48 protein-coding genes, 4 pseudogenes and 1 riboswitch (1 of these 53 cut by a window edge) are annotated in these 57,000 nt (G+C 73.2%); of the genes and pseudogenes, 31 read left to right on the top strand and 21 right to left on the bottom strand.

Annotation, left to right across the window (positions count from 1 at the left end; genetic code table 11):
- The 3 genes from I5Q34_RS31825 to I5Q34_RS31815 form a co-directional block, all read left to right on the top strand.
- Nucleotides 1–283, top strand: the 3' portion of a protein-coding gene (locus I5Q34_RS31825) for a histidine phosphatase family protein (protein WP_234429718.1). 275 nt of this gene lie to the left of the window's left edge; the window shows 283 of its 558 coding nt (coding positions 276–558); its start codon lies beyond the left edge, outside the window; its stop codon occupies nucleotides 281–283.
- Nucleotides 284–530: 247 nt separating this feature from the next.
- Complete coding sequence (gene aceA / locus I5Q34_RS31820) at nucleotides 531–1,811, top strand: isocitrate lyase (protein WP_199896080.1); 1,281 nt, start codon at nucleotides 531–533, stop codon at nucleotides 1,809–1,811.
- A gap of 37 nt (nucleotides 1,812–1,848) precedes the next feature.
- A complete protein-coding gene (locus tag I5Q34_RS31815; protein WP_199895907.1) occupies nucleotides 1,849–3,366 on the top strand; it encodes a malate synthase in 1,518 nt (505 codons plus the stop codon).
- 215 nt (nucleotides 3,367–3,581) lie between these two features.
- Here I5Q34_RS31815 and I5Q34_RS31810 read toward each other — a convergent pair whose 3' ends face one another.
- Nucleotides 3,582–4,451 carry an NAD(P)-dependent oxidoreductase gene (locus I5Q34_RS31810; protein ID WP_199895906.1) on the bottom strand — a complete coding sequence of 290 codons (870 nt, stop codon included), beginning with the start codon at nucleotides 4,449–4,451 and terminating at the stop codon, nucleotides 3,582–3,584.
- A gap of 147 nt (nucleotides 4,452–4,598) precedes the next feature.
- Nucleotides 4,599–4,818, top strand: a riboswitch (cobalamin riboswitch).
- 151 nt (nucleotides 4,819–4,969) lie between these two features.
- On the opposite strand from I5Q34_RS31810, the gene metE reads away from it, so the two are divergent.
- A complete protein-coding gene (gene metE / locus I5Q34_RS31805; RefSeq protein WP_199895905.1) occupies nucleotides 4,970–7,282 on the top strand; it encodes a 5-methyltetrahydropteroyltriglutamate--homocysteine S-methyltransferase in 2,313 nt (770 codons plus the stop codon).
- A 249-nt stretch (nucleotides 7,283–7,531) separates the two neighbouring features.
- Here the strand turns inward: metE and I5Q34_RS31800 are convergent, their stop codons facing one another.
- The 4 genes from I5Q34_RS31800 to I5Q34_RS31785 all read right to left on the bottom strand — a co-directional run bounded on the left by I5Q34_RS31800 (nucleotide 7,532) and on the right by I5Q34_RS31785 (nucleotide 14,349).
- Complete coding sequence (locus I5Q34_RS31800; RefSeq protein WP_374193078.1) at nucleotides 7,532–10,297, bottom strand: SpoIIE family protein phosphatase; 2,766 nt, start codon at nucleotides 10,295–10,297, stop codon at nucleotides 7,532–7,534.
- Nucleotides 10,298–10,647: 350 nt separating this feature from the next.
- A complete protein-coding gene (locus I5Q34_RS31795; RefSeq protein WP_199895904.1) occupies nucleotides 10,648–12,669 on the bottom strand; it encodes a M64 family metallopeptidase in 2,022 nt (673 codons plus the stop codon).
- A gap of 1 nt (nucleotide 12,670) precedes the next feature.
- Nucleotides 12,671–13,135 carry a hypothetical protein gene (locus tag I5Q34_RS31790; RefSeq protein ID WP_199895903.1) on the bottom strand — a complete coding sequence of 155 codons (465 nt, stop codon included), beginning with the start codon at nucleotides 13,133–13,135 and terminating at the stop codon, nucleotides 12,671–12,673.
- 200 nt (nucleotides 13,136–13,335) lie between these two features.
- Nucleotides 13,336–14,349 (bottom strand): SDR family oxidoreductase, encoded by a 1,014-nt coding sequence (locus tag I5Q34_RS31785; protein WP_277965562.1) that lies wholly within the window; start codon nucleotides 14,347–14,349, stop codon nucleotides 13,336–13,338.
- Nucleotides 14,350–14,428: 79 nt separating this feature from the next.
- Here I5Q34_RS31785 and I5Q34_RS35280 point away from each other — a divergent pair.
- Nucleotides 14,429–14,851: pseudogene (locus I5Q34_RS35280) on the top strand (polysaccharide deacetylase family protein); the annotation flags it as partial.
- Nucleotides 14,852–15,122: 271 nt separating this feature from the next.
- On the opposite strand, the gene I5Q34_RS31775 reads toward I5Q34_RS35280, so the two are convergent.
- Nucleotides 15,123–16,304 carry an MFS transporter gene (locus tag I5Q34_RS31775; RefSeq protein WP_374193083.1) on the bottom strand — a complete coding sequence of 394 codons (1,182 nt, stop codon included), beginning with the start codon at nucleotides 16,302–16,304 and terminating at the stop codon, nucleotides 15,123–15,125.
- A gap of 167 nt (nucleotides 16,305–16,471) precedes the next feature.
- On the opposite strand from I5Q34_RS31775, the gene I5Q34_RS31770 reads away from it, so the two are divergent.
- Nucleotides 16,472–17,317, top strand: coding sequence for an SMP-30/gluconolactonase/LRE family protein (locus I5Q34_RS31770; RefSeq protein WP_199895901.1), 846 nt, complete (start codon nucleotides 16,472–16,474; stop codon nucleotides 17,315–17,317).
- A gap of 18 nt (nucleotides 17,318–17,335) precedes the next feature.
- On the opposite strand, the gene I5Q34_RS31765 is transcribed toward I5Q34_RS31770, so the two are convergent.
- Complete coding sequence (locus I5Q34_RS31765) at nucleotides 17,336–17,716, bottom strand: helix-turn-helix domain-containing protein (protein ID WP_199895900.1); 381 nt, start codon at nucleotides 17,714–17,716, stop codon at nucleotides 17,336–17,338.
- A gap of 140 nt (nucleotides 17,717–17,856) precedes the next feature.
- Here I5Q34_RS31765 and I5Q34_RS31760 point away from each other — a divergent pair, with 140 nt between their 5' ends.
- From I5Q34_RS31760 to I5Q34_RS31735, 6 genes are all read left to right on the top strand, one after another.
- Entirely contained in the window at nucleotides 17,857–18,108 is a 252-nt protein-coding gene (locus I5Q34_RS31760) for a hypothetical protein (RefSeq protein ID WP_199895899.1), read from the top strand.
- Nucleotides 18,080–18,607, top strand: a complete 528-nt coding sequence (locus tag I5Q34_RS31755; RefSeq protein ID WP_199895898.1) for a DUF6879 family protein — start codon at nucleotides 18,080–18,082, stop codon at nucleotides 18,605–18,607. Before I5Q34_RS31760 ends, I5Q34_RS31755 begins: the two co-directional genes overlap by 29 nt.
- A gap of 28 nt (nucleotides 18,608–18,635) precedes the next feature.
- The gene (locus I5Q34_RS31750) at nucleotides 18,636–19,484 is read left to right on the top strand and encodes a helix-turn-helix transcriptional regulator (protein WP_199895897.1); all 849 of its coding nucleotides are present in this window, start codon (nucleotides 18,636–18,638) and stop codon (nucleotides 19,482–19,484) included.
- 63 nt (nucleotides 19,485–19,547) lie between these two features.
- Nucleotides 19,548–19,844: a hypothetical protein gene (locus tag I5Q34_RS31745; protein ID WP_199895896.1), complete on the top strand. Its 297-nt coding sequence runs from the start codon at nucleotides 19,548–19,550 to the stop codon at nucleotides 19,842–19,844.
- Between the two features lie 312 nt (nucleotides 19,845–20,156).
- Nucleotides 20,157–20,339 carry a hypothetical protein gene (locus I5Q34_RS31740; protein WP_199895895.1) on the top strand — a complete coding sequence of 61 codons (183 nt, stop codon included), beginning with the start codon at nucleotides 20,157–20,159 and terminating at the stop codon, nucleotides 20,337–20,339.
- A 188-nt stretch (nucleotides 20,340–20,527) separates the two neighbouring features.
- Entirely contained in the window at nucleotides 20,528–21,028 is a 501-nt protein-coding gene (locus I5Q34_RS31735; RefSeq protein WP_199895894.1) for a GNAT family N-acetyltransferase, read from the top strand.
- Between the two features lie 74 nt (nucleotides 21,029–21,102).
- Here I5Q34_RS31735 and I5Q34_RS31730 read toward each other — a convergent pair whose 3' ends face one another.
- From I5Q34_RS31730 to I5Q34_RS31720, 3 genes are all read right to left on the bottom strand, one after another.
- Nucleotides 21,103–22,590, bottom strand: a complete 1,488-nt coding sequence (locus I5Q34_RS31730) for a M28 family metallopeptidase (protein WP_277965560.1) — start codon at nucleotides 22,588–22,590, stop codon at nucleotides 21,103–21,105.
- Nucleotides 22,591–22,764: 174 nt separating this feature from the next.
- Nucleotides 22,765–23,742: a serine protease gene (locus I5Q34_RS31725; protein ID WP_199895893.1), complete on the bottom strand. Its 978-nt coding sequence runs from the start codon at nucleotides 23,740–23,742 to the stop codon at nucleotides 22,765–22,767.
- A gap of 645 nt (nucleotides 23,743–24,387) precedes the next feature.
- Nucleotides 24,388–26,151, bottom strand: coding sequence for an FAD-dependent oxidoreductase (locus I5Q34_RS31720; protein ID WP_277965559.1), 1,764 nt, complete (start codon nucleotides 26,149–26,151; stop codon nucleotides 24,388–24,390).
- Nucleotides 26,152–26,445: 294 nt separating this feature from the next.
- On the opposite strand from I5Q34_RS31720, the gene I5Q34_RS31715 reads away from it, so the two are divergent.
- From I5Q34_RS31715 to I5Q34_RS31705, 3 genes are all read left to right on the top strand, one after another.
- Entirely contained in the window at nucleotides 26,446–27,450 is a 1,005-nt protein-coding gene (locus I5Q34_RS31715) for a helix-turn-helix transcriptional regulator (RefSeq protein WP_199895892.1), read from the top strand.
- Between the two features lie 209 nt (nucleotides 27,451–27,659).
- On the top strand, nucleotides 27,660–28,424 hold the full coding sequence (locus I5Q34_RS31710) for a class A beta-lactamase-related serine hydrolase (RefSeq protein WP_234429717.1): 765 nt from the start codon (nucleotides 27,660–27,662) through the stop codon (nucleotides 28,422–28,424).
- 725 nt (nucleotides 28,425–29,149) lie between these two features.
- Nucleotides 29,150–29,761, top strand: a complete 612-nt coding sequence (locus I5Q34_RS31705) for a response regulator transcription factor (protein WP_199895891.1) — start codon at nucleotides 29,150–29,152, stop codon at nucleotides 29,759–29,761.
- Nucleotides 29,762–30,082: 321 nt separating this feature from the next.
- Here the strand turns inward: I5Q34_RS31705 and I5Q34_RS35910 are convergent.
- Nucleotides 30,083–30,883: pseudogene (locus I5Q34_RS35910) on the bottom strand (ATP-binding cassette domain-containing protein); the annotation flags it as partial.
- Nucleotides 30,884–31,017: 134 nt separating this feature from the next.
- Here I5Q34_RS35910 and I5Q34_RS31695 point away from each other — a divergent pair.
- Nucleotides 31,018–31,182: pseudogene (locus I5Q34_RS31695) on the top strand (lytic transglycosylase); the annotation flags it as partial.
- Between the two features lie 17 nt (nucleotides 31,183–31,199).
- Here the strand turns inward: I5Q34_RS31695 and ligD are convergent.
- Nucleotides 31,200–32,162, bottom strand: a complete 963-nt coding sequence (gene ligD / locus I5Q34_RS31690) for a non-homologous end-joining DNA ligase (RefSeq protein WP_199895890.1) — start codon at nucleotides 32,160–32,162, stop codon at nucleotides 31,200–31,202.
- Between the two features lie 53 nt (nucleotides 32,163–32,215).
- On the bottom strand, nucleotides 32,216–32,773 hold the full coding sequence (locus I5Q34_RS31685; RefSeq protein WP_199895889.1) for an XRE family transcriptional regulator: 558 nt from the start codon (nucleotides 32,771–32,773) through the stop codon (nucleotides 32,216–32,218).
- Nucleotides 32,774–32,889: 116 nt separating this feature from the next.
- Here I5Q34_RS31685 and I5Q34_RS31680 point away from each other — a divergent pair, with 116 nt between their 5' ends.
- The 5 genes and pseudogenes from I5Q34_RS31680 to I5Q34_RS35270 all read left to right on the top strand — a co-directional run.
- A complete protein-coding gene (locus I5Q34_RS31680) occupies nucleotides 32,890–33,381 on the top strand; it encodes a YbaK/EbsC family protein (protein WP_199895888.1) in 492 nt (163 codons plus the stop codon).
- A 136-nt stretch (nucleotides 33,382–33,517) separates the two neighbouring features.
- Nucleotides 33,518–34,327 (top strand): ABC transporter ATP-binding protein, encoded by an 810-nt coding sequence (locus I5Q34_RS31675; RefSeq protein ID WP_199896074.1) that lies wholly within the window; start codon nucleotides 33,518–33,520, stop codon nucleotides 34,325–34,327.
- Nucleotides 34,324–36,867 carry an FtsX-like permease family protein gene (locus I5Q34_RS31670; RefSeq protein WP_199895887.1) on the top strand — a complete coding sequence of 848 codons (2,544 nt, stop codon included), beginning with the start codon at nucleotides 34,324–34,326 and terminating at the stop codon, nucleotides 36,865–36,867. The genes I5Q34_RS31675 and I5Q34_RS31670 overlap by 4 nt, the downstream gene beginning before the upstream one ends.
- 94 nt (nucleotides 36,868–36,961) lie before the next feature.
- A complete protein-coding gene (locus tag I5Q34_RS31665; protein WP_199895886.1) occupies nucleotides 36,962–37,477 on the top strand; it encodes a GNAT family N-acetyltransferase in 516 nt (171 codons plus the stop codon).
- Between the two features lie 411 nt (nucleotides 37,478–37,888).
- Nucleotides 37,889–38,006 (top strand): annotated as a pseudogene (locus tag I5Q34_RS35270) (NUDIX hydrolase); the annotation flags it as partial.
- Nucleotides 38,007–38,265: 259 nt separating this feature from the next.
- Here the strand turns inward: I5Q34_RS35270 and I5Q34_RS31660 are convergent.
- The 3 genes from I5Q34_RS31660 to I5Q34_RS31645 all read right to left on the bottom strand — a co-directional run bounded on the left by I5Q34_RS31660 (nucleotide 38,266) and on the right by I5Q34_RS31645 (nucleotide 39,496).
- Entirely contained in the window at nucleotides 38,266–38,406 is a 141-nt protein-coding gene (locus tag I5Q34_RS31660) for a hypothetical protein (RefSeq protein ID WP_199895885.1), read from the bottom strand.
- Between the two features lie 683 nt (nucleotides 38,407–39,089).
- Entirely contained in the window at nucleotides 39,090–39,275 is a 186-nt protein-coding gene (locus tag I5Q34_RS31650) for a hypothetical protein (RefSeq protein WP_199895883.1), read from the bottom strand.
- Complete coding sequence (locus I5Q34_RS31645) at nucleotides 39,272–39,496, bottom strand: hypothetical protein (protein WP_199895882.1); 225 nt, start codon at nucleotides 39,494–39,496, stop codon at nucleotides 39,272–39,274. Before I5Q34_RS31645 ends, I5Q34_RS31650 begins: the two co-directional genes overlap by 4 nt.
- Nucleotides 39,497–39,800: 304 nt before the next feature.
- Here I5Q34_RS31645 and I5Q34_RS31640 point away from each other — a divergent pair, with 304 nt between their 5' ends.
- On the top strand, nucleotides 39,801–40,997 hold the full coding sequence (locus I5Q34_RS31640; protein WP_199895881.1) for a helix-turn-helix transcriptional regulator: 1,197 nt from the start codon (nucleotides 39,801–39,803) through the stop codon (nucleotides 40,995–40,997).
- 147 nt (nucleotides 40,998–41,144) lie between these two features.
- Here the strand turns inward: I5Q34_RS31640 and I5Q34_RS35260 are convergent, their stop codons facing one another.
- Together I5Q34_RS35260 and I5Q34_RS31630 are read right to left on the bottom strand one after the other, a co-directional pair.
- Entirely contained in the window at nucleotides 41,145–41,651 is a 507-nt protein-coding gene (locus I5Q34_RS35260) for a hypothetical protein (protein WP_234429715.1), read from the bottom strand.
- A gap of 161 nt (nucleotides 41,652–41,812) precedes the next feature.
- Complete coding sequence (locus I5Q34_RS31630; protein ID WP_199895880.1) at nucleotides 41,813–42,550, bottom strand: dienelactone hydrolase family protein; 738 nt, start codon at nucleotides 42,548–42,550, stop codon at nucleotides 41,813–41,815.
- 471 nt (nucleotides 42,551–43,021) lie between these two features.
- Between I5Q34_RS31630 and sph the strand changes: the two genes are divergently transcribed.
- The 3 genes from sph to I5Q34_RS31615 all read left to right on the top strand — a co-directional run bounded on the left by sph (nucleotide 43,022) and on the right by I5Q34_RS31615 (nucleotide 47,566).
- The gene (sph, locus tag I5Q34_RS31625; RefSeq protein WP_199895879.1) at nucleotides 43,022–44,008 is read left to right on the top strand and encodes a sphingomyelin phosphodiesterase; all 987 of its coding nucleotides are present in this window, start codon (nucleotides 43,022–43,024) and stop codon (nucleotides 44,006–44,008) included.
- Nucleotides 44,009–44,219: 211 nt separating this feature from the next.
- Entirely contained in the window at nucleotides 44,220–45,224 is a 1,005-nt protein-coding gene (locus I5Q34_RS31620) for a UbiA family prenyltransferase (protein WP_199895878.1), read from the top strand.
- Between the two features lie 65 nt (nucleotides 45,225–45,289).
- On the top strand, nucleotides 45,290–47,566 hold the full coding sequence (locus I5Q34_RS31615) for an MMPL family transporter (protein WP_199895877.1): 2,277 nt from the start codon (nucleotides 45,290–45,292) through the stop codon (nucleotides 47,564–47,566).
- Nucleotides 47,567–47,853: 287 nt separating this feature from the next.
- Here I5Q34_RS31615 and I5Q34_RS31610 read toward each other — a convergent pair whose 3' ends face one another.
- The gene (locus tag I5Q34_RS31610) at nucleotides 47,854–48,060 is read right to left on the bottom strand and encodes a hypothetical protein (RefSeq protein ID WP_199895876.1); all 207 of its coding nucleotides are present in this window, start codon (nucleotides 48,058–48,060) and stop codon (nucleotides 47,854–47,856) included.
- 149 nt (nucleotides 48,061–48,209) lie between these two features.
- Between I5Q34_RS31610 and I5Q34_RS31605 the strand changes: the two genes are divergently transcribed.
- Nucleotides 48,210–48,437, top strand: coding sequence for a hypothetical protein (locus I5Q34_RS31605; RefSeq protein WP_199895875.1), 228 nt, complete (start codon nucleotides 48,210–48,212; stop codon nucleotides 48,435–48,437).
- Here I5Q34_RS31605 and I5Q34_RS31600 read toward each other — a convergent pair.
- Nucleotides 48,397–49,431 carry a cytochrome d ubiquinol oxidase subunit II gene (locus I5Q34_RS31600; protein WP_199895874.1) on the bottom strand — a complete coding sequence of 345 codons (1,035 nt, stop codon included), beginning with the start codon at nucleotides 49,429–49,431 and terminating at the stop codon, nucleotides 48,397–48,399. The two genes, I5Q34_RS31605 and I5Q34_RS31600, sit on opposite strands and share 41 nt — an antisense overlap.
- 24 nt (nucleotides 49,432–49,455) lie before the next feature.
- Nucleotides 49,456–50,859 carry a cytochrome ubiquinol oxidase subunit I gene (locus I5Q34_RS31595; protein WP_277965471.1) on the bottom strand — a complete coding sequence of 468 codons (1,404 nt, stop codon included), beginning with the start codon at nucleotides 50,857–50,859 and terminating at the stop codon, nucleotides 49,456–49,458.
- A gap of 359 nt (nucleotides 50,860–51,218) precedes the next feature.
- Here I5Q34_RS31595 and I5Q34_RS31590 point away from each other — a divergent pair, with 359 nt between their 5' ends.
- From I5Q34_RS31590 to I5Q34_RS31570, 5 genes are all read left to right on the top strand, one after another.
- On the top strand, nucleotides 51,219–52,874 hold the full coding sequence (locus tag I5Q34_RS31590; RefSeq protein ID WP_199895873.1) for a TlrC/CarA/OleB/SrmB family ABC-F type ribosomal protection protein: 1,656 nt from the start codon (nucleotides 51,219–51,221) through the stop codon (nucleotides 52,872–52,874).
- Nucleotides 52,875–52,927: 53 nt separating this feature from the next.
- Nucleotides 52,928–54,343, top strand: coding sequence for an erythromycin esterase family protein (locus I5Q34_RS31585; protein WP_199895872.1), 1,416 nt, complete (start codon nucleotides 52,928–52,930; stop codon nucleotides 54,341–54,343).
- Between the two features lie 48 nt (nucleotides 54,344–54,391).
- Nucleotides 54,392–55,168 carry an alpha/beta fold hydrolase gene (locus I5Q34_RS31580; RefSeq protein WP_199895871.1) on the top strand — a complete coding sequence of 259 codons (777 nt, stop codon included), beginning with the start codon at nucleotides 54,392–54,394 and terminating at the stop codon, nucleotides 55,166–55,168.
- Between the two features lie 92 nt (nucleotides 55,169–55,260).
- On the top strand, nucleotides 55,261–56,199 hold the full coding sequence (locus I5Q34_RS31575) for an NADP-dependent oxidoreductase (protein WP_199896072.1): 939 nt from the start codon (nucleotides 55,261–55,263) through the stop codon (nucleotides 56,197–56,199).
- Nucleotides 56,200–56,258: 59 nt separating this feature from the next.
- Nucleotides 56,259–57,000: maleylpyruvate isomerase family mycothiol-dependent enzyme (locus I5Q34_RS31570; RefSeq protein ID WP_199895870.1), on the top strand; the 742-nt coding region annotated here is incomplete at its 3' end.

Here is a 57,000-nt window from a genome sequence, read left to right as displayed (position 1 = left end):
GATGGCCGCCTGGCTGTCGGACCCCGAGGCGGCGCCGCACGGCGGGGAGGCGCTGCCCGCCCTGGTCGCGCGGGCCGCGGGATGGCTCGCGTCGCAGGCCGAGGCCGGTGGCAGGGTGCTGGCCGTCGTCCCGCCGGCCGTCGTCCGCGCCGCCGTGATCGGCGCGTTGGGCCTGTCGCCCGCCGTCTTCTGGCGGCTGGACGTCCCGCCGCTGACGGCGACGGAGCTCACCGGGCGGGCGGGGCGGTGGAACTGGCGCTGCGGGCGGGCGCTGCGCGCGTGAGTCGCCGCGCGTTCGCCCACCGGACGCCGGACGTTCGCGGAAATTGGCGGGAAGCGACTGTTGATGGCACTGAGTGCCACTGTCACAGTCGTGGTGTGGCTCGTCGGAGTTCGACCGTGCTCATCTGAACTACCGCGCGGTACAAGGGGCTTCAGTGCATGGTGCTTCGGTACAAGGGGCTTCGGCGCAAGGGGCTCCGCTTGCCACGGAGACGAACGTGAAGGTCGACGCGAACCGGGAGACGGTCATGGCGCAGGCAGGCACGACGACGGCCGAGGAATTGACGCGGCAGTGGGCGACGGATCCGCGGTGGAAGGGGATCCGGCGGACCTACTCCGCGGAGGACGTGGTGCGGCTGTCGGGCAGTGTGCGCGAGGAGCACACCCTGGCGCGGCGTGGTGCGGAGCGGTTGTGGCGGCAGTTGCACGAGCGCGAGTACGTGCACGCGCTGGGCGCCCTGACGGGCGGTCAGGCGGTGCAGATGGTCCGGGCCGGCCTCCAGGCGATCTACCTGTCCGGCTGGCAGGTCGCGGCGGACGCGAACCAGGCGGGGCACACGTACCCGGACCAGAGCCTCTACCCCGCCAACTCGGTTCCGGTGGTGGTGCGCCGGATCAACAACGCGCTGTTGCGCGCGGACCAGATCGCCACGGCCGAGGGGGACGACCCGGTCGACTGGCTGGCGCCGATCGTCGCGGACGCGGAAGCCGGGTTCGGCGGGCCGCTGAACGCGTTCGAGCTGACGAAGGCGATGATCGCGGCCGGCGCGGCGGGCATCCACTACGAGGACCAGCTGGCGTCCGAGAAGAAGTGCGGGCACCTGGGCGGGAAGGTGCTCGTCCCCACCGCGCAGCACGTCCGCACGCTCAACGCGGCGCGCCTGGCCGCCGACATCGCCGGGGTGCCGACCCTGATCGTCGCGCGGACGGACGCGCTGGCGGCGAACCTGCTGACCAGTGACGTGGACGAGCGCGACGCGCGGTTCTGCACGGGCGGGCGGACGGCCGAGGGCTTCCACCGGGTGGAGAACGGCATGGCGCCGGTCATCGCCCGCGGCCTGGCCTACGCGCCGTACGCGGACCTGCTCTGGGTGGAGACCGGCACCCCCGACCTCGCCCAGGCCCGCGAGTTCGCCGAGGCCGTCCACGCCGAGCACCCGGACAAGATGCTCGCCTACAACTGCTCGCCCTCCTTCAACTGGAAGGCCGCGCTCGACGACGACCAGATCGCCAAGTTCCAGCGGGAGCTGGGCGCGATGGGCTACCGCTTCCAGTTCATCACCCTGGCCGGATTCCACTCCCTCAACCACGCCATGTTCGACCTCGCCCGCGGCTACGCCGAGCACGGGATGACGGCCTATGTCGAGCTGCAGGAGCGGGAGTTCGCCGCGCAGGAGGACGGCTTCACAGCGGTGAGGCACCAGCGCGAGGTGGGTACCGGGTACTTCGATCTCGTCTCGACGGCGGTCAACCCCGCCTCGTCCACCACAGCCCTGACCGGCTCCACCGAGGAAGAGCAGTTCCACTAGGCCCGTGCCGGGCGGACCGGTCCCCCAGGAGACGACCATGACCGCACCCATCCTCGCCCCGACCGTCCACCTCCTCGGCGACCGGCCCGCCCGCTCCGACGAGGTCCTCACCCCCGAAGCCCTCGACTTCGTCGCCCGCCTCGACTCCGCCTTCGCCGGCCGGCGGGCCGGGCTGCTGGCCGAACGGCGGCACCGCGCCGCGCTGTTGGCCGGCGGCGGAGCCCTCGACCACGTCCCGGCCACCTCCGCCGTCCGGGCCGACCGCTCCTGGCGCGTGGCCGCGCCCGCGCCCGGGCTCGTCGACCGCCGCGTCGAGATCACCGGCCCGCCCACCCGGGAGGGCGCGGACGGGGCGTCCGCCTCCGGCGCCCCGGCCTGGGTCGCCGACTTCGCGGACGGCGTGGCGCCCGCCTGGAACCGGGTCGTCGACGGGCAGGCGCACGTCCTGGGGTCGCCGCTGACCGTCCTGGTCCGCCCGCGCGGCTGGCACCTCACCGAGAAGCACCTGCAGATCGCCGGGCGTCCCGCCGCGGCCGCCCTTGTCGACGCCGGGCTCCACCTCTTCCACCGGGCCCGGCGGGGGAGCGGCGCCGCGCCTGGACCGTACTTCTGCCTCCCCCAGGTGGAGAACCACCTGGAGGCGCGGCTGTGGAACGACGTCTTCGCCTTCGCCGAGGAACGGCTCGGCCTCGCGTACGGCACGGTCCGTGCCACCGTGCCCGTCGAAACGATCGGCGCCGCCTTCGAGATGGAGGAGATCCTCTACGAACTGCGCTCCCGCAGTGCCGGTCTGGCCGCCGATCCCCGGCGCTATCTCGCCAGTGTCGTACGGGCTTTCCCGCACCGGCCGGACTTCCTCCTCCCGGACCGCGCCAAGGTCACGATGACCGCGCCCTTCCTGCGGGCGTACGCCGAACTGCTCGTCCGCACCTGCCACCGGCGCGGCGCCCACGCGATCGGGGCGTCGGCCGCGCAGGTGCCGGGTGCCGACGAGGCGGCGCACGAGGCTGTGCTGGCGCGGGTGCGGCTGGAGAAGGAGCGCGAGGCGGAGGACGGATTCGACGGCTCGCGCGTCGCGCACCCGGACCTCGTGCCCGTCTGCCGCACGGCCTTCGACACCGTCCTGTCCGGCCGCCCTCACCAGCTCGAACGCACCCGTGAGGACGTCCATGTGACGGGGAGCGGGCTGCTGTCCGTGCACCGGACGAGCGGCCGGCCCACGGAGGCCGGTGTGCGCGCCGCGCTGGGCATCGCACTGCGCTGCGGAGACTCCTGGCTGCGCGGCGGTACGTCGGTCGTGTGGCGTGGCCTGGTGGAGGACGCGGCCACGGCGGAGACCGCCCGCTGCCAGGTGTGGCAGTGGCTGCGTCACGACGTGATCTCACCGGCGGCGGTGCTGAGGCTCCTCGCCGAGGAGGCGTCCGTGCTCGCGGCGGAGGAGCCGGGGGCACGGGCCGAGGAGGCGCGGGGCGTCGTGGCGCGCACGGTGCTGGGGGCGGAGCCACCGGGGGCGTTCGGGCCGGACTTCGCGGGGGTGCGGCGGGGGAGTGCGTGAGTTTTCCCGGGCTGGGGCGGGCTCGCGGGTTGGGTGACCTCGTGGGCTCGCCCCTTGTTTTTCGGTGCGGGAGGGGGCGGGTGGGGGGTGTGCCCCGGACCCTCCCCCAGAGGGGGCACCCCCACTTTCACCGTGTCTTCCGGGCTCCGCCCGGGCCCGGGGGCTTGCCCCGGAAGAAACGGTGAAAGGGCGGGCCCGGGGCATAAACCACCCCCTCACACCACCTGCCGCCCGAAGCCCTCCCGCCACGTCGGGTGATCCGGGCGCCAACCCCGCGCCACAGCCAGGGAGTTGAGCGCACCCCGCTCCCATCCCGCACCACCCTCCACCGGCCCCGGCGCCGCCACCCCCAGCGCCCCCGCCAGCACCGGCAGCCACTCCCGCCCCCGCGCCGGCTCGTCGTCCACCACGTTCACCGGGCCCGACGGCCAGTCCAGCGCGGCGACCGCCGCCGACGCCGCGTCCGCGACGTGGACGAAGGAGCTCACGCCGTCGTCGGCGGTCACGCCGCCGAGGAAGGCGGCGGGTCCGCCGCGCAGTGCGGCGGCCACCGCGCCGCCGGGCGCGTACCACGTCCCCGGGCCGTACAGGATGCCGTACCGCAGCACCACCGCCGTCTCCAGCTCCGCGACCGTCTCCTCCAGCGCGCGGATGCCGTCGATCACCGACGCGCGGGGCGGCCCGGCGGCGTGGTCGAGGGGGACGGACTCGTCGGCCGGGCCGTCGCCGGGGGCGTAGGCCCAGGAGACGGACTGGGCGACGATCCGCCGGACCCCGGCGGCCCGCGCCGCGTCCACCAGGTTCCGGGTGCCCTCGCGGCGCAGCCTCGTGTTGGCGCGGCCGTCCGCCCCCGCCAGATCGGTGAGTTGGTGGATCACCGCGTCCGGCGCCGCCTCGGCCACCGCCCGCCGCAGGCCGTCCGCGTCGAGGGCGTCCACCCGGACGGCGGAGGCGCCCATGCACCGCACGAGCTCGGTCCCGTCCGGCGTGCGGGAGGCCCCGGTGACCTCGTGCCCGGCCTTCAGCAGGAGGGGGACGAGGTGACGGCCGACGGCGCCGGTGGCGCCCGCGACGAAGATGCGCATGGGGGGATCCGTTCGTGCATGGTGCTGGTACGGAACACGAGGCTAGGGCGGACGCGGCCTCGCATTTGGGCCATTCGGGTTCCGAAACCATGGGCTACTCGGTACAGGTGAGGTTTACATCACCTTCCCGGGCGGGCGGGCAACCCCTACGCTGACGGTGCAGCTGGTTCGCCCTGCCCGCCAGGCAGGCGCGTCGCAAGAGGGAACCCGGTGGGAATCCGGGACTGCCCCGCAGCGGTGAGCGGGAACGACCGCCGTCATACGCACTGGGCCCGGAGAAGGGCTTGGGAAGCGACGGCCAGTAGGTGTCCTCGACGCGAGGACGTGCCCGTGAGTCCGAAGACCTGCCACTGCCCGCGTGCGAGAGACGCGCGCGGAGTTCCGGTGACCTCGTGGGCGGGTCGGCGAACGCGACGACGGCAGGCGGGCGTGCCGAACAGGAGCCCGCGGTCGTTCGTCCCTTCGCGTCTTCGCACCCGTCCCCGGGACGCCGATCAGTGCTCGCGAAGGAGAGTGTTGTGACCAGCAAGTCCGCAGCCGCGGCAGCACGGGCCACCGTGTACGGCTACCCCCGCCAGGGTGCCGGCCGGGAACTGAAGAAGGCCGTCGAGGGCTACTGGAAGGGCCGGGTCGACGCCGCCGGACTCCGGCGCACCGCCGCCGCGCTGCGCGCCGCCACCTGGCGGGGCCTCGCCGAGGCCGGGGTGCACGAGGTGCCGACCGGCGACTTCTCGTACTACGACCACGTCCTGGACACCACCGTCATGGTCGGCGCGATCCCCGCCCGGCACCGCGCCGCCGTCGAGGCGGACGCCCTGGACGGCTACTTCGCCATGGCCCGGGGGACGCAGGACGTCGCGCCCCTGGAGATGACCAAGTGGTTCGACACCAACTACCACTACCTGGTGCCCGAACTGGGCCCGGACACCGTCTTCACGGCCGACTCCACCAAGCAGGTCACCGAGTTCCGCGAGGCCCGCGCGCTCGGCCTCGACGCGCGCCCCGTCCTCGTCGGTCCCCTCACCTACCTCCTGCTCGCCAAGCCCGCCCCGGGCGTCGCGGCCGGCTTCGACCCGCTGACCCTGCTCGACCGGCTGCTGCCCGTCTACGCCGAGGTCCTCGCGGACCTGCGGGCCGCCGGCGCCGAGTGGGTCCAGCTCGACGAGCCCGCCCTCGTCCAGGACCGCACCCCGGCCGAACTGAGCGCCGCCGCACGGGTCTACCGGGATCTCGGCGCCCTCACCGACCGGCCGAAGCTGCTGGTCGCCTCCTACTTCGACCGGCTCGGCGACGCGCTGCCCGTCCTCGCCAAGGCCCCCGTCGACGGCCTCGCCCTGGACTTCACCGGACCCGCCGCCGGCAACCTCGACGACCTCGCGGCCGTGGGCGGCCTGCCCGGCAAGCGGCTGGTCGCCGGCGTCGTGGACGGCCGCAACGTGTGGATCAACGACCTCGCCGGGTCGCTGACCACCCTCGGCACGCTCCTCGGCCTCGCCGGACGCGTGGACGTCGCGGCGTCCTGCTCGCTGCTGCACGTGCCGCTCGACGTGACCGCCGAACGGGACATCGACGGGCAGATCGTCCGCTGGCTCGCCTTCGCCCGCCAGAAGACCACCGAGGTCGTCCTCCTGGCGCGCGCCCTGGAGCGCGGCACCGACGCGATCGCCGCCGAACTCGCCGCCAACCGGGCCGATCTGGCCTCCAGGGCGGGCTCGCCCATCACCCACGACCCGGCCGTGCGCTCCCGCACCGCCGCCGTCACCGACGCCGACGCGCGGCGCGCGCTCCCGTACCCCGGGCGGGCCGCCGCCCAGCGCGCGCGGCTCGGCCTGCCGCCGCTGCCGACGACCACCATCGGCTCCTTCCCGCAGACCACCGAACTGCGCACCGCCCGCGCCGACCTGCGCGCCGGGCGCATCGACACCACGGGCTACGAGGAGCGGATCGAGGCCGAGATCCGCGAGGTCATCTCCTTCCAGGAGAAGGCCGGGATCGACGTCCTGGTGCACGGCGAGCCCGAACGCAACGACATGGTCCAGTACTTCGCCGAGCAGCTCACGGGGTATCTGGCCACGCAGCACGGCTGGGTGCAGTCCTACGGCACGCGGTACGTGCGTCCGCCGATCCTCGCCGGCGACATCTCCCGCCCGGGCCCGATGACCGTCCGCTGGACCTCCTACGCCCAGTCGCTGACCGGCCGTCCCGTCAAGGGCATGCTGACCGGTCCCGTCACCATGCTCGCCTGGTCCTTCGTCCGCGACGACCAGCCGCTCGGCGAGACCGCCCGGCAGGTCGCCCTCGCCCTGCGCGACGAGGTCGCCGACCTGGAGGCCGCGGGGACGTCCGTCATCCAGGTGGACGAGCCGGCGCTGCGGGAGACGCTGCCGCTGCGGGCCGCCGGGCGCCCGGGGTACCTCGCGTGGGCCACGGAGGCGTTCCGCCTCTCCACGTCGGGGGTGCGGGCGGAGACCCAGATCCATACGCACATGTGCTACGCCGAGTTCGGCGATGTACTCCAGGCGATCGACGACCTCGATGCCGATGTCATCAGCCTGGAGGCGGCGCGTTCGCACATGCAGGTGGCGGGGGAGCTGGCTGCCGCCGGGTATCCGCGGGAGGTCGGTCCCGGTGTCTACGACATCCACTCGCCGCGGGTCCCCGACACCGGGGAGGTCACGGCGCTGCTGCGCCGGGCGCTGGCGGCCGTTCCGGCGGAGCGGCTGTGGGTGAACCCCGACTGCGGTCTGAAGACGCGGGGTTGGGTGGAGGTGCGGGAGGCGCTGGAGCATCTGGTGGCGGCGGCGCGGCAGGTGCGGGGGGAAGTGGGCTGATGCCGTAGGGGGTTCCCCGACCCCGCCCTTTCACCGTTTCCCGGGGGCTTCGCCCCCGGACCCCCGCATCGCCCTTCGGGCGATGTCCTCAAGCGCCGGACGGGCTGATTCGGCGCGCCAATCCAGCCCGTCCGGCGCTTGAGGACGAACGCGGCGCAGCCGCGTTGCACCCCCGCGCGGAGCGCGCGAGAAACGGTGAAAGTGGGGGTACCCCCTCTGGGGGAGGGTCCGGGGCACAAGCAACCCCCGTCACGACAACGGCTGCTCCGCCCAGATCACCTTCCCGCCAGGGAGATACCGCGTACCCCACCTCTCCGCCAACTGCGCCACCAGGAACAACCCCCGCCCACCCTCGTCCTCCGCCGCCGCGTACCGCAGGTGCGGCGACGTGCTGCTCGTGTCGGAGACCTCGCAGATCAGCATCCGGTCGCGCAGCAGCCGCACCCGGATCGGCCCGGACGCGTGCCGGATGGCGTTGGTGATCAGCTCGCTGAGGATCAGCTCGGTCGTGAAGACCGCCTCCTCCAGGCCCCATTCGGCGAGCTGCCGGGTCACGTCCGCCCGGGCGCGGGCCACGACCGCCGGGTCGGAGGGCAGCTCCCACTCCGCGATCCGGTCGGCCGGCAGCGTCCGCGTACGGGCCACGATCAGGGCGATGTCGTCCGTCTGCCGGTCGGGCATCAGGGCGGCGAGGACGTCCTCGCAGGTCTCCTGCGGGGTGCGGCCGGCGGCCGACAGCGCCCCGCGCAGGGCGGCCAGCCCCTCGTCGATGTCCCGGCGGCGGTCCTCGACCAGGCCGTCGGTGTACAGGACGAGGCCGCTGCCCTCCGGCAGGCGCAGTTCGGCGGCCTCGAACGGCAGGCCGCCCAGGCCCAGCGGCGGCCCGGCGGGGAGTTCGGGGAAGTCCACCGTGCCGTCCGGCGAGACCAGGGCCGGCAGGGGGTGGCCGGCGCGCGCCAGGGAACAGACGCCGGACACCGGGTCGTAGACCGCGTACAGGCAGGTGGCGCCCGCGACGGACGGCTCGTCCTCCGCGTCCGCCGCCTCCTGGTCGATGCGGGCCACCAACTCGTCGAGGTGGCCGAGGAGTTCGTCCGGGGGCAGGTCGAGGGTGGAGAAGTTCAGCACGGCCGTGCGCAGCCGGCCCATGGTGGCGGCGGCGTGCAGCCCGTGCCCGACCACGTCGCCCACCACCAGGGCGACCCGCGCGCCGGGCAGCGGGATGACGTCGAACCAGTCGCCGCCCACCCCGGCCTGGGCCGGCAGGTAGCGGTAGGCGACGTCCAGGGCGTTCTGCTCGGGCAGGCCGCGCGGCAGCAGGCTGTGCTGGAGGGCGACGGCCATGTCGTGCTCGCGGGTGTAGCGGCGGGCGTTGTCGACGCACACGGCGGCGCGCGCCGCCAGCTCCTCGGCGAGCGATAGGTCGTCCTCCTCGAAGGGCGCGCTGTCCCGGGTGCGCCAGAAGGTGGCGATGCCCAGCAGCACGCCCCGCGCCTTCAGCGGCACCGTGATCATCGAGACGAGGCCGTAGTCCAGCACGGCCTGGGTGCGGGACGGGTCCTGGGTGCGCCAGCCGGAGGAGGCGGCCAGGTCGGGGACGAGCACGGGGTGGCCGCTGACGAACCCGATGGCCTGCGGGGTCGGCCCCGCGAAGGTGACCAGCTCGCCCGCCGGGTAGAGCGGGCTGTCGTCCGTCGGACCGGTGAGCGCCACCCGGCGCAGCACCGCCTCCGCGCCGCCCCGCGCCGACAGCTTGGGCTCGTCGCCGTGCAGCACGGGCTCGGCGAGGTCCACGGAGGCGTAGTCGGTGAACCGGGGCGAGGCCACCCGGGTGAGCTCCTCGGCGGTGCGCCGGACGTCGAGGGTCGTGCCGACGGCCACGCTCGCGTCGTACAGCAGCCGCAGCCGCCCGCGCGCCACCTCCGCCCGGCCGGCCAGGGCCCGCAGCTCGGTGGAGTCCCGCAGGGTGGCGACGCTGCCGGGCGGGCCGCCGCCGCGGTCGGTGGGCCGGAGGTTGACGGCCAGCAGCCGGTCGCCGACGGGCAGCACCTCGTCGGTGACCGCGCGCCGGGACGACAGGACCGTGGCCGTCCGCGCGTCGAGCCCCAGCTCGTCGACGGGCCGGCCCTCCACGTCCGCCGGCAGGTCCAGCAGGCGCCGCGCCTCGTCGTTGGCCAGCAGGAGGCGTCCGTCGCCGCCGACGATGACCACGCCCTCGCGCACGGCGTGCAGCACCGCGTCGTGGTGTTCGTACATCCGGGTCATCTCGGCCGGGCCCAGGCCGTGGGTCTGCCGCCGCAGCCGCCGGCTGACCAGCGCCGTGCCCGCCGTGGCCAGGGCGAGGGCCGCCGCGCCGGCGCCGAGGACGAAGGGCAGCTGCCGGTCGAAGGCGCTGCTGACCGCGCTGACCTTGATCCCGGAGGCGACCACGCCGATGATCGCGCCGCTCGCGTCGCGCACCGGGACGATGGCCTGGACCTCCTGGCCGAGCGGGCCGTGCACGTCCTCGATAGTGATCTTCCCGGAGGTCACGGTGGGCCCGATGGTGCCGACGAAGCGCTTGCCGATCTCCCCCGGCTCGGGGTGGGTGTACCGCATGCCGTCGCGGTCGGTGACGACGATGAAGTCGACGCCGCCGCGCTTGCGGGCCTCCTCGGTCAGCGGCTGGAGGACGGCCGACGGGTCGGGGCCCTCCATCACGGCGGGCAGCCCGGGCGCCTGCGCGAACGCCTCGGCCGCGGCGAGCGACCGGTCGCGCGCCGCCTGGAACCTGTCGCTCCGCGCCTGGAACAGCAGCGTGCCGACCGCGGCCACGACGAGCAGCAGCACGATCAGCACCTGCAGCAGGAACATCTGGCCGGCGACGCTGCGGGTGCTCTTCACCGCCCACGGACGCCGCGACGACGCCCCGCGTGGACTGTGCCGCCACTGCCGCCGCTCGTGCCGACTGCCCGCGCGCCGGCCGGCGAACCAGCGGCCCGAGGGCCTCCAGGAGCGGCCCCGGATTCGGGCCATACCCCATGTCTACCGTGGTGCCCCGCGCGGCGCGAACGTTGGACGCCGCGCGGGGGGCCGGTCCGTCCCCTCACCACTCCTCGTCGGCGAGCCCGGCGTCCCGGTCCTCGTCGCTGACCACCTGGTTCAGCGTGTCCTCCTTCATCTGCTCGATCTCGTCCGCCACGTCTCGCTCCGAGAAGGTCATCTGCCGCTCCTCACACAGCTCGGGAGAGAGGTCGGGTGCTCTTACCGCACGCAGTCCTCATCCCACACGCAGGCACGCCGGAGCGCAGCCTTCCGCCGCTCGAACGGGTGATCCGCGGTGCAATCGGCGTCGGATCGCCGGTGGCATCGGGTCGCCGGTGGCGTCAGATGGAGAACACCCCGTGGTCGTACCACCCCATCCCCGGGATCTGGTCCCACCAGGCGCTCCACACCCTCCCGTTGGCCCCCGCCCAGAAGACGTCCAGATGCCCCGACGTCCGGGCGACCGCGGTGACGCCCGTGCCCGGGGCCGCCGGGACCGGGAAGTCGCGGGCGACGGGGAAGACCCCGTGGTCGTACCAGCCCATTCCCGCCTGCTGGTCCCACCAGGCGCTCCACACCTTGCCGTCGGTGCCGGTCCAGAAGACGTCGAGGTGCCCCGAGGTCCGGGCGACGGCGGCGACGCCGGTGCCGGGTGCGGGCGGGACGGGGAAGGAGGCGGAGACCGGGAAGGCGCCGTGGTCGTACCAGCCCATGCCGGGGATCTGGTCCCACCAGGCGCTCCAGATCTTGCCGTCGGTGCCGGCCCAGAAGACGTCCAGGTGCCCCGAGGTCCGGGCGACGGCGGCGATGCCGGTATCGGGCGCGGGCGGGACCGGGAAGTCGCGGGCGATGGGGAACGCCCCGTGGTCCCACCAGCCCATCCCGGCGCCCTGGTCCCACCAGTTGCTCCAGATCTTGCCGTCGCTCCCCGCCCAGAAGACATCCAGATGCCCGGACGTCCGGGCCACCGACGCGACGGCGGTCGCCTCCGTCGGAAACACGGGGAAGTCGCGGGCGATGGGGAAGGCGCCGTGGTCGTACCAGCCCATTCCCGCCTGCTGGTCCCACCAGTTGCTCCAGATCTTCCGGTCCACCCCGGTCCAGAAGACGTCCAGGTGCCCGGACGTCCGGGCCACCGCGGAGAGGCCCGTGCCCGGCGAGGCGGCGGCCGGGAAGTCGCGGGCGATGGGGAAGGCGCCGTGGTCGTACCAGCCCATCCCGGCGCCCTGGTCCCACCAGTTGCTCCAGATCTTCCCGTCCAGCCCGGTCCAGAAGACGTCCAGGTGCCCGGACGTCCGGGCCACCGTGGCCACGGCCGCGTCGTGGGCCACCGGCACGGGGAAGTCGCGGGCGATCGGGAACGCACCGTGGTCGCCCCAGCCCATCCCGGGCGCCTGGTCCCACCAGTTGCTCCACACCTTGCCGTCGGTGTTCGCCCAGAAGACGTCCAGGTGGCCCGAGGTCCGCGCGACCGCGGCGACCCGGTTCACGACGACCGGCAGGTGGGGCGCCAGCGTCTGGCGGATCCGGCGCTCGCACACGGCGCAGAAGGGATTGCCGAGCGCCCGCATCCGGCAGGTGAACTGCGGCCGGTACGCGGCGCAGTGGTAGTAGTGGGCGCCCTCGAAAGCGCCGACGGTGTTCGCGCCCACCGGACTGGGCTGCGGGTCGCACACCGCGCAGTTCGCGTTCCGCGTCGTCGGCAGGGCGGTGGCACCCAGGATCAGGTCCCGCCACTTGTTGGTCGTCCGGCCCGCGTCGATCGTGACGTTGGGCTCGGCCGGCTCCAGCGCCGGGTGGACGTTGCGGTCGGTGTCGACACCGCAGCCGAGGTAGTACTCGTACTCGTCCGCCAGACCGAACGCGGTGTGGCCCATCTCGTGCAGGCCGATCTCGTTCGCGTTGGCCGCGAGCGAGAAGACCGCGACCTGGCCGCCGGACCCGCCGTACACCGCGGAGTTGACGATGACCATCACCATGTTCCACTGCGGCACGGCGTTCCCCGCCGCCGTCAGCGCCGTGCCCGTGTCGACGGTCAGGAGCCGGCGGGCGCCGTTGTTGCAGAACGCCGCGTCGAAGTACGTCCGGGCCGTCGCCCCCGTGCCGCCGCAGGCCGCGGGGTCGTCCGCCCCGCTGTCGGTGGACCGGACGTCCACCCGGTACACGTTGACCGCGGACCGCAGGGCGGTGAACGGCGCGGTGGCGAAGAGGGTGTTGACGAAGTTCTGGGTATCGGTGGCGAACTGCCCCAGCTGCGCGTTCTGGTAGCCGTCCCCCATGATCACCAGGTTCCAGCGGACCGTCGCCGGACCGTTGTCGACGATTTTCGTGGTGCCGACGACGGCCCCGTCCCCCGTACCCATCTCAGCGTCCCCCCTCGTCCGTACCCGCCTCGTCCGCGCCCGGACCCAGGGCGAAGCGCGCCACCTCCGTCGCGGGAGCGGCGGTCGCCCCCGGGGCCGGCGGGCTGCTCACCAGCGCGATGTGATCGGCGTCCGCCAGGTCGGGGACCAGCACCGCGAAGGCCCCCTTCGGCTCGTCCACCGGCACCCGGGCGAGCGAGCGCTCCGGGTCGTCGGAGAACACCTCGGCGTCGTGGCGCACCGGAGGGTGCATGACGCGCCGGTAGAGCGGGTGGAGACCCGCGTCCCGGACCTCCACCCAGAAGCCGTGCAGGTCCTGCTCCGGGTGGAGCGGGTCGCCGGGCGGCGGGACCATCTCCACCCGCTGCCGGGAGACCAGACGGATGTCCGTCCCCTCGTACTCGAAGATCAGCCGGACGGCCGTCTGCCGCCCGGGAACGGAGTCGTTGCGCGGTGCCGTGGTCACGGCCCACCCCCTAGGTAGGGGCCCGTGGAACGCGCTGCGCCAGGGCCCGTGGAGCGGAGAATCGCGATGGATACGGGCCCGGCGGGGCGGGCGGAAGGAGCCCGGGAACCCTGTCGGGTTCCGGCGTCGTACTGGTCATGGTGCGGCCGCGCCGGGGAGTGGCGCAATACGGCCGAACGGGTGACCCGCGCGGGCGGCCCTCAGCGGCGCCGCCGCAGCCCCGCCGCGCCCACTCCGGCCGCCGCCGCGACCGCCGCCACCGCGCCGCGGTGCCGGGCCAGCCACGGCTGCACCCCGTGGCGGACCGCCCGGTCGTCGAAGGTGCCGTGCGCCCCGAAGTCGTGCCCGTCGGGACCGTCCTCCGGGTGCCAGAGATTGACCGGGTCCATGTCCTCCCGCGGCAGCACCGTCTGCTGGGAGGCGAAGGCCGTCCGGGCCAGACAGCGGTCCAGCAGCCCCGGCGCCACCGCGTTGGCCAGCAGTGCGGCGACCGTGCTGCCGCCGACCCAGTGCTCGCGCCGGTCCGGATGGTCGGCCGCGTGGACGATCGCCCGCGCCGCCACCTCCGGCTGGTAGACCGGCGGGACGGGCCGCGGGCGGTGCGGCAGACGGGACAGCGCCCAGCGGAACTGGGGGGTGTTCAGGGCCGGCAACTGCACCATCGTCGTGCGCACCTTGCTGCCCTCGTGCAGCAGCTCGCAGCGCAGCGCCTCGTTCATGCCCTGGATCGCGTGCTCCGCCCCGCAGTAGGCCGCCTGCAGCGGCATCCCCCGGTACGCCTGCGCCGAGCCGACCTGGACGATCGTGCCGTGGTCGCGCGGCAGCATCCGTGACAGCGCGGCGTGCGTGCCGTACACGCAGCCCAGATAGGTGACCTCGGTGGCGCGCCGGAACTCGTCCGGCTCGATCTCGACGAAGGGCGCGAAGACGGTCGCGGAGGCGTTGTTGACCCAGACGTCCACCGGGCCGAACGCCTCCTCCACCCGGTCCGCCGCCGCGCGCACGGCGAGGTGGTCGGCCACGTCCACGGGCACGACCAGCGCCTGCCCGCCGGCCTCGACGACCTCGCGCGCGGCGGCGTCGAGGCCCCTGCGGCCCCGGGCCAGCAGGGCGACCCGGTCGCCGCGCGCGGCGAAGGCCCGCGCCGTGGCGCGTCCGACGCCGCCGCTCGCCCCGGTGACGACGACGGTCCGCGGTCCGCTGCGTGTGTTCACCGCCGCCGGGTACCCCTCGCATACCGGGGCAAACCCCCGATCGGTCGCCGCCCTCGCGCGCCCGCGCCGCCCGCCGCGCATGCTCGGCCCTGTGAGACCTCTCCGCGCGCCGGCCGCCGCCCTGCTGCTCCTCCTCTGCCTGCCCACGGGCACGGCCCGCGCCGCGCCCGTCGAGCACTTCTACGGCTCCGCCAACCGCACCTTCGCCACGCCCGACCGCCGCGTCGCCCTCACCTTCAACGCCGCCTGGGACACCGCCGGGCTCGACGAGGTGCTGCGCACCCTGCGCCGGTACCGGGCGCCCGCCACCTTCTTCCCCACCGGGCAGTTCGCCGAGCGCCACCCGGACGCCGTGCGCGCCATGGCCCGGGAGCACGGCGTCGGCAGCCACTCCCACACCCACCCGCACTTCGCCGGGCTCTCCCGCGCCGGGGTGGAGCGGGAGGTCACGGCCGCCGACCGCGCGCTGCGCGCCACCGGGACCGTCCCGCTGCCGTTCTTCCGCTTCCCCTACGGCGAGGCGACGCCGCAGGGCATCGCCCACGTCAACTCCCTCGGATTCGCGGACATCGAGTGGACCACGGACACCAAGGGCTACGTCGGCACCGCCGGCGGCATGACCGTCGAGCAGGCGGTGCGGCGCGTCGCCGATGTGCTGGCGCCCGGCGCGATCGTCCAGATGCACGTCGGCTCCGGCGACGGCTCGGGACAGGTGCTGGACGCCGAGGCGCTGCCGAGGGTCATCGACCTGGTGCGGTCGCGGGGTTACGAGGTCAGCGACCTGCGGACGCTGCTCGACCCCCCTGCCCCGTCCGCCCCGGCCGCGCGTCGACCCTCCCCGGCACCTCCGGCTCGCGCAACGGGCGCAGCAGCAGCCAGCCGACGCCGGGCAGGACGATCAGCGGGGCGAGGGCCGTCCGCAGGGACGCCGCGTCGGCCACGGCACCGATGGCCGGACCGGCGATCCCGCCGACGCTGATGGCCAGCCCCAGGGTGACGCCGCCGGCCGTGCCCACGTGCCGGGGCAGGTAGTCCTGGCCGAGCGTGACGTGCAGCGAGAACGGCACGTACAGACAGGCCGAGGTCAGCGCGACGAACACGTAGAGCGCCGGGCCGGGGACGAGGACGACGCCGGCGACGGCGAGGACGGACAGCGCGTACGACCGGCGCACGACGGTGACGCGGCTGTACCGGTTCGCCAGGCGTCCGCCGGCCACCGTGCCCACGGCGCCGCCCAGGTAGAGCACGAACAGGGCGGCCGTGCCCGCGACTTCGCCGCCGCCGGCGCGCTGGCGCACGTACAGCGAGATGAACGCGCTCAGCCCGACGAAGACGACGGAACGGCACATGATGGCCCCCGACAACAGGGCGAACGACCGCCAGTCGTCGCGGCGCCCGTCCGCACCGACGGCCGGTCCCGGCCCGGGCCGTCCCTCCGTCCGCGGCACCGCCACGTACAGCACCGCCGCCGCCAGCGCCGGTACGGCCAGCAGCGGCGAGGCCCGCAGACCGCCCGTGGCGACGACGGCCGCCACCAGCAACGGGGCCGCCGCGAAGCCGATGTTGCCGCCGAGCGAGAACCAGCCCATGGCGGAGTGATCGCCCCCGGCCGCGCGGCGGGCCACCCGCGCCGCCTCGGGATGGTAGGCCGCGACCCCGATCCCCGACACGGCCACCACGGCGAGGGTCACCGCGTACGACCCGCCGACCCCGCTCAGCGCGACCCCGCCGCCCGCCGCCACCGTGCTCACCGGCAGCAGCCACGGCATCCGCCACCGGTCGGTGAGCATCCCGAACAACGGCTGTACGACGGACGACAGGAGGGACGCGGCCAGGACGATCCCGGAGGCGGCGGCGTAGGTGTACTCCCGCTCGGAGACGAAGAACGGCACCAGCGCGGCGACCGCGCCCTGATAGACGTCCACGCACGCGTGGCCGGCGGACAGCAGTCGTATGACGTTTCGTTGTGAGGACACCTGTTGATCGTGTCGCCGTCGCCGCGTGTCGCGCTTCCGATAAAAGGCCATTCTGTACCGGAATTCCGCCATGCTACAACGGTGCGATGATGCGCTTACGATCTCTGCTCCTGACGGCAAGCCTGGCGACAACACTGCTCGTTGGCGTGCAGCCGACGGCATCGGCCGCGGACCACTGCCCGAAAACCGCGACCGCGACGGTCTTCCGCCCCGGCGGCATCCCCCTCACGGACTGGCGCGAGAACCTGGAGTTCGACGGCCGCGGCACGCTCTGGGTCTCGCACCTCACCAAGAACCGCGTCGAGGGGTACGCCCCCGACGGCACGCTGCGCACCACCGTCCCGGTGAACGGCCCGGGCGGCATCCGCCGCGGCCCCGACGGCCGCATGTACGTCAACTACGGCGTCAGCCCCCTGGCCCGCGACGCCGGCATCGTCCGCTTCGACCCGGCCTCCGACCGCCCCCGCCCCGAGAAGGCCGTCACCGGCACCCGCGGCATCAACGGCCTGGCGATCGACGACGCCGGCAACTTCTACCTCACCCGTGAACTCGCCACCGGCATCCTCAAGATCCGCCCCGACGGCACGCGCGACGAGGAGTGGACGCGCAAGGCGGCCGTCTTCGGCACCAACGGCCTGGCCCTGGAGGGCGACCACCTCTACGCGAGCGTCATCACCGACCTGAGATCCTCGATCGTCCGCGTCCCCCTGGACGACCCTTCCCACCACACCACTGTCGCGCGCCTGAGCCCGAATCCCTTGAAGGCGAAGGTCCTGGACGACCTCACGGTCCTGGACAACGGCGACGTGGTCGTCGCCTCCTTCGCCCGGGGCGAACTCATCCGCGTCGACCCGGCCACGGGCGGCTCGTGCACCCTGGCCGCCGGGCTGCACATGCCGACGAGCGTCCGCGCGGCCCGCGGCTTCGGCCCGGACGGCGACCTGTTCGTCACGGAGGCGTCGGGGCGGATCGTGCGGGTGCGGATCGGCTGACGCCCCGGCCCAATGGGATCACCGGCCTCCAGGCCCGGCCGGTCGTTTCCGGGGAACTCCTTCCGGGGACAGTCCGGTCGGGCACCGCCGTCGCAGATGCGTCATGCGGTGATCGCCCGTCAGTACCCTGCGCCGGTCCGTCATGAGGGCGTGGAACCCGGTCGGGGAACAGCCGGTCGGCATGCGGAAGTCGCGGTTGAGGTGCGGCTGGTCGGCGTAGCCGGACGCTGCGGCGGCGTCCGCCCATGAGAGCAGCCCGGTGTCGTACCTCAGGGACAGGCACCGCTTCAGCCGGGCGATGCGGGCCACGGTCTTGGGAGGCAGTCCGATCTCCCGGCGGAACCGGGCGTTCAAGTGCTGGCGGGACCAGCCCACTTCGTCCGCCACCCCGATCCGCATGTCGCCGGAGAGCGTCGAGAGCTCGGGGCTCTCTGCGCCTGGGCGCTCCCCTGTGGACTGCGTGCGCCCTTGACCAGGATGGCCCCAAGAGGCAATGGTCATGCAACCAACCGCAACTGGTCTGATAGTAGGAGGCAGTCATGGATCTACGGTTCATCGGGATCGACCCGAACACCGGGCACAACGAGTGCCCTGCGGTGTGGGTAGATTTGGCGAAAGACCCTGAGCCCAACCTTGTCTTCCAAGGATGGCTGGCCGACCAGGAGACCCAGGACGAGTGCCTGAAGAACAGTCCCAAGCCCGACACGGAAGCAGTGATCCGCATCCCGGCCCGCATGGTGCCGCTGATCAGGAAGGCGTGCGATGCCGCTGAGCGAGCAGCCCAGCTTTAGGGAGCTTCTGGAGTCAGCCCAACTGTCCGCTGTGCACCTGGAGATGCGGGACTCCTACGGGATCGGACCGGAGGCGGGAGACTTCGCGCGGTGGAAGGCTGTGGGGGAGCGGGATGTCGATCCTGGTTCGGACTACTGGGCCCCGTGGGTTGACCTCATCCGCCGAACTGTTGCACGAGGCGTCGTCGTTCGTCGGGCCCGGATCGTGTCCGAGCCGGTGACCGAGTACGTCAGGTACGAGCATGCCGGCACTTCGGTCAACCTCGCGGCTGGGGAGCAGGTCCACTGGCTGTCGCGTCGGCAAGCGTCGGACATCGCCTTGCCCGGAAACGACTTCTGGTTGTTCGATGGCCGGTTGGTGATGTTCAATCACTTCACCGGCGACGGTGCGTCGGCGGGCCCCTCGGTGACCGAGGATCCCGCTACTGCCAAGCTGTGTGCCGCCGCGTTCGAAGCAGTGTGGGAGCGCGGCACCCCGCACGAGAAATACAAGGTCTGACCAAGCGCTACCACCGGACTGCCAGTACATGCCCACGTCGCCCTCATCCAGTGCCCAGGCCGCCCGTGAAGCTCTTGCCGAGCGGCTGAGGGAGATACGGCTGGACGCGGGGCTCACAGGGCATGACCTGGCGGTCCGGTGCGGTTGGCACAAAGCGAAGTCGAGCCGCATCGAGAACGCCAGGACTGCACCGTCGGATGCCGACATCCGGGCATGGTGCTTTGCCTGCGGTGCGGGAGAGCAGGCAGCCGACCTCATAGCGGCGAACCGAACTGCCGAAGCCCTGTACGTGCAGTGGAAGCGCCTCCACCGCACCGGGCTCCGTAGGATCCAAGAGTCCTACATCCCGCTGTACGAGAAGACGCGTCACTTCCGCGTCTACTGTTCCAGCGTCGTCCCCGGGTTCCTGCAGACCGAGGCGTACGCGACGGCCCTGATCTCATCCGTCGCGGCGTTTCGCGAAGCCCCCGACGATGTCGTCGACGCGGTGGCCGCCCGTCTCGCTCGCTCGCACGTCGTCCGCGACGGCAACAGGCGCTTCGCGATGCTCGTCGAAGAGTCCGTACTGCGCTACCGGGTGGGGGACGCCGAGGCCATGGCCGGTCAACTCGGCTACCTCCTGTCAGTGATGTCTCTGCCCACAGTGTCCTTGGGAGTGATCCCCTTCGAGGTCACTCGTACTCTCTGGCCGCTGGAGACGTTCAACGTCTTCGATGACAGGGAAGCTGCTGTCGAGCTCCTCACCGCGCAGGTCACCGTGACTGCTCCCGGAGAGGTGGCCATGTACGTAAAGGCGTTTGGTGATCTTCAAGGTCATGCCGTCTACGGGTCCCGTGCCCGGTCACTGATCACGTCGGCAATCGACGCCCTTGACTGATTGGACTGCAACCCACTGCAACTTTGTCGCGGTGGGCACTTGTGGTCTCCTAGCGTCATCTCCATGACCACGGACATCGAAGCAGCCGCACAGCAAGCCGACGCCTTTCTGGCAGGCAAGAAGAGAGCCGACGACACGGCGTTCATGCTGGGGCGAGTGCTCAAGGAGATGGGCATCAGGGTCGGGGACCGGGATTCGTGGCCGCAGCTGACGGGCCGGGCGTCCCTGTCCGGGGAGCCGTACGTTTACCTGGGCACGGTGCCGCTGATGACGGCCCGGAAGCTGATCGATGCCCTCGTCTACGCGGAGTCGGTGAAACGGAGCGTGCCGGAGCAGCGCGCGTTCCGTCCCGATGTCTGAGCCAAGGGTTTGCCCCGGTGCTGTGATCGCATGGGTCCGCCGGGGGGGCGATGAAGGTCATGATGACGAGCGATCGTCTTCCTCAGCGGATGCCTCGCCCATGACCTTGCGGGGACAGCGCGCGCGGTCGCACAGCGACGAGCTCTTCTCCGAGTGGCATGGGAAGCGGCTCGAGTACGTGATGTCCACACCAACCTGTCGCTCCTGGCGGATCCTCATGCCGAGTTCGCGGCAGGACTACGACTGCCCCGGTTGCCCACTGGCGCCAGGGTTCCGAGCACTGGTTCTGCTCCGACGATTCATGGGCTGGTCATGGCGCACGACACGGCCCATCAGTGGGGGCCTCGCCGGCTGTACGACGAAGTGGCCGACGCGATGGCCTGGTGGGAGGAGGAAGGACGGCCGGAGATCCTCGATTTCGGGCCGACCGTGACGGAGGCGGGACGGACCGTCTGGCTCAAGGGCGAGGGCAGCCACGTCGGCCGGGTTGACTGAAACCCATTTGCCCAGGCCGGGGCGAGGTTGCTACCGTCCCGTCCGCGCAAGGAGCGCGTGATCACTGGACCAGGGAGGTTGATGAATATGGCCGCCGTCGGCCTTCATCGGCATGCCCTCGTCCGGCCCGTGCGATAGCCGCTGCGGCGGAGCGCGGTCCGGTCGTTCCCAACGACCAGGAGTGATACGTGACTTCCCTCTTCCATACCCATGCAGACCTGATCACCGACCGCCTCGTTCTCCGGCCCTGGACCACGGCCGAGGCCGCCGGCGTCCTCGCCGGCGACCGGTCGGCGCGCTGGGCCGACGACTTTCCCACCGAGGGCGATCTCGTCGTGGCCGGGCTCTTCGGGGAGTTCCCCGGCTGGCTCGGCGAGTTCGGGCACCGGGTGATCGTCGAGCGCGACAGCGGGCTGACCGTGGGGTCGCTCGGGCTGTTCTGGCCGCCTGCCGAAGGAGCCCTGGAGATCGGGTACGGCGTCGTGGCCTCGCGCCGGGGGCGGGGGTACGCCTCCGAGGCGGCCCGGGCCCTGGCGGAGTTCGGGCTCGCCGCACCGGAGGTGCGCACCGTGTTCGCCAACGTGGAGCTGTCCAACCCGGCCTCGGTCCGGGTGCTGGAGAAGGCGGGGTTCCGCCGGGCCGCGGATGACGGGGAGCTGGCCCGGTTCGAGATGACCCGGGAGAAGTGAGCCGGGAGAAGTGATCCGGGGGGCTCCGGCGCGTACGTACGCATGTGCCGGAGCCCCGAGCTCCTCGCCGGGAGTCAGCCCAGCGAGCTCAGGTCATGCGCGTAAATGCCCACCGCGTGCGCGATCACATCGATGTTGGTGTCGAAGTACTTCAGGTCGATGTTCTGAAGGGTGTCGCCCTTGGAGTGGTAGTTGGGGTCGTACGCGACGCCCGCCGTGCCGCCGAACTTCTCGGCCTGCTCCTTGGTCTTGATGCCCTCGGCGCCCGTGAAGGTGCCGCCCGCGGGGATGCCGGCGTCGATGAACGGGCCGTAGTCCGAGCGGCCGTCGAAGTCGGTGCCCTCGTGGGGCTTGTGCTTGCGGTCGAGGTAGCCGGTGATCAGCTTCTCGATCTCGGCGGAGCCCTTGGGGCCGGGGCCGGAGCCCTTGTGGTCGGAGTCGTCGCCGTCGTAGACGAGTTCGGCCGCGTTGGGCGAGGCGATCATGTCGAAGTTGAGGTAGAGCGCGATCTTCTTGCGCTGCTCGGGGGAGAGCTGCTTGACGTAGTGGTCGGAGCCGAGCAGGCCGAGCTCCTCGCCGGACCACCAGGCGAAGCGCACCTTGTTGGTGGGGTGCTGGGTCTTGCGGGCGAGCTTGAGAGCGACCTCCAGCAGGCCGGCGGAGCCGGAGCCGTTGTCGTTGATGCCCGGGCCCTCGGGGACGGAGTCGAGGTGGCTGCCGAGCGCGACCACGTGGTCCGCGTCGCCGCCGCGCGTCTCGGCGACGACGTTGCGGGTGGTCTTCGCGATGTGCTGCTGCTGGACGGTGAGGGAGAGCTTGACCGGGCCCTTGGCGGCGGCCGCGGTGAGCGCCTCGCCGTCGGCCAGGGAGATGCCCGCGGTGGGGATCTTCCCGTCGGCGGGGCTGTCGAAGCGCGGCCGCGCCGGGGCCGTTCCGCTGTGGTTGTAGATGATCGCGCCGATCGCGCCCGCCTTGGCGGCCGCCGCCTGCTTCTCGGCGTAGCCGCAGACCCCGCGCTTGATCAGGGCTATCTTCCCGGTGAAGGTGTCCGAGGCGTAGTCGTCCGCGGTGCAGCCGGGCGTCTCGTCCGCACGCGCGACGGCGATCTGCGCCTGGATCCCGGCGGCGGGGGTGGACGGCGACAACTTGCCCGCCGTGACCTTCAGTTCGCGCGGGTCCGGGGAGAGGACGGACAGCTTCTCGGCCGTCGTCTTCGCGTCCCAGATGGTGAAGTCCTGGTACGAGACGCGGTATCCGGCCTGCTTGAGGAGCTTGTACACGTACGTGGTGGACGCCTCGTGGCCCGGCGTCCCCGCGGCGCGGTTGCCGCCGTTGGCGTCGGCGATCCGCTGGAACGCCTTCAGGTGCCGGTAGGCACCCTTCGCCGACGACTCCCGCTCCAGCTGTCTCGCGAGCCGCTCGGCCTTGCGGTGCTGCCGCGCCGGGTCGTCCCCGGTCCGGGCGTCGGCGGGCGAGGCGGCGATCAGGACGGGGGCGGCGACGGCGGTGGCGACGAGGGCGGTCAGCGCCCTGCGGCCGCGGTTCCGGTGGGGAAGGCGCACGGGGATCCCTTCGACAGGCGGGCCCCTTTCGTCAAGGCCCGCTATTGGCACGGACCTTACGGAGCACACGCGTCCGGCGGGAGCCCCTGGCCGGTAGTTGACACGAGATCGCCACATGCCGGACATCCCGCCGGACGCGTGCACCGGATCAGCGGACCGGGTCAGCGGACCGGATCAGGTGTTCTGCGCCTGGTCGTAAAGCTTCTTCGCCTCGTCACCGAAGTACGGGCCGAACATGGTGTTGGGCAGGAAGGTGTAGCCGAAGCTGTTCACCGACGCCTGCAGGCCCGTGCCCGTCTTCTCGTCGAAGGAGGTGAACCAGGGGCCGCCGCTGGAGCCGCCGGTCATGTTGCAGCCCAGGCCATGGTCCTTGGTGAGCAGGAAGTCCTTCGTCGAGGTGCCGCTGCAGTGGACGAGCTTGCTCCCGTCGTACGGCGAGGCGGCCGGGAAGCCGAAGGCGTACATGGCGCGGCCGTAGGCGCCGTTGAAGTCCAGGCCCTGGCCGCCGACCACGTCGGTGAGCTTCTTCCCGTCGAGCGGGGCGACGACGGCGGCGCCGATGTCGTTGTTCATGTCCTCGCTCGCCGTCCACTGCGGGGTGGAGAGCGTCTTGGTCGCGGCCCACGTGCCGTACGGGGTCTGGCCGTCGTGGTAACCGGGCACGAACGTCCAGTTGGTGTGCCAGTTGCCCTGGTACTTCACGCAGTGCCCGGCCGTGATCACGGTGCTGCCGTTCCCGCTGGTGACCGCGTCGCCGGAGCAGGAGGCGTTGCGGCCCTGCATGGTGAAGAACACCCGGCCGGAGGTCTTGACGACCGCCCCGCCGCCCGTCCACGGGCCGCCGGCCTGCGGGAAGGACCGCACGGCCGGGTGCGCGGGGGCGGGGGTCGGGGCGACGGTGGTGTGCTCGCCGGTATTCGTCGGTGCGGCGCCGGGGTGGTGGCCGGGCGCGACGTCGAGCGGGGTGGCCGAGCGCATGCGTTCGGGCGTCCAGTAGGCGGCAACCTGCTTCTGAGAGGCGGGAGTTGTGGCCGCCGCGTGCTCGGTCGCAGGCGGGGCGGCGGCGTCGGCCGTCAGGCCCGGGAGGGCGAGCGAGCCGGCGGACAGCAGGGCGGCGGCCGCGACGGCGGTCGTACGGGGGTGGCGTCTCACGCGTACTCCTTCTGCGGGGGGCCGGTCCGCGCGGGGCGCGGGCCGGGCAGACGAGTGGTGCGGTTTCGACGGTGCGAGACGGTGCGAAGGGTAAGGGTGCGTGAGTTGACAGGAGCTCGTCAAGTCTGTGACGGGTCAATCCGAAAGCGGGCAGTTGAGGTGTGCGCGGCCGCGTGACTGTCCGGTTTTCACAGCCGAATTGCCCGTAAGTGCCGGTGCGGTTGCCGTGAGGCCGGCGCGCCGTGGGGTCCGCGTCGGCCGCGTCGACGGCATGCGGCGGGGGTGTCCGCGAGGAGACGTACGGCCCGGTCGGCGCACTCGGTGCGCACCGGCGCCCCGGCCTTCGACGCGGTGCACGGCCGGCCGTACTTCGACTGGCCGGCGCGGCACCCGGAGGCGGCGGCCTTCAACAGGGCCCAGGCCGCCCTCCTGACCCAGCGGTGGCCGCCGCTGCTGGACCGCGACCGGCGGGACGCGAGGGCGGTGGTCGACGTGGGCGGCCGCGAACGGACCGGGCCGGCGCGCGCTGCTCGACGCGAGCGGCTTCCGCCCGGAGCGGGTCGACCACGGCGTCCGCTCCTCGCTGCTGACGGCGGTGCCCGATCAACAGGCAATAGGCCGGGCACCGCCCTCGGCGACCGGGGGTCAGCCCACGTCGTACGCGTTCCGCAGCCCCAGCCGCCACCGCGTCTCGTCCCGCCGCTTGGCCGCCTCCAGCGCCGGCGCCCGGTGCAGCGGGGTGATCGTGCACCGCTCGGCGCCCGAACCGGCCTCGTCCAGCAGGGCGTTGACTGCCGCCCGGGCCGACGCGTTGGCGCCCTCCATGGTCGCCAGGTCGATGTCCGTGACGACGTAGTCGCCGGCCAGGAAGAGGTTCGGGACGGCGGTGCGGGCCGTCGGGCGGTTGGCCCAGGTGCCGACGGGGTGGATGAGGAGCTGTTCGTCGTTGGTGGCCCGGGAGCCGCCGAGTTCGACGGCCGGGTCCAGGAACCAGGAGTGCAGCACGGAGTCCCTCAGCACCGTGCGGCCGGTGTCGTTGAGGCTCGCCTTGAGCTGGGCCCACACCTCGCGCGCGACCTCTTCGCGGGTGCACTGCTTGGCCGTCTTGCCGTAGAGGATGCCGGGCTTGTCCCACTCGGAGACGTCGCAGGAGAGGCAGTCGGCCACCGTCCCGTCGCCGAAGTCCCGGCGGAAGTCGTGCCCGGGCCAGAACTGCGCCTGGGAGACGGAGGTGATCGACCAGGCGGAGTCGATGTGGTTGATGTGACCGTGGACGATCGGCGTCGGCTCGGTGAGGTAGAACTGGATGCCGGTCATCCAGTCCGTCTGCAGCCGGTCGCAGCGGGCCAGTTGGGGATCGGCCGCCCGGACCGCCGCGTTCCAGGTCGTCCGGGCGTGTTCGACGGGCATGGCGGAGACGAAGTGGTCCGCCTCGGCGGTGTGCCGGGCGCCGCCCGGGCCCTCCAGGACGGCCCCGGTGATCCGCCCGCCCTCCAGCCGCAGGTCGCGCGCCGCCCACCCGGTGCGGAACTCCACGCCCAGGGAGCGCAGACGGGCGGCCCACGGGTCGATCCACGCCTCGTTGGTCGGCCCGTTGAGCAGCCGGTCCGGCGGGCCGTCCGCGCCCAGGCCGAGGGCGTTGAAGACGAACGCCTCCAGCATCGTCGCCACGGTCCGGGTGCTCGCCACCTCGGCCTTGGTCGCGACGATGTTGCGGGTGATGCCGATGCACAACAGCCGCTGGTAGGCGGGGGACATGCGCGCGGCCCGGGTGAACTCCCACCAGGGCGTGCGCTCCCAGTCGCCGACGCGGCGCCGGTCGCAGCTGGTGAACCAGACCAGCATGCGGCCCGCGAAGTGGGCGATCTCGTGCGCGGGCAGCCGGGCGAAGGTCTCCAGGAAGGCCATGAGGGCCCGCCGGAACTCGTCGGGCGTGAGCGGGGCCGGCCGGGAGCTCCAGCCGGCGAACGGGAAGCGGAGGTCCTCGAGCCCGGTGCGGGCGAAGAGCGCCTCGCTCGGCGCGACCAGATTGTCGTGCACGCCATGGGCGTTGCCGGCGAAGGGTATGCGGCGCAGGGTGTCCGGCAGGTTGTGGTAGATGCCGGGGATGAAGCGGAAGCCGTGCTCGCCCGGCAGCGGTCTGCGGCCGCCTCTCGCGCTGCCCGGTACGTCCATGCTGCGCGCCTTGCCGCCGAGGGCGCCCTTGCGCTCGTACACCGTCACCTCGAAGCCGCGTTCGGCGAGTTCGTGGGCGGCGGTCAGGCCCGCGACCCCGCCGCCCAGCACCACGACCGTCCGCGCGCCGGAGCTCCGGCGGCCGGACTTTCGGGGGCCGGGCTTTCGAGAGTCGGGCTTTCGAGGGTCGGACGCGGCCCGGGCCGTCCCCGTGAGCGCCGCCGTGGCCGCCACCGCCGCGGCCCCTCCGATGAATCCCCTGCGCGTGCTGCTGCCTGTGCTAGTGCCCGTGCTGCTGCCTGTGCGTTGCACTGTCACCACGACTCCTACGGGTGGGTAACCGGCATGTGGCGCTGGAGCATAGAGGCGCACCCGCCCCTCGCACAGCACCCGTCACGCGTGGAAGCAGGATGGCCGGAACACGCGGCTCTGTGATTGAAAGGGGGCTCCGGCCGCCCCGACCATGGACCCGTACCGGCGAACGGGCTTACACGGCGCCCGTGGGACCGGGCGGGAGGCGAAACACCTGTGGGACTGCGGATCCATTTCGGGGCCGACGATTTCGCGCGGACCAGGCTCGCGCAGTCGCCCGACCCGATGTGGGAAGTGCTGCTCAGCCTGCACATGCTCCAGACCAATGACGGCCCGCTTGTGTTCGACCGGTGGCGCCGCTCGGTGCGGGGCAGACTGGACCCCGGCGCGCGGCGCCTGCTGGCACTGGCCCCGCCGCTCGGCTACTCGCCGGACTTCCTCACCCCGGCGGCCGGTTCGGGCGGCATCGACCTGGGCATCAGCGCGCTGCTGTCCACCCCGCGCGCCCGGCTGCGCAACGACCTCACCGAACTCGCCCTGTCCAAGGGCCGGGTGGCGCCCTGGATGCGCGGCATCGCGGACGGTGACGTGGAGGCGCTGACGGGCCTCGGCGACGCGATCCGGTCGTACTACCGCCTGGCCCTCGCGCCGCACTGGTCGCGGATGCGCACCGAGGTCGGCGCCGACCTGGCCGCGCGCGGCCGGGCGGTGCCGGCGGCCGACCTGCCCGCGGGCGCCTTCGACCACCTGCTGCGGAACCTGCACCCCGGCCTGGAGTGGCAGCGTCCGGTGCTCATCATGCGCGGGCCGCACGTGGAGGGGGATCTGCACCTGGACGGCCGCGGGATACTGCTGCTGCCCTCCTTCTTCTGCTGGCGCAAACCCACGATGCTGCGCAGCCGCGACCTGCCGCCCGTGGTCGTCTACCCCATCGAGCACAGCCCCGTCCAACTGGCCGCCGCGCGGCCGCCCGGCGGGCGCGGGCAGGGGCTGGAGGCGCTGCTGGGGCGGACGCGGGCGGTGCTGCTGGAGGCCGTCGCCGCGGGCGGCACCACCACGGAGCTGGCGCGCACCGCCGACATCGCGGCCGCGACCGCCAGCCACCACGTCTCCGTCCTGCGCGAGGCCGGCCTGCTGGTGACCCGCCGGGTGGGCGGGGCCGCGCACCACACCCTCACGCCGCTGGGCGTCCAACTGCTCAACGGACGCCGGGTGGCGTGAAGGGCGGCGTGAAGGGCGGCGTGAAAGGCGGCGCGTGAAGGGTGGCGTGATACCGACCGGCCGCCGACCTGCCGGATTCGACACCGGTCGAATGCCGTGGCCCCCTTGCCCCGCCGGGCGGAACCTGGTCTCCCGGGGGATGCGGGGGAGAGACGGGGGATCGACGTGCGAGGACGTGAGCCGGGAGGGCCCGGGCGGCGGTACGCGCCATGAGCGCGCCGCCGACGGGAACGAGGGTGCCGACGGGGGTGGGCGCGGGCGTCGCCGTGTACGACCGTGACTCCGGCACCTTCACCGAACGGCTCGCACCGGACGCGCGGTTCCGGTCGGCGTCAGTGGTGAAACTGCTGATCGCGCTCGACCACCTGTGGGACCGCGGTCCGGTGGACGTCCTGCCGCCGGACGACCGCACCCGGCTGGGCGCGATGCTCGCGAGCAGCGACGACAGCGCGGCCGGCCACTTCTGGGAGCGGAACGGGGGGACCGGCGTGATCACACGCATGGTCTCCCGTCTCGGTCTCACCGGCACCTCGGGGCCGCCGCCCGGCTTCCCCGGCTACTGGGGATTTTCGGCCATCACGGCGGCGGACACCGTCCGCGTCTGGTGCCACCTGCTGGACGAGGCGCCCGCGCCGCTGCGCGAGGCCGTGCTGGGCCCGCTGCGCCGGGCCACCCGGCACGGCACCGACGGCTACGACCAGTCCTTCGGGATCCCGTCGGCCTTCGCGCGGCCGTGGGCGGTCAAACAGGGCTGGTCGGGCTTCCCGCCGCCCGCCCGCCCGAGGGGCGCGGGCGGCGAGGTGGACCTGGACCGGCCGGCCCTGCACACCACCGGGACGGTGGGGGCGGACGACCGCGCGGTGGTGGCCGTGTTCACCCTGCACCCGCCCGGCACGGGGTACGCGGAGGCGGGAGCGCGGGTCACGGAGATCGTGCGGTCGCTGCGGGTGCCGGGCGCGGTGTCGGCGATCTGACGCAGCGTCAGTTACCGGGCAGCCCGTCGAGGATGTGCCGCACATCCTGTTCGTAGGCGTAGCCGCACACCCTGTTCGTAGGTGTAACGGGCCGCCAGCTCACGGGAGTCGTGGGCGTACGAGCTCAGGTGCGGATGCGCCGACGGCCGGCGCGCCCGGCTCGACGCGGGCATGGCCTCCGGGATCCTCAACAGCGCCCATCAGACGGGTGGTTCGCTCGGACCGGCGGTCACGGTCGGTGCCGCCACGAGCCGCACCGAGGCGCCGGCCGGCCGGGGCGAGCCCGCCCGGAGGCGCTCAACGGCGGCTGCGCGAGCGGGCTCCTCGTCGGGCCGGGCTGCTGCTCCCGGCGGCGCTGCCCTCGATGACCCTGCCGGGGCGGCGGCCGTTTGGCGGCCCGGGCGCGCGCACATACTCGGGAGGGAACGCGGGGGACGGACACGGGGCGGAGGGTCACTCTCCCGAAGTCCTTGGGCGACAGGGGAGTTGACGGTACCCGTCCGTGACGACCGCTCTTGGCAGCTTACTCAGGGGTCAGTTTTTCAAGAGTTTTGAGAGGCGCATTCGAGTGAACTTGGGGCGCGCGATGATAGCACCGTGCGCCCTTGCGCCCCCCACGGCTCAGTGATCCCCACCCATGACCGTGGCAACCGCCGGTATGAATTGTTGACGTGCCCCGAGCAAGACCGGCATTGGGGGCAGACGGGAAGGGTGGGACGTAATCCGTGATCCGAGTTCTACTGGTGCACGACACCTCGCTGCTGCGCACCGCGCTCGCGGAACTGATCGGAAGAGAGCCGGATCTGGAGGTCCACTCCGCACCGTGGCGCCGGGCCCCGGCCGTCGCGCGCACCGTCCGCCCGCGCGTGTGCGTGGTGGACATGGACAGCCCCGACGCGGGTGGCCCCGGGGGACTGCGGGAACTGTCCGCCGGGCGGGACGCGGGGGACGCGACGCCCGCCCTGCTGGCCCTGGCGAGCGCGGAACGCCCGGGGCCGCTGCGCCGGGCGTACGAGGAGCGGGCCTTGGGGTACTTGAGCAAAAACGCTTCACCGGACCGGCTGGCCGAGGGCATACGCCATGTTGCCCAGGGGCGGCGCTACATCGACGAGTCGCTCGGCTTCGGCTTCCTGGAGGCGGCGGAGATCCCGCTCACCAGACGGGAGTTGAGCGTCCTGTCACTCGCGGCCGAGGGCGCGTCCGTCGGCGAGATCGCGCGCAGCCTGCACCTCTCCAACGGGACCGTGCGCAACTACATGTCCGCGATCACCCGCAAGACGGGGGCGCGCAACCGCGTCGACGCGATAAGGATCTCGCGCGTCGCGGGCTGGGTCTGAGCGTGATGATCCGCTGTCCTCGCTCTCGTCCCCGCTCTCGTCCCCGCCTATGAGGTCCCGGTACAGCGGGGAGACGCGCAGCAGCTCGTCATGCTCCCCGAACACCGTGTGCGGACCGTCCATCACCAGGATCCGGTCCGCGCGCAGTGCGGAGGCGGCACGGTGCGCGATGACGACCAGGGTGCCGGGGCCGCAGGCCACGGCCGGCCGCCGGGCGAGGGCGCGCTCGGCGCGCGCCTCGGCGGCCGGGTCGAGGTGACACGTCGCCTCGTCGAGGAGGGCGATGGGGGCGGGGGAGAGGTAGGCGCGGGTGAGGGCGATCTGCTGGCGTTCGCCCGCGGAGAGCGTGGTGGGGGTGAGGGGGGTGGTGAAGCCGCCGAGGCGTTCGACGAGCCGTTCCATGCCGACGGCCTCGGCGGCGTCCGCCAATTCTGTTTGCCGGGGCGGCTCTTGCCGTAGATACCCGAGGTTCTCGGCGAGCGTCCCCGAGAAGACGTACGCCTCCTGCGGGATGAGGAGCCGCAGCGCCCGCGCGGCCTCGCTCCGCGCGGGCAGTCCCCCGAGACGGACGTCGCCGGTGTCCGGCCGCAGCAGCCCGGCCGCCAGCCCGGCGAGCGTCGACTTGCCGACGCCGCTGGGGCCGACGACGGCGAGGTGCGCGCCGGGGGGGAGGGCGAGGGTGAGGTCGTGGAGGACGGGGGCGGAGTGGGGGCCGTAGGCGAAGGCGGTGCGGTGGAAGGTGAGGGTGGGGGGCTCGGCTGTCGTCCGGGGTTCGGCCGCGGGGGTGGCGACTGCGCTTTGCGTGGCGGCCTTCCGGCTCCGGACGGGTTGGTCGCCCCTGCCCCTCCCCCAGAGGGGGCACCCCCATTTCACCGTTTCTCCCGGGGCAAGCCCCCGCCACCGCGCGGGGCGCGGTTGCGGGGCCGGGGGCGGAGCCCCGAACGGGGCGCGGGAGGCGGAGTCCCCGTGGGGTGCAGGGGCGGAGCCCCGCTCGCCGCGCGCGGCGCGGGCCGGGGGTGCAGGGGGCGGGGCCCCCGCGCCCGGGTGCGCGTCGCGCGCACGCGGGGTGGCGCAGGGGCGCAGCCCCTGCGGGAACGGTGGAAGGGAGGGGGTGGGGTCCATCAACCTCCCCCCCCCCCCCCCCCCCCCCCCCCCCCCCCCCCCCCCCCCCCCCCGCCCCACCGGGCCCCCCCCGGCCCCCGCCCCGCGGGCCCGGCGGGGGGGCGCCCCCCCCCCCCCCCCCCGGCCCCCCCCGTGTCCCGTCGAAGGGTCTGCTGCAGATCATCGACCCGACGTTCAAGGCCTTCCATGTGGACGGCACGTCCTGGGACATCTACGACCCGGTGGCCAACATCGTCGCGTCCTGCAACTACGCCGCCAAGACCTACGGCTCCATGGACAACGTCAACTCCGCCTACTGATCGATCAGAACCGATCATCAACCGGGCAGGGTCAGATCGGGGCGCAGCCGGTGCCAGATGGGGTGCCGGATGTGCCCCGCCGGCGTCCAGCCGGTCAGGGTGATCTCGGCGACGAGCCGTGGTTCGACCCAGTGCGCCCCGGGCGCGTCGACCGGCCCGGCGAACGGCGAGTCCTCGCGGGCGACCGCCGACAGATAGCGGGCGAGGTCACGGCGTTCGTGGCCGGAGAGGCCCGAGCCGACGGAGCCGACGTAGCGCAGGCCCGTCGGCTCGTCCAGACCCGCCAGGATCGCGCCGGGGAGCCCCACCAGCGAGCCCCGGCCCTCAGTCCAGCCCCCGATGACCACGTCGAGGGTGAGCAGGTGCTTGACCTTGCGCCAGTCGGGTGACCGGACGCCGGGCAGGTAGGACGAGGTCAGCCGCTTGGCGATCACCCCCTCGTACCCGTGCCGCAGCGTGGCGTCCCACGCCCGCTGACCGTGGCCCGCCAGGTGGGTGGGCACGGACCAGCTCCGGCCGGTGAGACCCATCCCGGCGAGCACGGCCCGCCGCTCCTGGTAGGGGGTGGCCATCAGGGACCGGCCGCCGACGTGCATCACGTCGAAGAGCATCAGGTGGATCGGGTACTCCATCGCCAGGTGGGCGGCCCGCCGCGGATTCACGATGCTCATGCGGCGCTGGAGCAGCCCGAAGTCGGGCCGGCCTTTTTCGTCCATCGCCACGATCTCGCCGTCGAGGACGGCCGGGCGGCCCTGGAGCTGCATGCCCAGCTCCCGCAGCTCGGGGTAGGTGGAGGTCACGTCGTTGCCCGTCCTGCTGACCAGCTGGATGCCGCCGTCCCCCGGCGCGGTGACGACGCAGCGCACGCCGTCCCACTTCACCTCGAACCCCCACTCCGCCTCCTCGCGCTCGTCCGGCAGCGGTCCGGGGACCGTCAGCATGGGCCGGATCGCGGGGAGCGGGGCGACAGGCGGAGCCATGTCTCGATGGTCCGGCGCGCGACGGAGTTTCGCAGGTCAAGCGCGCGGGTGGATCAGCCGCCCGGGGCGGCGGCCGCGTACCGCACGACCAGAACGGCCTCCACGTCCCCGTCGGGCGCGGCGTACAGGTGCGGGACGTCCGCCGCCCAGGCGCCGTGCCCGCCCGGGCCGACCGTGAGCGGGGACGCTGCCTCGCCGACGCGGGCGGTGCCGCCGAGGACGACGATGTGCTCCCGGGTGCCCGGGGCGTGGGCCGCCGATTCCTGGGCCGACCCGGCACGGATCCGGATCCGGAAGACCTCCGTGACGGCCGAGGCGTCCTCGTGCCGGTCGGTGAGGACCGCGTCCACGGCGCCGCCGGACACCGTCTCCCGGCCCCCGGCCGGGGACAGCAGGGCGCTGAGCGGGGCCGACAGGGCGGTCGTCAGCGCGTAGAGGGTCTCCAGCGTCGGGTTGCGCCGGCCGCTCTCCAGCTCCGAGAGCGTGCCCTTGCCGATGCCCGACCGGCGGGCCAGCTCCGACAGCGACAGCCCCCGCCCGGACCGCAGCTCCCGCAGCCGGCGCCCCACCCGTCCGGCGAGCTCCGCCGCTCCCGCTTCCGTTTCCGCCATGGCCCTGCCTCCGCTTCCGTCGCCCCCGGCCCGGAATTTCCGTTGACCGGGTACCTTCCCCGCCCCTAGCGTTCTATATACAGAACGTTTTGGCGTCTACGTAAGGAGCGACCCGCATGTCCTCCCCCCTGCCCGCCCGGAGCGAACCGGTCGCCCGCGCCCTCGAGGCCGCGGCGGTCCCCGGACGGATCCGCGAGCTGTCCGCGTCGGCACGCACCGCCGACCGGGCAGCCGAGGCCCTCGGCTGCCCGGTCGGGGCCATCGCCAACAGCCTGGTGTTCGTCTCCGACGGCGAGCCGGTCCTCGTCATGACCAGCGGCCGGCACCGGGTGGACACCGCCGCCCTCGCCGCCCGCCTCGGCCGGGGGCCGCTGCTCCGCGCCACCCCGGAGCAGGTGCGCGAGGCCACCGGGCAGGCGATCGGCGGCGTGGCCCCCGTCGGCCACCCCCGGCGGCTGCCCGCGGTCGTGGACGAGGCGCTGGCCGACTACGACGAGGTCTGGGCCGCCGGAGGCACCCCGCACACCGTCTTCCCGACCACCGCCGACGAGCTCGTCCGGCTGACCGGCGGCCGGCTGATGCCCGTCGCCTCACCCGTCGCCTCATAGGAGCCGGCCCCGCCGGCACCCTCGCCGGGGAGACCGGGGGAAAACCCCACCCCGCACTGCCCGGCTGCCACCATTCCCCGCTGACCTGGCCTTTCCTACCGTCATACGCACGATGACCGACGAAGGAAGGGACACCATGGCGTCGCGCCGCGACCGCGTACCCACCCAGCAGTACCCGGGGCACGGCCCCGCGGTCGAGCTACGCGCCGTGCGGCGCGCCTACGGCCGCGGCGAGGGCGCCGTCCAGGCCCTGCGGGGCGTGGACCTCGCGCTGCCGCGCGGCAGCTTCACCGCGGTGATGGGCCCGTCCGGGTCCGGCAAGAGCACGTTCCTGCAGTGCGCCGCCGGGCTGGACCGGCCCAGCGACGGGCAGGTGCTGCTGGGCGGGCAGGACATCACCGGGCTGAACGAGGACCGGCTGACCAAGCTGCGGCGCAGCCGCGTCGGCTTCGTCTTCCAGTCCTTCAACCTGCTGCCCTCGCTGACCGTGCTGCAGAACGTCCTGCTCCCGCAGCGCCTCGCCGGCGAGCGCCAGGACCGGCGCCGGGCCCAGGAGCTGCTGGCCGAGGTGGGGCTGGAGGGGCACGGCAGGCGCCGGCCCGGCCAGCTCTCGGGCGGGCAGCAGCAGCGGGTCGCGATCGCCCGGGCGCTGGTCACCCGGCCCGAGGTGGTGTTCGCCGACGAGCCGACCGGCGCGCTGGACACCCGCTCCGCCCAGGAGGTCCTCGGCCTGCTGCGACGGGCCGTCGACGCGCTCGGCGCCACCGTCGTCATGGTCACCCACGACCCGGTGGCCGCCTCGCACGCCGACCGGGTGCTCTTCCTCGCCGACGGCCTCCTCGCCGGCGAGCTGACGCGGCCCGACCCGCAGACCGTCGCCGACCGGATGGTCGCGCTCACCGCCGCGCACGGCGGCCGCCTCGCCGGAACGGGGACGGCCGCATGACGAACGGCCTCGCACGGGCTTCCGTGCGCTTCCGGCCCGCCTCGTTCGCGGGCAGCCTCGTCGCGCTGCTGTTCAGCGCCGCGATCATCACCGCCTGCGGCGTCCTGCTGCAGACCGGCATCACCGCGCACATCGCCCCCGTGCGCTACCAGCACACCCCCGTGGTGGTCGCCGGGGACACCCACGTGCGGATCACCACCGGCCGGGGCGACAGCCGCACCACCTCCGAGGCCGCGCTGCCCGACCGGGCCCGCGTCGACGCGTCGCTGGCCGCGAAGATCAAGGCCCGGCCCGGCGTGGCCGCGGCGGTGCCCGACCTCTCCTTCCCCGTCCAGCCCGGCGCCGGGAACCCCCGGACGGCCTGGACCGGACGGCCCTACGCGACCGCCGGCCTCGACACGGCCGCCGGCACCGCCGCCCTGGCCGAGGGCCGCGCCCCGCGCGCCGGCGAGGTCGTCCTGGACGCCGCCTCCGCCCGCGCCGCGCACCTGGCCACCGGCGACCGCGTCGCGCTCGTCGCCCCCGGCGGCACCGCCACCTACCGTGTCTCCGGCCTCGCCCCGGCGGGGACCGGCGGCGCGACCGCCTGGTTCGCCGGCCGCACGGCCGACCGGCTCTCCGGGCACCCGGGCACGGCGGACGCCATCGCCGTCCGCGCCCGCCCCGGAGTCACCGGCACCGCGCTCGCCGACGAGGTCCGCCGGGCCGTCGGCGACGACGCCCGGGTGCTGACCGGCGATGCCCGGGGCCGGGCCGAGGAGCCGGGCCTGACCGAGGCGAAGACCCTGCTGAGCGGGCTCGGCGGGTCCTTCGGCGGCATCGCCGCCATGACCGCCGTCTTCGTCGTCATGGGCACCGTCGCCCTGGCCACCGGCCAGCGCTCCCGCGAGTTCGCCCTCCTCCGGGCCATCGGCGCCACCCCGCGGCAGATCCGCCGCACCGTCGCCACCGAGGCGATGATCGTCGCCCCGGTCGCGGGCGTCCTCGGGATCCTCCCCGGCCTGGCCCTGGCCTCCTGGTGGTTCGACCAGCTCGTGGACCGGGGCGCCATCCCCGAACAGGTCTCCCTCGACATCGGCGCGGTGCCCATGGTCACCGCGATCGGCGCCAACCTGGTGTCCGCGCTGATCGCCGGCTACGCCGCCGCCCGCCGCCCGGCCAAGCTCCGCCCCGGCCTCGCGCTGGGCGAGGCCGCCGTCGAACGCAACCGCCCCGGCCTGATCCGCACCGTCCTCGGACTGGCCGCCGCGGCCGGCGGCGTCACCCTCGCCGGACTCGCCGCCGGACAGGACGGCGACAACGCGGCCAACACCGCCCTCGGCGTCGTCATGTGCTTCCTGCTGGCCGTCGCCCTCCTCGGCCCGCCGCTCACCTGGCTGTGCGCGACGCTCCTCGGCCTGCCCCTCCGTTCCGCCGGCGCGTCCGGGTCGCTGGCCGCCGACAACACCCGGGCGCACGCCCGCCGGCTGGCCTCCGCCATCACCCCGATCGCCATGGTGACCGCCTTCTGCGGCACGCTCGTCTTCCTGCAGAGCACCATCCGGCACGTCGCCGACGCCCACGTCCGCAGCAGCGTCGTCGCCGACCACGTCCTTGCCCCCGGCGGGGCGGGCCTGCCCGCCTCCACCGCCGCCCGGGCCGCCCGCGTCCCGGGCGTGGAGGCCGCCGTCGGCGTCCTGCGCACCGGTGCCGTCCACCGATCCGGCGACGTCCTGCTGCCGTCCACCGTCCTCGGCGTCTCCGGCGACCCGGCGAAGCTGGCCCGGGTGCTCGACCTCGGGGTCGAGAGCGGCTCCCTCGCCGCCCTGGGCACCTCCCCGGGCACCGTCGCCCTCGACGCCTCGCTCGCCCGCGGCCTCCACGCGAAGCCGGGGGACACCGTCCCGCTCTGGCTGGGCGACGGCACCCGCGTCCGGCCGAAGCTCGTCGCCACCTACGAACGGGGCCTGGGCCTCGGCGAGATCCTGCTGCCCCGGGCCGCCGTCGCCGGGCACGTCTCCGCCGCCCTCGACTCCCAGGTCCTCGTCCGGGACGCACCCGGCGCCGACCGCGCCGCCGTCGCCCGGCGACTGACCGCGCTCGGCACCCCCGGCAGCACCGTCACCGACGCCGCGGGCTTCGCCGCCCGGGCCGACCGGGACCAGGAGCTCAACGCCTGGGCGAACACCGTCATGGCGGCCGTGCTCGGCGGCTTCGCCGCCGTCGCCGCGGCCAACACCCTGGTCATGACCGTGCTCGACCGCCGCCGCGAGGTCGCCCTGCTGCGACTGTCCGGCACCACGCGCCGCCAGGTGCGCGGCATGATGCGCTGGGAGGCGCTGCTGGTCGCCGTCACCGGACTCCTCGTGGGCGGCGCCATCGCCTGGACGACCCTGGTGCCGATCACCCGCGGCGTCACCGGATCCGGCCCGTACGTCCCGGCCGGCACGGCCCTGCCGCTGGCCGCCGCGACCGTCCTCCTCGTCCTCGCCGCCACGGGCCTGCCGACCCGGGCGCTGCTCCGACGCGGCCCGCTGGCCGCCGGGGCCGTGCGCCAGTGAGCCGCGGAGGCTGAACAGCCGCTTCCGGTACGGGAGTTGCGCACTTCGTAAACCAGGTGCGCGCTCCCGTCGCGGAATGGTACGCCAGTCGACCATGGACGATCTTGTGACGGAGCGGCTCGTGCTCCACCCCCTGACCGCCGACGATGCCCGCCGCCTCGTGGCCCGCCGCCCGGCCGCCGACGACCGCTGGGCACCCGGCTACCCCACCGACGGCGACGTGGAGTCGGCCCGGGACTTCCTCGACCACTGCGCGGCCACGGGCGACCCCCGGCCCTTCGGCGACTACGAGATCCGCCGGCGCTCCGACGGCCTCGTGATAGGCAGCCTGGGCTTCCACCGCCCGCCCGGCGCGGAGCGCACCGTGACGATCGGCTACGGCGTCGTCGCCCCGGCGCGGGGGAAGGGGTACGCCACGGAGGCGCTGCGCGGGCTGCTCGCGCTCGCCCGGGAGCACGGCGTCGTGTGCGTCAAGGGTGACGCCGATCTCGACAACGTTGCTTCTCAACGGGTCATGGCAAGGGCCGGGATGCGGGCTGTGGGGGAGGATGCCCGGGTCAGGTACTACGAGATCACGTGGCCTGGCGGTGTGGTGACCGGGAGGCCGTAAGGGGGGCTGGCTGTAAGGGGCTCGGTGGGCGGCGGCTTCGCCGCCGGGCCGATCCCCCGCCCCGCCCTTTCACCGTTTCCGCAGGGGCTACTTGTCGTGCTCTTCGTTGATCGGGGCCATGTCGTCGGATCACACGGGGACTTCTGGGATGGCGTTGCTTCCGGAACAGGAGCGCCTGCCGATGTGCACCCAGCGTCCGGCGCGGTTCTGTCGCCCACGCGTCGCGGTTGTGCTGCCGGATGAGCCAATCGGCCTTTGCGGATGTACTGCCGCGTTGTTCGTGAGCACTTCTTTGGGCTCCATCACACGGAACAGAAGTAGCTCCAGCGCGTAAGAAGTTGATCTGGCTCCACTCCGCGTAGCGATGCGCGGATCTTGGACGTTGGATAGGGTCCGGCGGGAGATGCGGGGATGAGTTTCCGGTTGGCGGCGTACGCCGTGTGTATCGAAGACGGACGGGTGCTGCTCGCCCGCCACGTACCACCGAAGGGCGGGAGCAACTGGACTCTTCCGGGCGGCAAGGGCGTGAATCACACCAAAGGGAAGGCAGACGGCCGGCCTCACGTAGGTGTTCGGAGGCTTGGCGCTCACCGTGCCCTCCACATCGGTCAGGCCGTGGTCGCCGGGGCCGGCCGCACAATTGGGGCAGGCGTGCAGGGGGACATCGGGGCCGCTTGCGCGTTCTGCGCAGCCGATCTCTACGGGTGCGACGGTCTTGGTTCCGCAGATGCAGCAGCGGACGGCAGGGCGGACGGCCGGGGCATCCACGGGGATGCGGTCGGCGAGGCTCATGCGGACACCCCCGTCCGGCGGGCGTGCGCGAGCTGTTCGAACTGATCGTTGGCGTGCCCGTTCGGGTAGTCGTAGCCGATCTCGACGAACGCGGCGGACGACCAGTGGTCCAGCTGATTCGAGGTGAGTTCTTGCACTTCTTCGGAGCGGAAGATGGCGCGCGCGAATCAACAGCGGCGAGTGTCACACCATTTGATCTCAGAGGTGCAGCTCGCCTGTGAATTCGGCGTCAACCGGGACATCATTCGGGAGACGACCCGAGCGCTGCGGGAAGAGGGTGTGATCGGCACGACGTCCGGCATAGGGTCATTCGTCGAGGAACAGCCCCCGCTTGCAGGTGATGGCTGAACCGGCCGCACTCCCATAGTTCGTTCAGGGCCGACGGCAGGGCGCCCCGGCCCGGTGCTCAAGGCTCCTAGACCGGGGGTGTCGTTGCCCATGACGGGCCCTCCCTTGGTTGTATCGGGTTGGGGATGGAACGTGAAACCTGTCTGCCGTGGTGCACCCGCCCGGCTGCCGGGCCTCAACCGGACGGCCGGGCTGGGTGCTTCCCGCCCCACTGCGGGCGGCCAACGTCAACCGGCGGGGCGGAGTCTTGGGAGCCTTTCGGGCTGTCCCCCCGTACAGCCCGAAAGGGGGGCCGGCCGGTCCCCGGAGGGATGCAATGGACCGGCCGGGCGGTTCCGCCGGCCCTTTGGCCGTATCCCAGAGAGGCGGGGGCTGGAGGACGAGCACGAGCAGCGCCACCAGGACTACGAGGAGCACCAGAGCGAGGACGAACGCCGCGCCCCGGCGATTTGCTGATCACCCGTTCCGGTGGTCACCACGCCCCCGGGTGCTTCCTCCCGTGATGCTTGACGAACCCGTCGGCGAACTTCCCGGCCGACTCCCGGTCGCCCCGCTTCCACGCTGCTCGCCATGCACTGTCGAGCCGGACGCAAACGGCGCAGCCCTCGACCGGCACCGGCATGGCCGTGGGTCCGCTGCTGTGCGGCAGAAGGATCACGGCGCGTGCTCCTTGTGCGGATCGCTCTGCTGATGGGTGCCGAGCTCGGCGCGGAGCCGGTCGGCGGTGTCCTGGTCCCGGGCGCGCAACGCGAGACCAATCCCCTTGTGGATGACCAGGCACTTCGGGCACGTGCGGTAGGTGTGCGGCGTGGTGTCCGGCAGCCGGGTCACGCCGACCAGGGGGCGGGGGAACCGGTATGCGGGGCGCAGATCACTCACAGGCGTTCCCCGGGAGGCTGCCATCCCGGCCGACAGCGACATCCGCCGTCCTCTGCTCGTCGGCGGTAGCCACTCTCACCGCACTCGGCCGCGCTTCCCACCCACGCCCACCACGAGGCGGGCGGAGCTGAAGGTTCGGGCCCTCGTGACCCATGACGACGCCGACCTTGTCGGAGCGCTCATCCACAACAAGCGTGCCGTTCGGGGGTGCATCCCGTTGCTCAGCCATGGCTGTGATCATCCTGCCGGGGCTGTGTACTGACCAGCGGCCCCGCGTAGGCCAGGTGTCGGCCAGACTGGGGGCATGTCGGGGAGCATTGGGGCAAACATCAAGTGGTTGCGCGAACAGTGCGGGTGGAGCCAGGCGCGGTTGGCACGGGAGGTCTGCCGTGCTGCTGGTGTCCAAGGTGGCCCTGTCGGTCGTCAGGAGGTCAGCAGGTGGGAGACGGGAAAACGGACGCCCCGTGAATGGTTGCCCTTCATCGCTACGGCTCTTGAGGTGCCCGTGGAAGCGCTCAGGGAGCCACAGGTGCCCGTGGAGCTGCCCCCGCCATCGCTGGCCGACTACTTGCCCGAAGGCGACCCGCTCGCCCCGATCAGTGCCCGTGAGGGGCGACGCGTCGGCGTGGACGCCGTGGCCGACCTACAGCAGCGCGTACACGGGCTCAGGCTCGCCGACGATGTGATTGCCGGAGGGGACTTGCTGCGCCCCGCACTGCGCGAACTCCGGTCTGCGGTGCGGTTGTTCCGAGAGGGGACCCATACTGAAGCCGTAGGTCGATCACTGCTGCGAGCCATCGGGGAGTTGGCGCAGATCGCCGGGTGGATCGCGAGTGACGCCGGACAGCAGGCTGAAGCCGAACGGATCTACCGGCTCGGTTTGTCGGCGGCACACACAGCGGAAGACGCAACCCTGGCGGGCAACTTGCTGGGCTCGCTGGCCTACCGGCGAACGAACACAGGGGACGTACAAGAAGGGGTCGACATGGCTCGCGCGGCCCTTGAGAACGCCGCCGGAGCGCCACCGCGGGCGCGCGCCCTCTACCTTGACCGTGTGGCATGGGCCCACGCCAAGGCCGGGGAAGACCAGGCAGCCATGCGAGCTGTCAAGGAAGCCGGTGACGCGCTGACGGGGCACGGCGGGGAGGATGAACCCGGTTATCTCTACTGGGTGGACGCCGGAGAGCTACAGGTCATGGAATCACGCGTCTGCACAGAGTTGCGCCGCCCGCTCCGGGCCGTCCCGCTGCTCCGGGACGTACTCGGCCGATACGACGCCACGCATACGCGGGAACTCGCGCTCTACCTGTCGTGGTTCGCCGTTGCCCTGACTGACGCCAACGAGCCGGAGGAAGCGGCAGCCACAGCGGAACGCATGATCTGCCTCTCTGCCGGCGTGGCCAGCGAGCGCACAGCGGAGCGGGTCAAGGTCGTACTCAGGCGGCTTGAAGACTTTCGGGATGTGCCCGAGGTTCGCGCAGTGCTGGAGAACGCCGTGTAGCTGTGGCGCAACGCAATCGAGCCCCGCTGGCCCAACGATGGGCTGGCGGGGCTCCTTTGCCCAGACGCTCGGTCCAGCACGTCCGAGTCGTCGTCCTCGGGATCCGGCGCCCGCAGCCCCGGCGCAAGTGTTTCCGCTCCCTGCGGATCAGGGCTGGGCGGTGCCGGACTGCCAGTGAATCCACTCCGTCGCCCCGCCCTTGGCAGTGATCTTCCCGCGCTTGTCCTGCGGGTACAGGTCTTCCACGTTCAGGCACAGCACCTCGTCGGCCCGCGCGGCGGACTCGTAGAGCATCTTCCACTGCGTCTTCTCCCGCAGGGCGACGTCGAGGCGCCGCAGGGCAGCGATCTGGTTCTCCGCGAGAGCCTTGGTGCGGTCCGGCGGCGCCGGCCGCCGCTCGATGCCGATCGTGGGATCACCTTCGATCCAGCCCTGGCGCTGCCACCAGCCGATCGTCTTGCGAGCGATGGACAGCTCCCGGTCGACGGTGTCGGCGTCCGTCTCGTCAGCCCGCGCCGCCGCCGGCTCGGCCAGCATCTCCGGCAGCGCCGGGGCGTCGATCGCGGCGACGGGGAAGACGGGCGGCTTCGCGCCCCGGCGGGCGGGACCGGTCGGCGCCGGTTCGCCGGCGAGCATCCACCCCCAGGTCGTCAACGAAATCCGCTAGATCCGCGCGGAGGACTTCGCGATCCCGGCGCCGGTGAGGTACCGCCCGACCGCCGCGGTGTACGACGCGGGCGGGGCGGACAGAGGTAGGGGAGGGGACTGTCAGTGCCCGACGCCGACCAGGCCAGGCGCCAGCGTGTTTGCCTGGGTCATACCCCCAGGTCCTCCGTCACGGGCAGGCACTCGGCGAGCAGGTCGACGACGTCGCGCCAGGCTCGCTGCGCGTGCTGTGGGTGGTAGCCGACGCCGGGGACCATGGGGTGGTCGACCGGCGGGTGGTGGAAGGCGTGCAAGGCGCCGCCGTAGACCGCGAGGCGCCAGTCGACGCCCGCGGCCTGCATCTCAGCGGTGAACGCGTTCCGTTGCGCGGGCGGCATGATCGGGTCTTCCGACCCAACCCCAGCCCACACCGGGCAGCGAATGCGCGCCGCCTCGCCCGGTCGGCCCGTGGTAGTTGCGTTGACTGTCCCGATCGCGCGCAGGTTGACGCCATCGCGCCCGAGTTCCAGCGCGATGGCGCCCCCGGTGCCGTAGCCGACGGCGGCTATCCGGTCGGGGTCGGTCCGCGGTTCGGTGCGCAACACGTCGAGCGCCGCGTGGCCGATGCCTCGCATCCGGTCGGGGTCGGCGAGCAGCGGCAGGCAACGGGCCAGCATCTCCTCGGGGTCGCCCAAATAGCGCCCGCCGTGAAGGTCGAAGGCCAGCGCTACATATCCCAGCTCGGCGAGAGCATCGGCCCGGCGGCGCTCGACGTCGCTGAGCCCCATGCCCTCTGGTCCGAGCAACACCGCGGGCCGGAGGCCGACACCGGCCGGGAGCGCGAGGTGCCCGATCATCGTCAAACCGTCGGCCGGATACTCGACCGTACGCGTCGTAATCGTCGTCATGAGACTGGACTGTAGTGATCGTCGAGCCCGGTCCGGCCGGTGTTCTGCCGCTGGCAGAACAGCCCGGGTATCCCAAATACGGCGAGGGCTCACAAGAACCGTCACAAACCCCGTCCCCACGGCAGCGCGATCGGATCACCTGCCCAGGCCACGGTGTTGGAGGCTGACCCTCGAAGCAGGATTCTGGTGTATACCGGCCCGCTCCCGTGAAGGGCGTCACCAGCTAGTTCACCTCACGGTTCAAGCGGCCTGGCCGAGACCGGCGGCAGTCAGGTCCTGCTCGCGCCCCGGACCCGTCCCAGCGAGACGGCCGCGCACGACACCGGCCGGCGAAACGGCCGCACCGGTGGCCGGACGACGCCCACCAAGTCCACCCCCGTGGGCATTTGATCACCTGACGGCTATCCGGACGTCATGCGGACCCGCTTTCCTGTGGGCACCACAGCCACACCCCCGCCCCAGGAGAACACCATGCAGCCCCTCGCCAGACCCGCCACCCTCGCAACCGCCCTCGCCACCGCCGCCCTCGCCACAGCCCTCACCCGCCCGGCGGCCGCCGTCCCGGCTTCCACCCCGGCCCTCGTCCCGGACCTCAAGGTCCTCACCTACAACACCTTCCTGATGAGCACCAACCTCTACCCCAACTGGGGCCAGTCGCACCGCGCCAAGGAGATCGCCGCGGCCGGCTTCTTCCGCGGGAACGACGTCGTCGTCCTGCAGGAGGCGTTCGACAACGAGGCGTCCGACGCCCTCAAGGCCGACGCCGCCGCGCAGTACCCGTACCAGACCCCCGTCGTCGGCCGGAGCAAGGACGGCTGGGACGCCACCGGCGGCAGCTACTCGGCCACCACCCCGGAGGACGGCGGTGTCACCGTCCTCAGCAAGTGGCCGATCCTGCGCAAGGAACAGGTCATCTACAAGGACGCGTGCGGCGCCGACTGGTGGTCCAACAAGGGCTTCGCCTATGTGGTGTTGGACGTCAACGGCGCCAAGGTCCACCTCGTCGGCACCCACGCCCAGTCCACCGACAGCGGCTGCAAGACCGGCGAAGCGGCGGCCGACCGGGCCGGGCAGTTCCGCCAGATCGGCTCCTTCCTCGACGCCAAGCACATCCCCGCCGACGAACAGGTGATGGTCGCCGGCGACCTCAACGTCGACTCCCGCAGCGACGAATACCCCGCCCTGCTGGCCAACGCCGGCCTCGCCCCGGCCGACACCCGCGACGGCCACCCCTACTCCTTCGACACGAAGGACAACTCGATCGCCGCCTATCGCTACCCGGACGACGCCCGCGAGGACCTGGACTACGTCCTGCACCGCAAGGGCCACGCCCGCCCCGTGGCCTGGCGCAACACCGTCGTCAAGGAGCGGTCCGCACCGTGGACGGTGTCGAGCCGGGGCAAGGAGTACACCTATACCAACCTCTCGGACCACTACCCCGTCGTCGCCGGAGGCTGAGCCCCGCGCACGGCCACGGCCGGGCACCGGCAATGGCACCGGCACCGGCACTGGCGCCGCCAAATCACCGTCAGGAATTCGTCCGGTAATGGTGCCGGTGTGCGACCTCATGTGTTGCGATGGATCCGTGAGTACCGTGACATCGACGAGAGTTGGGGGACTCCCACGATGACGGAGCGATCACCGATCACCGCGAAGGGCGCGTGGTCCCATGCCGCGCACTGACTCCGCGCCCCGCACGGCCAGGCTCGCCGACATCCTCAACGACCACCACGCCAGACCGGGACCGCGCCCGCCGCTGGGCGTCCGCGCGAAGTACGCCCTGGTCATCCGCCGCTTCGAATTCCTGCCGGGCTATGTCCCCCAGGCCGTCGTGCCCGGCCTGCTGGGTGCCGCGTCCTGGGGGCAGCTGGGCTCCCTGAACGCCGTACTCGCCATGCTCTGGGTCATATCCGGCCTCCAGATCGCCAACATGGCGAACGCCCTGGCCGACCGGGAGGCCGACCGGCGCCTCAAGTCCCGCCAGTCGAAGGCTGTTTACGGCCTGGGGGTCTCGCGGGTCGTCCTCCACACCGCCGTCTCCACGCTCGTCTACGGCGCCGTGGCCGCCCTCCTCGCCGCCCGGACCCACCACTGGGACCTGCTCGCGTACGCCGCGGCCTTCCTGCTCATCGGCTTCGCGTACTCGCTCCCGCCGCTCCACCTCAAGAGCCGGGGCATCTGGCACCTGCTGTCGCTCCAGACCGGCTGCATGCTCCTGCCGGGCGTCGCGATCCTGCGCGCCTACGAGCACGCCACACCCTGGGCCCACGTCTGGACACTCGTGGGCTTCGCCATGGTCGTGACCGCCCTCTTCGTCACGAGCCACTGCGAGGACTACGTCGTGGACGGGCAGTTCGGCACCCGCACCTACGTCCGCGCCCTCGGCCTCGCGGGTGCCCTGTACCTGCAGTCCTCGATGCTGTTCCTCGGCTCGCTGCTGCTCCTGGGCTCGGTGTGGGCGATCGACGGACCCACCTGGGGCTTCGTCCCGTACGCCGTCGCCTGGCTGCCGAGCCAGCGGCTGCTGTTCGCGGCGGTACGGGTGGTGCGCCGCGTCCCGCTCGACGAGGCGATGGACTACTTCCACCGCAAGTCCCTCCACGGGCCCTACCACTCGGCGCTGATGAGCTGGGCGACGGTGGCCCTGGCGGCCCTGGTCCTGGCCGGGCGATGAACATGACCGGACGAACATGACCGGACGAACATGACCGACGGACCGCCGACACTGGGATGCAAGGGATGCTGACCCGACTCGCTCGTCTCGCGATCAACCGTCCGAAGTCGGTGCTCGTCGGCGCCCTCCTGGCCGTCGTGGCGTGCGGCGTCCTCGGGGTGTCCGTGCTCGACCGCTTCAAGGAGGGCGGATTCGTCCCCTCGGACGCCGGATCGGCCCGGGCGTCGCGCATCGTCGACACGCACTTCACCGGCGTCCAGCCGAACCTCATCGTCGCCCTCACCGCCGACGACGGCGCCGACGGTCCCGCGGCGCGGCGCGCGGGCGGGACCGTCACGGAGTGGATGTCCTCGCACCACGACATCGGCGGAGTCCGGTCCTACTGGCAGCTCGGCCCCCGGGACGGCGCCGCACTGCGCAGCAAGGACGGCCGGACCGCACTGATCACCGCACGCATCGACGCCGACGACACCGACCTGCCCAAGACCTCGCGCAGGATCAAGGCGGACATGCCCCGCCCGGACGGCGTGACGGTACGGGTCGGCGGCTACGGCCCGATGACCAACGAACTCAACAGCCAGACCATCGAGGACGCCACCGTCGGCGAGGCCGTCGCCTTCCCCGTCTCCCTCGTCGTCCTGGTCGTCGTCTTCGGCAGCCTGGTCGCGGCCGCGCTCCCGCTGCTCGTCGGCGCCGTCTCCATCGTGACCACGCTGGCGATCCTGCGCCTGGTGACCGGCTTCGCCGACGTCTCCGTCTACGCCCTCAACATGACGACCCTGCTCGGACTCGCCCTGGGCATCGACTACAGCCTGTTCATCGTCAGCAGGTTCCGCGAGGAACTCCGCGCCGGGCGCGGCCTCGACGACGCCGTGCTCCGCACCGTACGGACCGCCGGGCGCACCGTCGTCTTCTCGGGGGTGACCGTCGCGCTCGCCCTCGCCGCGCTGATCGTCTTCCCGGTGTTCTTCCTCAAGTCGTTCGCCTACGTCGGCATCGCCGTCGTCCTCGTCGCCGTCCTGACCGCGGTGCTGGTGCTGCCCGCGGCCCTGGCGCTGCTCGGCCACCGGGTCGACCGGCTCGACGTGCGCGTCCCGCTGCGCCGCCTGTTCCGGCTGCGGCCGCCGCACGCCGCCGCGGACGTCGCGCCGGAGCGGACCCGCTGGTACCGGATGGTGGTCGTCGTCACGCGCCGCGCCGTGCCGGTCGCCGTGGTCACCGTCGCCGGACTGCTGCTCCTCGGCGCGCCCTTCCTGTCGTCGAAGTGGGGCTACCCCGACGACCGGGTGATCAGCGCCTCGGTGTCCGAGGCCCGCCAGGTCGGCGACCTGCTGCGCGAGGACTTCGCGGAGGACGCGTCCGCCGCCACCACGGTCGTCCTGCCCGGCTTCGACGGCGGCGACGGGCCGGTCGCCGCGTACGCGACGGGTCTGTCGCGCGTCCCCGGAGTGTCCGAAGTGGTGAGCGGCGCCGGTACGTTCGTCCACGGCGCGCAGGCCGCCCCGGCGTCGGCCCCGGCCTCGCGGGGCCTGGTGAACGAGGCGGGCGCGGTGCTGCGCGTCGGCACCGCCGTGGACCCGTACTCCGCCGACGGCAAGCGCCTCCTGTCCGGCCTGCGCGAGGTGCCGGCCCCGGGGGAGAGGCTGCTGGCCGGCGCCGCCGCCGAGAACGAGGACGTGCTCGACGCCCTCGCCGACCCCCTGCCGCTCGCGGCCGGGCTGATGGCGCTCGCCATGTTCGTGCTGCTGTTCCTGTTCACGGGCAGCCTGGTGCTGCCGCTCAAGGCGCTCGTGATGAACGCGCTGTCGCTCGGCGCCGCGTTCGGCGCGATGGTGTGGGTCTTCCAGGAGGGCCACCTGTCCGGCCTCCTGGGCTTCACCGCGACCGGCTACCTCGTCGCGAACGTCCCGGTGCTGATGTTCTGCGTGGCGTTCGGCCTGTCGATGGACTACGAGGTGTTCCTGCTGGCGCGCATCCGCGAGGAATGGCTCGTCTCGGGCCGCGCCACCACCGAGGCCAACACGCACGCCGTGGCCCTGGGCGTGGCCCGCACGGGCCGCGTCTTCACGGCGGCGGCCCTCCTCATGGCGATCGTGCTGGTCGGCATGGGCATCTCGAAGGTGTCGTTCCTCCAGATGTGCGGCCTGGGGCTGGCACTGACCGTGCTGGTGGACGCGGTCTTCGTCCGCTGCCTGCTCGCGCCGGCGATGATGCGGTTGCTGGGACGGTTCAACTGGTGGGCGCCGGCGGGGCTGAGGCGTGTGCATGCGCGGATCGGGCTGGCGGAGGAGGCTGTGATGCCTGCGTCGGCTGCTGCTGCCCGGGGGGACGAGGCTCGCTGAGCTGCCGGGTGCGAGGGAGGGGAGGCATGCCCCAACCCCGCCCTTTCACCGTTTCTTCCGGGGGCTCCGCCCCTCGGCCCCGCATCGCCCTTCGGGCGCTGTCCTCAAACGCCGAACAGGCTGAATCAGCCCGTCCGGCGTTTGAGGACGAACGCGGCGCAGCCGCGTTGCCCCCCGCGCGGAGCGCGCGAGAAACGGTGAAAGTGGGAGTACCCCCTCTGGGGGAGGGTCCGGGGCAAACTCCTCCGGGACCAGGGCCGGTCACCTGCCGACGGGCCCCCGCCGCCTCACTTCTTCGGCGGCTTGATCCACCCCTTCTTCACCAGCTCATCGCAGTGCCACTTCGCATGAGCCGGCGTCTCATGGTTCTTCTTGGCCGCGGCCAGGCAGTCCGCGTACGGATAGGGCGGCTGATCGGCGGCCACCGCCGCCGTCCCCGTGGCGACCGCCCCGAACACCATCGCCGTGGCCACCATGAGCATCGTCCAACGCACAGCATTCCTCCTGATGTGGTCGATTGATCCCTGCTCGTCCTCGTTCAACGAGCCCGACCCGACGAGGGAACGCCCCGCGCGCCACAGGTGCCGGTCGCCGTTGGCCTAACCCCCATCACGCAGCCTGGACTTCGAGCACACTCACAGACGTGGAGATCGGAGATTCCGTCGAAATGCTGCGCTGCGAGGGCCGGTTGTTCGACTACGCCGAGATCGCCCGTGGCGGGCCGCTCTCCCCGGTGCGCCCCGCCGGCACCTGTACCGGTCCGGCCCAGGGCCTCTGCCCCGTCCTCCGAAACCGCCTGCCCCGCACCGCCGTCGACGTACGCGGCGACCTCACCCTCGCCCGTCTCCGGCACGATCCCGCCCGGACCTGACCGCCGCGAGGTCCTGCTGGAACAGCCGGTACAGCCACCACAGCGACGGCACCAGCAGGAACGCGCCCACGCCCAGGCTCGCCAGACAAGCCGCCAGTACCGCCGGATGGGAGGCCGTCGCCGCGACCGTGGTGTCCGGCACCAGCATCAGCGGGTACTGCGCCGCGCCCCACGCCCACAGGACCGCGGCCACCGCCACCGCGGCGCTCGCCCGCGCCGCGACGTACCGGCGCCGCACCAGCAGCACCACCCCCGCCAGCCCGCCCACCGCGCTCAACAGCACCAGCGGCAGCGCCCGGTGGGTGAGCCCGGTGAACAGCCGGGGCGCGTCCGCGTGCAGTACCGCGATGCCGGCCGCCGCCACCAGCCCGCAGGCCGCGCCCGAGGCCAGGGCCCGCCGGCGGAACGCCCCGGCCAGCTCGGGCCGCTCCTCGCGCAGCGCGTCCGCGCACAGGTAAACGGCCGACAGATGGGCACAGGCCAGTACGGCGAGCACCCCGCCCAGGGCCGAGGTGGGATTGACCCAGCTGGTGACCGTGTCGCCCGCCGCCAGCCCCGGCGGCACCCGGCCCGAGGCCACCGCCCCCGCCACCGTGCCCAGGAAGAACGGGGTGACGACCGAGGAGATCGCGAAGCAGCCGCCGAACAGCCGGCGCGCCCCCAGGCCCGTACTCGCCTTGCGGAACGCGAACGCCGCGCCACGGGCGATGATGCCCAGCGCGGTGAAGGTCAGCGGCAGGTAGAGCGTGGAGAGCACGGCCGCGAAGACCGGTGAGAAACCGGCCCACAGCAGCACCACCACGAAGATGATCCATACGTGGTTGGCCTCCCAGACCGGCCCGATGACGTGCTCGATCAGCTTGCGCTGCGGCAGGCCGCGCCGGCTGCCCCCGGCCAGCAGGTCCCAGAACCCGGCCCCGAAGTCGGCCCCGCCGAACAGCGCGTAGCACGTCAGACCCAGCCACATCACGGCCAGCACCGCGTCGGCGAGCATCGTCGCCTCCTCCTCACACGACCCTCACACCACCGGATAGTCCTCGACGTCCCGCTCCTGCGGCGCGACGGGCACCGGACGCTCGGCGGTCATCCGCCGCAGCACGGCGACGGTCGCCGCCGTCATCGCCGCGTAGACCACCAGCACCAGCCACAGGCCCGTCCTCAGCCCGGGCGCCGGGTTCACCGCCTCGCGCACCGTCATCAGCCCCTGCACGATCCAGGGCTGACGGCCCAGCTCGGTCACGCACCAGCCGCACTCCAGCGCGACGACGGCGGCCGGACCGGTCAGCGCGGCCAGCAGGAGGAAGGCCCGGCCGCCGCGCACGGCCAGCAGGTCACCGCCGCCCGCGCGGCGCGCCCGCCACCAGGCGAGCAGCAGCCAGGCCCCCATGAACAGCAGGAAGAACCCCGCGGCCACCATCAGGTCGAACGCCCAGTGCACCCCCGTCACCGCCGGCCACTGCGCACGCGGAACCTGGTCCAGACCGCGGACGACCTTGTCCGGGCTGTCCCCGATCAGCAGCGACAGCCCGCTGGGGATCTCCAGCCCGTACCGCAGCCCGTCGGGGCCCGCCACCCCGCCCAGCGTCAGCGGCACATGGTCGCCGGTGCGGAAGACGCCCTCCATCGCGGCCAGTTTGACGGGCTGGCTGGCGGCGACGAAGCGGGCCGCCCAGTCGCCCACCGCGATCTGCGCCGGGGTGACGGCGGCCCCCAGGACGAAGGGGACGAGGAACCCGGCCCGCTGGTAGGCCGTCCGCCGGCCGCGCAGCAGCGCGCACGCGTGGACGCTCGCCGTCAGGAAGGCGGCGACCATCAGCGCGGCCAGGATCATGTGGACGGTCTGCGGCGGGGCCGCCGGGTTGAGCATCGCGGCCCACGGATCGACCGCCGTGATCCGCCCGTGGCGCACGGTGAAGCCGCTCGGCTGGTTCATCCAGGCGTTGGCGCACACCACGAAGAAGGCGGAGGCGACGCCCGCCACGACGATCGGCACGCCGGTCCACAGATGGACGCGCGGCGGCAGCCGGTCCCAGGCGTACAGATAGATGCCCAGGAAGATCGCCTCGATGAAGAACGCGATCCCCTCCAGCGCGAACGGCAGTCCGATGACCTGCCCGTAACGTCCCATCAACCCCGGCCACAACAGGCCGAGTTCGAAGCTCAGGATGGTGCCGGAGACGGCGCCCACCGCGAACAGCACCCCCATCGCCCGCGCCCAGCGCCGGGCCAGCAGCCGCAGGACCGGGTCGCCGGTGCGCAGCCCGCGCCACTCGGCGACCAGGGTCAGCAGGGGCAGGCCGACCCCCAGGCACGCCACGACGATGTGCCAGGCCAGCGAGAAGCCCATCTGCGCCCGCGCCGCGGCGAGGTCGCCGGGCGACGCGGCCGCCGCGAGGAGACGGTGAAGAGGGTCGGTGAGCACGGCGCATGGGGTACCCGGCGGGCACGCCGGGGTAACGACGCGCCGGGCAACAGAGTGCCGCCGCCCGCCCGCGCCCGGCGGAAGACGAGCCCGCGTCCGGCGGAAAAAAGAGCCTGCGTCCGCCGAAAAAAAGACGTTGCCCGGCCCGTTCCCCGCCCCGTACGGTGTGACGCATGGGTTCTCTGTGACAGCCGGGCGTGCAGCCGCGTCGAGTTCCGACTCCGCCGCTGCCGCCGTCCTCCGCGCACCCCCGCACCCGCAGCCGGCCGATGCCGCCCCGCGGGCGGTCCGTCGTGCGCGGAGCCGACATCGATCCCTTCCGCATCGATCGGCCCGGCCGAGAACAGGAGGGTGCCCCCATGCACACCTCACAACTCACGCTCCACGACGTCACCAAGCGCTACCAGGACCACACCGTCCTCGACCACGTCTCCCTCACCGTCGCCCCCGGCGAGAAGGCCGGCGTCATCGGCGACAACGGCGCCGGGAAATCCACCCTCCTCAAGCTGATGGCCGGACAGGAGCACCCCACCCGCGGCGAACTCACCGTCCAGGCCCCCGGCGGCGTCGGACACCTGGCCCAGACCCTCGGCCTCCCGCCCACCGCCACCGTCCAGCACGCCGTGGACCACGCCCTCGCCGGGCTCCGCGCCCTCGAAGCCGCGCTGCGCCGGGCCGAGGCGGCCCTCGCCGAGGAGGACGACGCACCCGCCCTGGAGCACTACGCCGACCTCCTCGCCCGCTACGAGGCCCGCGACGGGTGGGCCGCCGACGCGCGCGTCGACATCGCCCTGCACGGACTCGGCCTGCCCCGACTGGACCGGCACCGGCTCCTCGGCACCCTCTCCGGCGGCGAACGCTCCCGCCTCGCCCTGGCCGCGACCCTCGCAGCACAACCCGAACTGCTGCTCCTCGACGAGCCGACCAACGACCTCGACGACGACGCCGTCGCCTGGCTGGAGGACCACCTGCGCGCCCACCGCGGCACCGTGGTCGCCGTCACCCACGACCGGGTGTTCCTCGAACGCCTCACCACCACCGTCCTGGAGGTCGGCTCCGGCGGCGTCACCCGCCACGGGAACGGCTACGACGGCTATCGCGCGGCCAAGGCGGCCGAGCGCCGGCGCCGCCTGCGGGAGTACGAACAGTGGCGCGCCGAACTCGACCGCAACCGGGAGCTGGCCGCCGCCCACGCGGCCCGCCTGGACGCCGTCCCCCGCAAGCTGCCGTTCGCGGTCTTCGGCCACGGCGCCTTCCGGGCCCGCGGCCGCGCCCACGGCGCGACCGCCCGCATCCGCAACGCCAAGGAACGCGTCGCCCGGCTCACCGCCCGCCCCGTCCCGCCGCCGCCCGAACCGCTCGCCCTCAACGCCCGCCTCACCAACGCGAGTTCCCTGACCACGGCGGCCGAGCTCACCGACGTCCGCGTCGACGGCCGCCTCCACCTGCCGTCCCTGCGCCTGCGCGCCGGCGAACGGCTGCTGGTCACCGGCCCCAACGGAGCCGGGAAGACCACCCTGTTGCGCGTCCTCGCCGGTGAACTGACCCCGGACGCGGGCTCCGTCCGCGTCCCCGGCCGGGTCGGGCACCTGCGCCAGGAGGGGACGCCCTGGCCACCCGGACTCACCGTGCCGCAGGCCTTCGCCCACGGCCGGCCCGGCCACCCCGACGAGCACACCGACACCCTGCTCTCCCTCGGCCTGTTCGCCGCCGCGGACCTGCGGCTGCGCGTGGGCGAACTGTCCTACGGCCAGCGGCGCCGTATCGAACTGGCCCGCCTGGTGAGCGAGCCCGTGGACCTGCTCCTCCTCGACGAGCCCACCAACCACCTCGCCCCCGCGCTCGTCGAGGAACTGGAGGAGGCCCTGACCGGCTACCCGGGAGCCCTCGTACTCGTCACCCACGACCGCCGGACGCGCGCCCGGTTCACCGGTACGCACCTGGCATTGCGCGGCGGCCGCGCCGAAGCGATCCGGGAGGCCGGAGGACGGGGGTGGGGACAACCGGAGCAGTGACGCGGGTACCCGCAGGATGGTCCCCGGTGATCCCGGACGGGAGGCTGGGGACCATGAAACACCCCCGCACCACCGCCGCCCTGACCCTGCTGCTCTCCCTCGCCACCGCGGCCCCCGCCCTCGCGGACCCGGCCACCGCCGCGCCCCGCGCCGACGACGCGGTCGTCCGGACAGGCGACCGCGCCGACGACCGCGTCGTCCGCGCCGTCGAACGCGCCGCCCACCCGCTGCGCTCCACCGAACCGTCCGCCCCGGACGGCGACCTGCGGCCGCTGGACCGCATGATCGGTGACGCGCGCGTGGTGGGCATGGGCGAGGCCACGCACAGCTCCCGCGACTTCTTCGCCCTCAAACAGCGCACCTTCCGCCACCTCGTCCGCGACAAGGGCTTCCGGACCTACGCCCTGGAGGCGCCCTGGAGCACCGGCCTGCGCCTCAACGACTACGTCCTGCACGGCAAGGGCGACCCGCGCCGCATCCTGCGCGAGGACTTCCAGGACGCCTACCTCTTCTGGAACACCCGCGAATACCTCTCCCTCCTGACCTGGATGCGCTCCTGGAACCGCGACCACCCCGACGACCCGGTCCGCTTCATGGGCAACGACGTCGCCTACGCCGGCCCCGAACTCCACGACCGCGTCCTCGACCACGTCCGCGCCACCCGGCCGGCCGCCCTGCCCCGCCTCGCCGAGCTCTACCGCGGCCTGCGCCCCGACGCTCCGGCCGGCCCGTACATGCGCGCCTACCTCGCCAAACCGCTCGCCGAGCGCCGCGCACTGGCCGAACGGGCCGGACAGGCCCTGGAATTGGTCCGCTCGCTGCGGCCGGGAAGCGGACCGGGGGCCGCCGAGGCCCACCGGTGGGCCGTGCAGAACGCCCGGACCCTCCAGCAGACCGCGCAGCAGTACGCCTTCGACTACACCACCCAGGACGGCGTCGCCGCCTCCATGCGCTTCCGCGACCGGACCATGGCCGACAACACCGCCTGGTGGCAGCGGGAGACCGATACCAAGGTCCTGCTCTCCGCCCACAACGGCCACGTGACGTACGAGAGCGACGACCCGCGCAACTACCCCAAGACGCAGGGCTCCTTCCTGCGCGACCGCTACGGGTCCCGCTACGTCACCGTCGGACTCACCTTCGGCCGGGGCTCCTTCAACGCCGTCGGACCCGACGACGAGATGCTCGACGCGAACGTCCGCCGCTTCACCGTCGGCCCTGACGCGCCCGGCAGCAACGCCGCGACGCTCGACCGCGCACGCGTGGGCACCGGCGCCGGCTACCTGCTGGACCTGCGCACCGCCCCGCCGCCGGCTCGCGACTGGCTCCGCCAGGCCCGCCCCACCCGCAACATCGGCACCGCGTACCCGTACCCCGCGCACCCCTCCGCCCTCGCCAGCTCCTTCGACCTCCTGATCCACCTGCACCGGATCGACGCCGCCGAGCGGCTCCCCGCCGACGGCGGGTGAGGCGGCACATGGCTGGCCAACCGGGCGCCCGGCCAGCAGACTTGGACCATGGAACTCATGGTGCCGGTGAAGAACGGCGAAATCTGGGCGGACGACACCGGCGGCGACGGCCCGCCGCTCGTCCTGCTCCACCCCGGAATCGCGGACTCCGACGTCTGGGACGCGGTCGTGCCCACGCTCGCCCGCCACCACCGGGTGATCCGCTACGACGCCCGCGGCTACGGCCGTTCGCCCGCGCCCACCGCCGCGTACTCCCAGGCCGAGGACCTCGCCGCGGTCCTCGGCCACCTCGGCCTGGAACGGGCCGCCCTGGCCGGTACCAGCATGGGCGGCGCCACGGCGATCAACCTGGCCCTCGACACCCCGGACCGCGTCACGGCCCTGGCCCTGGTCTGCCCCGGCGTCACCGGCTGCCCCGAGCTCACCTCGCCCGCCCTGACGGACGAGATCGGCGCCCTGGCCCGGGCCGGCGACATGGACGGCCTGGTCGCCCTCGCCCTGCGCACCTGGGCCGCCGCCGGCACCCCGCCCGACACCGAGGCCGCCGGCCTCCTGCGCCGCGCGATCCCGGCCTGGTTCAGCACCTACCCCCATCAGGTCGCCGACGCCCCCGCCTACGACCGCCTCGGCGAACTGCGGCAGCCGAGCCTGGTGGTGGTCGCCGGACGGGACCAGCCCGAAGTCGTCCGCTGCAACGAGGAGATGGCCACCCGCATCCCCGGCTGCCGCCTGGAACGGCTGCCGGACTGCGACCACCTGCCGACGCTGCGGGACCCGCAGACCGTGGCACGCCTGATCCTGGAGGTGACCTCCGGGACGTCCTGAGGCCCGGCCCGATGGCCCGATCCTTGCGGACCATGGCCATCAGGCCACTACTCCCGCCGCCCGCGCCGGGCCAGCCTGGGCACATGAGCACCATGAAAGCGATCAGCCAGAACACCTACGGCGGCCCCGGCGTCCTGCGCGAGGCCGAGATCGACCGTCCGGCCCCCGGCCCCTCCGAGGTCCTCGTCCGCGTCCACGCGGCGGGCATGAACCCCACCGACTGGAAGCACCGGCAGGGCCGCGGATTCCTCGACCGCCTCCCCCTGGTCCTGGGCTGGGACGTCTCCGGGACCGTCGAGGCCGTCGGGACCGGCGTCACCCTGCACGCGCCCGGTGACGAGGTGTTCGGCATGCTGCCCTACCCCTACGGCGTGGGCTCCTTCGCGGAGTACGTCGTCGCCCCGGCACGAGCACTGGTGGCCAAGCCCTCGAACATCGACCACGTCCAGGCCGGGGCGATCCCGCTGGCCGCGCTGACGGCGTGGCAGGTCCTGGTGGACGCCGCGCGGGTGCGGCCCGGGCAGCGGGTGCTCGTCCACGCCGCCGCCGGCGGCGTGGGGCACTTCGCGGTGCAGATCGCCAAGGCGCGCGGCGCCCACGTGACCGGCACGGCGAGCGCCCCCAAGCACCAGGTGCTGCGCGAGCTCGGCGCCGACGAACTCGTCGACTACCGCACCGAGGACTTCACCGCCATCGACCCGGTGGACGTCGTCCTGGACACGCTCGGCGGCGAGACGGCCGCCCGCTCGCTCGACGTCCTCAAGCCCGGCGGGCAGCTCGTCTCCATCGCCATCCGCCAGTTCCCCGCCGACCTCTCCGAACGCGCCGCCGCCCGGGGCCTGCGGGCCTGCCCGCTCCTGGTCGAGGCCGACCAGGAGGGCATGCGGGCCATCCGCGATCTCGTCGAGGACGGCAGGCTCAGGCCCGTCGTCGAAGCCGTGTTCCCGCTGGAGCAGGCGGCCAAGGGCCACGAACTGGGCGACACCGGCCGCGTCACCGGAAAGGTCGTCCTCACGGTCGCGCCCCGCTAACCCGGACGACCGGGGCCGACCCTCTGGACACCGGGCCCCCGGCGCGGCAGGGTCTGCCCGTGGACCATCTCCCGCACTTCCGGCGCGAGATCCGCGCCTTCGCGGCCGCGGCCCGCCGTGCCGCCGCCGATGCGCCCGTCGTCCCGTCCTGCCCCGACTGGTCGGTGACCGACCTCGTCGCCCACCTCGGCGGGGTGCACCGGTTCGTCTCCCGCGTCGTCGAGGACCGGCTCGCGGAGCCGCCGGACACCACCGACCGGGCATTCCTGCGGCTCCCCGCGGGCAGCGAACGCCGGCCCGCGTCCCTGGAGGACGGCCCGCACCGCGGTCCCGTCCCGGCCGGGCTGATCGAATGGTTCGAGGAAGGGGCCGCCGAACTGGCGGAGCACTTCCGGGAGACGGGCCCCGACGAGCCCGTGTGGAGCTGGACGCGGGAGCGGAGCACCGGCTTCTGGCTGTGGGTGCAGAGCGTCGAGGCGGCCCTGCACCGCTGGGACGCCGAGAACGCGATCGGCGCCGCCGCGCCGCTGGACGCGGACCACGCCGCGGACGCGATCGGCCGGCACCTCGGTGTCGTGGCCCCCGCCTGGCGGGCCCGCGCCCAGGCCCCGGCCGGCAGCGGCGAACGGCTGCGCTTCCGCCGCACCGACGGCCCGGGGGAGTGGACCGTGTCCTTCGAGGGCGACGCGATCCTGCCGGCCGAAGGGCCCTGCGACGCCGAGCTGTCGGGCACGGCGTCGGATCTGCTGCTGTTCCTCTGGCACCGGCTCCCCGCGGACGCCTGCCAGGGGAACAGCAGCA

Source organism: Streptomyces sp. AV19, assembly GCF_015999245.1.
Lineage (GTDB): Bacteria > Actinomycetota > Actinomycetes > Streptomycetales > Streptomycetaceae > Streptomyces.
This window is presented reverse-complemented; position numbering and strand designations above follow the sequence as displayed.

Excerpts from the sequence above, each read along its gene's own strand:
- I5Q34_RS31745 (WP_199895896.1), top strand. The coding sequence starts at position 19,548 with ATGACCACGGACATCGAAGCAGCCGCACAGCAAGCCGACGCCTTTCTG.
- I5Q34_RS31710 (WP_234429717.1), top strand. The coding sequence starts at position 27,660 with ATGAGCGCGCCGCCGACGGGAACGAGGGTGCCGACGGGGGTGGGCGCG.
- I5Q34_RS31750 (WP_199895897.1), top strand. The coding sequence starts at position 18,636 with ATGCCCACGTCGCCCTCATCCAGTGCCCAGGCCGCCCGTGAAGCTCTT.
- I5Q34_RS31630 (WP_199895880.1), bottom strand. The coding sequence starts at position 42,550 with ATGACGACGATTACGACGCGTACGGTCGAGTATCCGGCCGACGGTTTG.
- I5Q34_RS31810 (WP_199895906.1), bottom strand. The coding sequence starts at position 4,451 with ATGCGCATCTTCGTCGCGGGCGCCACCGGCGCCGTCGGCCGTCACCTC.
- I5Q34_RS31615 (WP_199895877.1), top strand. The coding sequence starts at position 45,290 with ATGCTGACCCGACTCGCTCGTCTCGCGATCAACCGTCCGAAGTCGGTG.
- I5Q34_RS31590 (WP_199895873.1), top strand. The coding sequence starts at position 51,219 with ATGCACACCTCACAACTCACGCTCCACGACGTCACCAAGCGCTACCAG.
- ligD (WP_199895890.1), bottom strand. The coding sequence starts at position 32,162 with ATGGCTCCGCCTGTCGCCCCGCTCCCCGCGATCCGGCCCATGCTGACG.
- I5Q34_RS31760 (WP_199895899.1), top strand. The coding sequence starts at position 17,857 with ATGGATCTACGGTTCATCGGGATCGACCCGAACACCGGGCACAACGAG.
- I5Q34_RS31580 (WP_199895871.1), top strand. The coding sequence starts at position 54,392 with ATGGAACTCATGGTGCCGGTGAAGAACGGCGAAATCTGGGCGGACGAC.
- I5Q34_RS31575 (WP_199896072.1), top strand. The coding sequence starts at position 55,261 with ATGAAAGCGATCAGCCAGAACACCTACGGCGGCCCCGGCGTCCTGCGC.
- I5Q34_RS31765 (WP_199895900.1), bottom strand. The coding sequence starts at position 17,716 with ATGCGGATCGGGGTGGCGGACGAAGTGGGCTGGTCCCGCCAGCACTTG.
- I5Q34_RS31755 (WP_199895898.1), top strand. The coding sequence starts at position 18,080 with ATGCCGCTGAGCGAGCAGCCCAGCTTTAGGGAGCTTCTGGAGTCAGCC.
- I5Q34_RS31620 (WP_199895878.1), top strand. The coding sequence starts at position 44,220 with ATGCCGCGCACTGACTCCGCGCCCCGCACGGCCAGGCTCGCCGACATC.
- I5Q34_RS31640 (WP_199895881.1), top strand. The coding sequence starts at position 39,801 with ATGTCGGGGAGCATTGGGGCAAACATCAAGTGGTTGCGCGAACAGTGC.
- I5Q34_RS31585 (WP_199895872.1), top strand. The coding sequence starts at position 52,928 with ATGAAACACCCCCGCACCACCGCCGCCCTGACCCTGCTGCTCTCCCTC.
- I5Q34_RS31685 (WP_199895889.1), bottom strand. The coding sequence starts at position 32,773 with ATGGCGGAAACGGAAGCGGGAGCGGCGGAGCTCGCCGGACGGGTGGGG.
- I5Q34_RS31675 (WP_199896074.1), top strand. The coding sequence starts at position 33,518 with ATGGCGTCGCGCCGCGACCGCGTACCCACCCAGCAGTACCCGGGGCAC.
- I5Q34_RS31665 (WP_199895886.1), top strand. The coding sequence starts at position 36,962 with ATGGACGATCTTGTGACGGAGCGGCTCGTGCTCCACCCCCTGACCGCC.
- I5Q34_RS31740 (WP_199895895.1), top strand. The coding sequence starts at position 20,157 with ATGGCGCACGACACGGCCCATCAGTGGGGGCCTCGCCGGCTGTACGAC.
- I5Q34_RS31795 (WP_199895904.1), bottom strand. The coding sequence starts at position 12,669 with ATGGGTACGGGGGACGGGGCCGTCGTCGGCACCACGAAAATCGTCGAC.
- I5Q34_RS31600 (WP_199895874.1), bottom strand. The coding sequence starts at position 49,431 with ATGCTCGCCGACGCGGTGCTGGCCGTGATGTGGCTGGGTCTGACGTGC.
- sph (WP_199895879.1), top strand. The coding sequence starts at position 43,022 with ATGCAGCCCCTCGCCAGACCCGCCACCCTCGCAACCGCCCTCGCCACC.
- I5Q34_RS31800 (WP_374193078.1), bottom strand. The coding sequence starts at position 10,297 with ATGGCCCGAATCCGGGGCCGCTCCTGGAGGCCCTCGGGCCGCTGGTTC.
- I5Q34_RS31815 (WP_199895907.1), top strand. The coding sequence starts at position 1,849 with ATGACCGCACCCATCCTCGCCCCGACCGTCCACCTCCTCGGCGACCGG.
- I5Q34_RS31670 (WP_199895887.1), top strand. The coding sequence starts at position 34,324 with ATGACGAACGGCCTCGCACGGGCTTCCGTGCGCTTCCGGCCCGCCTCG.
- I5Q34_RS31680 (WP_199895888.1), top strand. The coding sequence starts at position 32,890 with ATGTCCTCCCCCCTGCCCGCCCGGAGCGAACCGGTCGCCCGCGCCCTC.
- aceA (WP_199896080.1), top strand. The coding sequence starts at position 531 with ATGGCGCAGGCAGGCACGACGACGGCCGAGGAATTGACGCGGCAGTGG.